The 57,671-nt window shown below is 34.9% G+C and carries 46 protein-coding genes and 2 pseudogenes (1 of these 48 running past the window's edge); 16 read left to right on the top strand and 32 right to left on the bottom strand.

Features of this window, described 5'->3' with window-relative positions; translation table 11 throughout:
- Positions 1-315: the 3' portion of a YrbL family protein gene (locus GQ589_RS05485; protein ID WP_160400008.1), read on the top strand. The gene continues 306 nt to the left of window position 1, outside the view; the window shows 315 of its 621 coding nt (coding positions 307-621); its start codon lies beyond the left edge, outside the window; it ends in the stop codon at positions 313-315.
- On the opposite strand, the gene pmrB is transcribed toward GQ589_RS05485, so the two are convergent.
- The 8 genes from pmrB to GQ589_RS05445 form a co-directional block, all read right to left on the bottom strand.
- Positions 284-1,387, bottom strand: a complete 1,104-nt coding sequence (gene pmrB / locus GQ589_RS05480; protein WP_160424998.1) for a two-component system sensor histidine kinase PmrB — start codon at positions 1,385-1,387, stop codon at positions 284-286. The genes GQ589_RS05485 and pmrB overlap by 32 nt on opposite strands.
- 44 nt (positions 1,388-1,431) lie before the next feature.
- The gene (gene pmrA / locus GQ589_RS05475) at positions 1,432-2,094 is read right to left on the bottom strand and encodes a two-component system response regulator PmrA (protein ID WP_160411625.1); all 663 of its coding nucleotides are present in this window, start codon (positions 2,092-2,094) and stop codon (positions 1,432-1,434) included.
- A gap of 144 nt (positions 2,095-2,238) precedes the next feature.
- Positions 2,239-2,922 carry an amino acid ABC transporter permease gene (locus GQ589_RS05470; protein WP_160424995.1) on the bottom strand — a complete coding sequence of 228 codons (684 nt, stop codon included), beginning with the start codon at positions 2,920-2,922 and terminating at the stop codon, positions 2,239-2,241.
- A gap of 6 nt (positions 2,923-2,928) precedes the next feature.
- Positions 2,929-3,654, bottom strand: coding sequence for an amino acid ABC transporter permease (locus GQ589_RS05465; protein ID WP_160400012.1), 726 nt, complete (start codon positions 3,652-3,654; stop codon positions 2,929-2,931).
- Positions 3,655-3,659: 5 nt separating this feature from the next.
- Positions 3,660-4,493: an ABC transporter substrate-binding protein gene (locus GQ589_RS05460; protein ID WP_370519420.1), complete on the bottom strand. Its 834-nt coding sequence runs from the start codon at positions 4,491-4,493 to the stop codon at positions 3,660-3,662.
- A 104-nt stretch (positions 4,494-4,597) separates the two neighbouring features.
- Complete coding sequence (gene ndk / locus GQ589_RS05455; RefSeq protein WP_160424991.1) at positions 4,598-5,020, bottom strand: nucleoside-diphosphate kinase; 423 nt, start codon at positions 5,018-5,020, stop codon at positions 4,598-4,600.
- Positions 5,021-5,034: 14 nt separating this feature from the next.
- Positions 5,035-7,332 carry a penicillin-binding protein 1C gene (gene pbpC, locus GQ589_RS05450; protein ID WP_160424989.1) on the bottom strand — a complete coding sequence of 766 codons (2,298 nt, stop codon included), beginning with the start codon at positions 7,330-7,332 and terminating at the stop codon, positions 5,035-5,037.
- Positions 7,333-7,432: 100 nt separating this feature from the next.
- Positions 7,433-12,586, bottom strand: coding sequence for an alpha-2-macroglobulin (locus tag GQ589_RS05445; RefSeq protein WP_160424987.1), 5,154 nt, complete (start codon positions 12,584-12,586; stop codon positions 7,433-7,435).
- Between the two features lie 479 nt (positions 12,587-13,065).
- On the opposite strand from GQ589_RS05445, the gene argS reads away from it, so the two are divergent.
- From argS to GQ589_RS05430, 3 genes are all read left to right on the top strand, one after another.
- Positions 13,066-14,799 carry an arginine--tRNA ligase gene (argS, locus tag GQ589_RS05440; protein ID WP_160401230.1) on the top strand — a complete coding sequence of 578 codons (1,734 nt, stop codon included), beginning with the start codon at positions 13,066-13,068 and terminating at the stop codon, positions 14,797-14,799.
- A 103-nt stretch (positions 14,800-14,902) separates the two neighbouring features.
- Complete coding sequence (gene pbpC / locus GQ589_RS05435) at positions 14,903-17,242, top strand: penicillin-binding protein 1C (RefSeq protein ID WP_160424985.1); 2,340 nt, start codon at positions 14,903-14,905, stop codon at positions 17,240-17,242.
- 429 nt (positions 17,243-17,671) lie between these two features.
- Entirely contained in the window at positions 17,672-18,688 is a 1,017-nt protein-coding gene (locus tag GQ589_RS05430; protein ID WP_202115033.1) for an amidohydrolase family protein, read from the top strand.
- 962 nt (positions 18,689-19,650) lie between these two features.
- On the opposite strand, the gene GQ589_RS05425 is transcribed toward GQ589_RS05430, so the two are convergent.
- The 4 genes from GQ589_RS05425 to GQ589_RS05410 all read right to left on the bottom strand — a co-directional run bounded on the left by GQ589_RS05425 (position 19,651) and on the right by GQ589_RS05410 (position 23,945).
- Positions 19,651-21,039, bottom strand: a complete 1,389-nt coding sequence (locus GQ589_RS05425; RefSeq protein WP_160424984.1) for a hypothetical protein — start codon at positions 21,037-21,039, stop codon at positions 19,651-19,653.
- A gap of 252 nt (positions 21,040-21,291) precedes the next feature.
- Entirely contained in the window at positions 21,292-22,308 is a 1,017-nt protein-coding gene (gene rluB / locus GQ589_RS05420) for a 23S rRNA pseudouridine(2605) synthase RluB (protein ID WP_160424982.1), read from the bottom strand.
- Positions 22,309-22,388: 80 nt separating this feature from the next.
- Positions 22,389-23,009, bottom strand: a complete 621-nt coding sequence (locus tag GQ589_RS05415) for an L-threonylcarbamoyladenylate synthase (RefSeq protein ID WP_160424980.1) — start codon at positions 23,007-23,009, stop codon at positions 22,389-22,391.
- Between the two features lie 105 nt (positions 23,010-23,114).
- Positions 23,115-23,945 (bottom strand): PHP domain-containing protein, encoded by an 831-nt coding sequence (locus GQ589_RS05410; RefSeq protein ID WP_202115032.1) that lies wholly within the window; start codon positions 23,943-23,945, stop codon positions 23,115-23,117.
- 70 nt (positions 23,946-24,015) lie between these two features.
- Here GQ589_RS05410 and rraB point away from each other — a divergent pair, with 70 nt between their 5' ends.
- Positions 24,016-24,411, top strand: coding sequence for a ribonuclease E inhibitor RraB (gene rraB / locus GQ589_RS05405; RefSeq protein WP_160411618.1), 396 nt, complete (start codon positions 24,016-24,018; stop codon positions 24,409-24,411).
- A gap of 71 nt (positions 24,412-24,482) precedes the next feature.
- Here rraB and GQ589_RS05400 read toward each other — a convergent pair whose 3' ends face one another.
- The 8 genes from GQ589_RS05400 to aceE form a co-directional block, all read right to left on the bottom strand.
- The gene (locus GQ589_RS05400; RefSeq protein WP_160424978.1) at positions 24,483-27,161 is read right to left on the bottom strand and encodes a beta-N-acetylhexosaminidase; all 2,679 of its coding nucleotides are present in this window, start codon (positions 27,159-27,161) and stop codon (positions 24,483-24,485) included.
- 9 nt (positions 27,162-27,170) lie between these two features.
- On the bottom strand, positions 27,171-28,586 hold the full coding sequence (locus GQ589_RS05395) for an OprD family outer membrane porin (protein WP_160424976.1): 1,416 nt from the start codon (positions 28,584-28,586) through the stop codon (positions 27,171-27,173).
- Between the two features lie 626 nt (positions 28,587-29,212).
- Positions 29,213-30,067 carry a 3-deoxy-8-phosphooctulonate synthase gene (kdsA, locus tag GQ589_RS05390; protein ID WP_160425022.1) on the bottom strand — a complete coding sequence of 285 codons (855 nt, stop codon included), beginning with the start codon at positions 30,065-30,067 and terminating at the stop codon, positions 29,213-29,215.
- A gap of 16 nt (positions 30,068-30,083) precedes the next feature.
- Complete coding sequence (prmC, locus tag GQ589_RS05385; protein WP_160401222.1) at positions 30,084-30,920, bottom strand: peptide chain release factor N(5)-glutamine methyltransferase; 837 nt, start codon at positions 30,918-30,920, stop codon at positions 30,084-30,086.
- A complete protein-coding gene (gene prfA / locus GQ589_RS05380; RefSeq protein WP_160411615.1) occupies positions 30,917-32,002 on the bottom strand; it encodes a peptide chain release factor 1 in 1,086 nt (361 codons plus the stop codon). The genes prmC and prfA overlap by 4 nt, the downstream gene beginning before the upstream one ends.
- 220 nt (positions 32,003-32,222) lie before the next feature.
- Positions 32,223-33,647: a dihydrolipoyl dehydrogenase gene (gene lpdA / locus GQ589_RS05375; protein WP_160411614.1), complete on the bottom strand. Its 1,425-nt coding sequence runs from the start codon at positions 33,645-33,647 to the stop codon at positions 32,223-32,225.
- Positions 33,648-33,658: 11 nt separating this feature from the next.
- Positions 33,659-35,263, bottom strand: a complete 1,605-nt coding sequence (gene aceF, locus GQ589_RS05370) for a pyruvate dehydrogenase complex dihydrolipoyllysine-residue acetyltransferase (protein WP_160411613.1) — start codon at positions 35,261-35,263, stop codon at positions 33,659-33,661.
- Positions 35,264-35,275: 12 nt separating this feature from the next.
- Positions 35,276-37,942: a pyruvate dehydrogenase (acetyl-transferring), homodimeric type gene (aceE, locus tag GQ589_RS05365; protein ID WP_160424974.1), complete on the bottom strand. Its 2,667-nt coding sequence runs from the start codon at positions 37,940-37,942 to the stop codon at positions 35,276-35,278.
- Between the two features lie 375 nt (positions 37,943-38,317).
- Between aceE and lipB the strand changes: the two genes are divergently transcribed.
- Both lipB and lipA read left to right on the top strand, forming a co-directional pair.
- A complete protein-coding gene (lipB, locus tag GQ589_RS05360; RefSeq protein WP_160401210.1) occupies positions 38,318-38,938 on the top strand; it encodes a lipoyl(octanoyl) transferase LipB in 621 nt (206 codons plus the stop codon).
- Between the two features lie 10 nt (positions 38,939-38,948).
- Positions 38,949-39,908, top strand: coding sequence for a lipoyl synthase (lipA, locus tag GQ589_RS05355; RefSeq protein ID WP_160401209.1), 960 nt, complete (start codon positions 38,949-38,951; stop codon positions 39,906-39,908).
- Positions 39,909-39,944: 36 nt separating this feature from the next.
- On the opposite strand, the gene GQ589_RS05350 is transcribed toward lipA, so the two are convergent.
- Complete coding sequence (locus GQ589_RS05350; protein ID WP_160424972.1) at positions 39,945-41,717, bottom strand: DUF3413 domain-containing protein; 1,773 nt, start codon at positions 41,715-41,717, stop codon at positions 39,945-39,947.
- Positions 41,718-41,908: 191 nt separating this feature from the next.
- On the opposite strand from GQ589_RS05350, the gene GQ589_RS05345 reads away from it, so the two are divergent.
- The 3 genes from GQ589_RS05345 (at position 41,909) to GQ589_RS05335 (ending at position 44,983) form a co-directional block, all read left to right on the top strand.
- Complete coding sequence (locus tag GQ589_RS05345) at positions 41,909-43,681, top strand: Lon protease family protein (protein ID WP_202115031.1); 1,773 nt, start codon at positions 41,909-41,911, stop codon at positions 43,679-43,681.
- 107 nt (positions 43,682-43,788) lie between these two features.
- The gene (fabA, locus tag GQ589_RS05340) at positions 43,789-44,310 is read left to right on the top strand and encodes a bifunctional 3-hydroxydecanoyl-ACP dehydratase/trans-2-decenoyl-ACP isomerase (protein WP_160401207.1); all 522 of its coding nucleotides are present in this window, start codon (positions 43,789-43,791) and stop codon (positions 44,308-44,310) included.
- A 190-nt stretch (positions 44,311-44,500) separates the two neighbouring features.
- Positions 44,501-44,983, top strand: a complete 483-nt coding sequence (locus GQ589_RS05335) for a thermonuclease family protein (protein ID WP_160424970.1) — start codon at positions 44,501-44,503, stop codon at positions 44,981-44,983.
- A gap of 17 nt (positions 44,984-45,000) precedes the next feature.
- On the opposite strand, the gene GQ589_RS05330 is transcribed toward GQ589_RS05335, so the two are convergent.
- From GQ589_RS05330 to GQ589_RS05315, 4 genes are all read right to left on the bottom strand, one after another.
- Positions 45,001-45,291, bottom strand: a complete 291-nt coding sequence (locus tag GQ589_RS05330) for a DUF5339 domain-containing protein (protein ID WP_160424967.1) — start codon at positions 45,289-45,291, stop codon at positions 45,001-45,003.
- 175 nt (positions 45,292-45,466) lie between these two features.
- Positions 45,467-45,676 (bottom strand): cold shock domain-containing protein, encoded by a 210-nt coding sequence (locus tag GQ589_RS05325; protein ID WP_034909833.1) that lies wholly within the window; start codon positions 45,674-45,676, stop codon positions 45,467-45,469.
- 299 nt (positions 45,677-45,975) lie between these two features.
- A complete protein-coding gene (gene proC, locus GQ589_RS05320; RefSeq protein ID WP_160424966.1) occupies positions 45,976-46,785 on the bottom strand; it encodes a pyrroline-5-carboxylate reductase in 810 nt (269 codons plus the stop codon).
- A 117-nt stretch (positions 46,786-46,902) separates the two neighbouring features.
- Positions 46,903-47,844, bottom strand: a complete 942-nt coding sequence (locus tag GQ589_RS05315; RefSeq protein ID WP_160424964.1) for a type IV pilus twitching motility protein PilT — start codon at positions 47,842-47,844, stop codon at positions 46,903-46,905.
- A 37-nt stretch (positions 47,845-47,881) separates the two neighbouring features.
- Here GQ589_RS05315 and GQ589_RS05310 point away from each other — a divergent pair, with 37 nt between their 5' ends.
- Both GQ589_RS05310 and GQ589_RS05305 read left to right on the top strand, forming a co-directional pair.
- The gene (locus GQ589_RS05310) at positions 47,882-48,583 is read left to right on the top strand and encodes a YggS family pyridoxal phosphate-dependent enzyme (protein ID WP_160401202.1); all 702 of its coding nucleotides are present in this window, start codon (positions 47,882-47,884) and stop codon (positions 48,581-48,583) included.
- Positions 48,584-48,619: 36 nt separating this feature from the next.
- A complete protein-coding gene (locus GQ589_RS05305) occupies positions 48,620-49,177 on the top strand; it encodes a YggT family protein (protein WP_160401201.1) in 558 nt (185 codons plus the stop codon).
- 273 nt (positions 49,178-49,450) lie between these two features.
- Here GQ589_RS05305 and GQ589_RS05300 read toward each other — a convergent pair whose 3' ends face one another.
- The 4 genes from GQ589_RS05300 to corA all read right to left on the bottom strand — a co-directional run bounded on the left by GQ589_RS05300 (position 49,451) and on the right by corA (position 52,237).
- The gene (locus GQ589_RS05300; RefSeq protein WP_160401200.1) at positions 49,451-49,873 is read right to left on the bottom strand and encodes a YcgN family cysteine cluster protein; all 423 of its coding nucleotides are present in this window, start codon (positions 49,871-49,873) and stop codon (positions 49,451-49,453) included.
- Entirely contained in the window at positions 49,870-50,118 is a 249-nt protein-coding gene (locus GQ589_RS05295) for a YcgL domain-containing protein (protein ID WP_160401199.1), read from the bottom strand. The genes GQ589_RS05300 and GQ589_RS05295 overlap by 4 nt, the downstream gene beginning before the upstream one ends.
- Before the next feature lie 25 nt (positions 50,119-50,143).
- On the bottom strand, positions 50,144-51,103 hold the full coding sequence (locus GQ589_RS05290; protein ID WP_160411606.1) for a glucokinase: 960 nt from the start codon (positions 51,101-51,103) through the stop codon (positions 50,144-50,146).
- 192 nt (positions 51,104-51,295) lie between these two features.
- Positions 51,296-52,237 carry a magnesium/cobalt transporter CorA gene (gene corA, locus GQ589_RS05285; RefSeq protein WP_091122078.1) on the bottom strand — a complete coding sequence of 314 codons (942 nt, stop codon included), beginning with the start codon at positions 52,235-52,237 and terminating at the stop codon, positions 51,296-51,298.
- A gap of 216 nt (positions 52,238-52,453) precedes the next feature.
- On the opposite strand from corA, the gene GQ589_RS05280 reads away from it, so the two are divergent.
- From GQ589_RS05280 to GQ589_RS12530, 4 genes and pseudogenes are all read left to right on the top strand, one after another.
- Complete coding sequence (locus GQ589_RS05280; protein ID WP_160424962.1) at positions 52,454-52,972, top strand: single-stranded DNA-binding protein; 519 nt, start codon at positions 52,454-52,456, stop codon at positions 52,970-52,972.
- Between the two features lie 776 nt (positions 52,973-53,748).
- Positions 53,749-54,003, top strand: a pseudogene (locus GQ589_RS12280) (transposase); the annotation flags it as partial.
- Between the two features lie 224 nt (positions 54,004-54,227).
- On the top strand, positions 54,228-54,455 hold the full coding sequence (locus GQ589_RS05270) for a hypothetical protein (RefSeq protein ID WP_160412826.1): 228 nt from the start codon (positions 54,228-54,230) through the stop codon (positions 54,453-54,455).
- A 188-nt stretch (positions 54,456-54,643) separates the two neighbouring features.
- Positions 54,644-54,847 (top strand): annotated as a pseudogene (locus GQ589_RS12530) (integrase core domain-containing protein); the annotation flags it as partial.
- Positions 54,848-54,974: 127 nt separating this feature from the next.
- Here GQ589_RS12530 and GQ589_RS05260 read toward each other — a convergent pair.
- From GQ589_RS05260 to GQ589_RS12200, 3 genes are all read right to left on the bottom strand, one after another.
- A complete protein-coding gene (locus tag GQ589_RS05260; protein WP_160424960.1) occupies positions 54,975-56,060 on the bottom strand; it encodes a DUF695 domain-containing protein in 1,086 nt (361 codons plus the stop codon).
- A gap of 375 nt (positions 56,061-56,435) precedes the next feature.
- A complete protein-coding gene (locus tag GQ589_RS05255; RefSeq protein WP_202115034.1) occupies positions 56,436-57,194 on the bottom strand; it encodes an IS3 family transposase in 759 nt (252 codons plus the stop codon).
- Positions 57,195-57,257: 63 nt separating this feature from the next.
- Positions 57,258-57,425, bottom strand: coding sequence for a transposase (locus tag GQ589_RS12200; protein WP_202115030.1), 168 nt, complete (start codon positions 57,423-57,425; stop codon positions 57,258-57,260).
- Positions 57,426-57,671 lie beyond the last annotated feature (246 nt).

Below are 57,671 nucleotides of genomic sequence, written 5' to 3'. Positions count from 1 at the left end.
AAATTAACTATGCAATATTATGATGGTTTAGTGCTTGCTTTAAAAACGCTAAAATCAGCTTTATTAAAAGACCGCATTATTACAATGACAATAAAAAGCAAAAATATTTTATTTCAACACTTAAGTACTGAAAAAAGCCGATTAGTTATTATCGATAATATTGGTAACTCAACCTTAATTCCGATTGCCAATTACATTCCATTTTTTGCTAAAGCTAAAATTGAACGAACTTGGCAACGTTTTTTAATATCAATAATTAAAGAAAATAGCGACAACCAATTGATCACACGTTTAGTTGACGATCTGAATCAATAATTCGAAATTGTGCAATAACACCGTTCGCTTTATCAGGCCTATTTTTTAAGGTAAATAGGCCATGGTGCAATTTGGCAATACGATTAACAATACTTAAGCCAAGCCCAATACCATTATGCTTACGATCCATCCGAAAGAAGGCTTGGGTCAATTGTTCGCTTTTAGATTCATCGATCCCTTTACCATCATCTTCGACCGTAATAACAATGTCTTTTTTGTCTTGATAACAACTTACCATAATTTTGGTGTTATCTGGACTGTAACGATAACTATTTTCGACTAAATTACGCACTAATAGCCTTATCAAAGTCACATCACCATTAAAAACAAGATTTTTATTAACCATATACCATTCAAGGCGTTGCTGTTTTTTTGAGGTTAATTCTGTTAGCTCGTCGGATAACGGAATCATAATATCATTATAAAAATTAATATGTTGATATTGGCCTATTGTAAATTTTTGACTAGCTCGTGCAAGCATTAATAGTTGTTCGACAGTATTAACTAAACGATCTATACGACTAATTAATTCACAACAATCAATATTATGTTTATTTTCTAATAATTCTAAATGCAAACGGATACCCGCTAAAGGTGTTCGCATTTCGTGAGCCACATCAGCGGTAAAAAGACGTTCTTGAAATAATGTATTATTCAATCTAACAAAAAGGTTATTTAATACTGACGTAATCGATTTAATCTCACGCATATCACTAATTGGTGCAATGGGGTTTAGGTTTTGTTCGGTACGCTGATTAAGATCTTTTTCTAAAATTTCGAGAGGTTTTGTTATTCGTTTGATGGCTTGGTATGCTAAAAAGAGTGTTACTAACATCATTGAAAACGCAGAACAAAATAAAACAAAAATGGCTTCTAGCTCTTCTTGTTCAACAACTTCATCAATTTTATTTTGACTTAGAGTTAAATTAACCAATGCATCAATTTGTTCTTTACTTTCATGCCATAGCCAAAAAACAGTAATAATCTGACAAACCAACATAATAAAACCTAAAGTAAAAAAGAGGTTCCAACGAATGCTATGGCGTATATTATTAAGTGATTTTGAAATCATAATCTAATTGTCTAATTTAAACGAATTTTAAATTAATCGGCTTATCAACATCCATCATTAAGTTGATAACCATATCCTCGTACTGTACGAATAAAATTTTTACCTAATTTATTACGTAATCCATGAATATAAACTTCTAAAACATTCGAACTTGGATCACTTTGCCAATCATAAAGATCATTTTGTAATAAATCTCGGTGTACCTTTTCGCCAGCTTTTAGCATTAATCGAGACAATACAATAAACTCTTTGGGAGTCAATACTACTTTTTGATTATTAAGCATTACGTTTTGATGTTTAATGTCAATAGTAATCGGGCCATAGCTAATAAGATTATCAGCAGTACCTTGATCACGACGAATTAATGCTCTTACTCTAGCTAATAATTCGGCTAAAACAAAAGGTTTAATTAAATAATCATCGGCACCATTATCTAAACCATCTACTCTATCTTCAATCGTATCGCGAGCAGTTAAAACCAGTACAGGAGTTGATATGTTATTTTTTCGCCAGCGGATTAACAGTTCCAGTCCATCACAATCCGGTAAACCTAAATCTAAAATAATTAAACTAAATTTCCCAAATTGAATATATTCTTCAGCCTGCTTGCCATTTGAAGCAACTTCACAGACATAACCGCTTGATGTGATACCATCATACAACCCTTTTTGTAGCAAGCTATCATCTTCGACAATTAATATTTTCATTGTTCAGTCACCCTAATGTGGATGTTAAAACTTTCGTTACCTATTATATACTTTATATATCTAAAGTGTAGAAAAGCAGTGAATTGCTTATACTTCAATGATTAAAATGATCTATTAAAAACTAATAAGACATTTTTGTATATGTTATTTAAAATGAAATAACTTTAATTTTGGTAAAATCGAAACCGCAAAATCAAGTGATGCACAGATAATAAAATAAACAACAATCACAAACAAAAATATCTCCGTTGGATAAACCATACTACGATTATTAATTTGTGTTGCAATAAAAGTAAATTCTGCCACTCCAACAATATAGGCTAACGACGTATCTTTAATGATTGAAACCCATTGATTAACAAAAGAAGGCAACATCATTTTAAGAGTTTGAGGTAAAATGATAAATAAAATAACTTGTTTTTTAGTCAACCCCAATGAAAACCCTGCTTGCCACTGTCCTTTAGCCACAGCAATCATGCCAGCATGAACTGAATGACCAATATAAGCAGCACCAATAAGTGATAAAGCAAAAACTACAGTTGCAATAGCGGGGACATCAATATTGAGTAATACAGGCAAAAGAAAATAAGTCCAAAAAATAAGCATAACAACGGGAATTGCTCTTAAAAAACCAAGCACAGCTACTAACAAATGATGCATTCCCCCTTTAAAAACCGTTAGCCCCACTCCGGCTAAAATACCTAAAAAGGTTGAAAATAGAATGGCAATAAGACTCATTAACAATGTTAAAAACATGCCACCTGGAAAGTTACCCCACATCATATAACTTAAATTATTATAAATAACTTCTAACCCTTTAAGCTCCATAAGTGGTTACACCTTACCTATTTGTAATCGTTTTGCTTGATAAATATTACCTAAAGTACCAACAATAATAATGGCTAAAATATACAATAAAGTAGCAATGGCAAAGTCTTGAAAAGTTTTTAATGATTCGGTTTCAACTTGACGCGATACATAAGAAAGCTCTAGCACACCAATAGCCATTGTTAATGACGAATTTTTGATGATATTCATGTACTGACCAATTAAAGGCGGAAAGGCAATACGAAAGCTTTGCGGTAAAATAACAAATCGCATACTTTGCCACCAAGTTAAACCTAAAGCTAATGATGCATGTTCTTGCCCTCGCCTAACGCCAGCAATGCCAGCTTTAAACTCTTCAGCAATAAACGCACTTGAATAACACGTCAATCCAACTAAACCAATAATAAACTCAAACGATGGCATTTTCAGTGAAAAAAAGAACAACCAAATTTGCGGTTCATCGAATAACCATAATTTAAATTCAACAGGTAATAAATTACCCACGCCAAAATACCAAAAAAAGAGCTGTGGCAATAATGGAGAATAACGGAAAATTGCGTTATACCCCATTACGATGATTTGAATAATTTTAATTTTACTTTGTTGAGCAATAACCAATAAAAAACCCAATAATGTTGAAAAAATAATAGTAAGTAATGAGATAGCTAACGTAACTAAAAAACCATCCCATAACCACCACAGGTAACGGGGCTCAAGTAATTGCTCGTACATAATGCTTACTGACCTTTACCTATTTTAAAATCACCACGAGGCATTGCCGATGTAGTATCAGGTCCAAACCAACGGTTATAAATGGTTAATGCATCACCCTTTTCTTCAAGCGTTAATAAAATCTGATTCACCTTTTCTTTTAAGCGAACCTCCCCTTTTGGGATACCCACGGCTTGATATTCTTGGGTAATACTAAATGGCGAAATTTCAAATGCGGCACGTTGTTCTTCTGGCACATTAGCCAATAAACCAATTAATTTAGCATCATCTTGAGTAATTGCTTGCACAACACCATTACGTAATGCCGCAAAGGCAAATGGTGTATCATCATAAGAAATCACTTTTGCTGTTGGGTATTTTTCACGTAGCGTAATTTCCATAACCGTACCTTTGTCAGCACCTATACGGAGTTTTTTTAAATCATCCGCTGATTTTAAAACGCCTTTTTTTGCGATAAATTTTTGACCAGTTGCAAAATAAGGCAAACTAAAATCAACGGTTTTTGCTCTTTCATCTGTAACAGTAAAATTGGCGACAATTAAATCGGCTTTTTGAGATGTTAATAATGGGATTCGATTGGCTGGATTGGTTGGAACTAAGTCAACTTTAACGTTGAGGGCTTTGCCGATTTCATTTGCATAATCGACATCAAGACCAACAACTTTATTGGTTTTTTCGTCAACATAACCAAATGGTGGGTTACTATCAAACACGGCTATTTTGATTTCGCCTCGTTTTTCTATGTCATCAAGGCGATCTGCATAAGCAGAATTTACACCTAACAAACTACTTATTAATGTGACCACTGTTAGTGATTTAGTCAACAATTTCATCCTGATTCTCCCTAATAAAGGTTATGTTATTTTCAGTTAAAGTCTAACAACAAAGAATCAAATGAATAAATAACAAATACTCACATACTTATAACTTAAAGTTATATAGATTATTCCGTTATCTCACTATCTACAAAAAAGTAAGCGATCTCCCTTTCTGCTGATTGTAGAGAGTCTGAACCATGTACGGAATTTTCGGTTGCGTTATCTGCAAAATCAGCCCGCAAAGTGCCAACAGTGGCTTTAGACAAATCAGAAGACCCCATTAGCTCCCGATAACGCTTAACAGCATTGTCACCTTCAAGAACCAAAACAACAATAGGACCAGATATCATAAAATTAACCAATTTTTCAAAAAACGGTTTTTCTTGATGCTCGGCATAAAAGCCTTCTGCTTGTTTTGGCGTTAATGTAAGCATTTTTAGCGCAACAATATTAAGTTTTGCTTGTTTGATACGCATGATTATTTCACCAATCAACTGCTTCTTAACCGCATTGGGTTTGATGATAGATAATGTTCGTTCAATAGCCATATACTTGATCCTAACTAATCAAGGGTAAATGTCATTCGTAAAATTTGCCCACTTTGATCTAATAACAATAAATGGTGTATACCCTTTTGGCTTACTGTTAGGGCAACTTTTTGATCTTCATCGCTGTGCTCAAAAAGCTTACCATCTAAAAACCACCATTTTTCACCTATTCCCCCTTGTGGGGTTAAATCAATAGTAACATCTTGTTGCCCGGATAATCGTTTTACCCATTGTTTATTTCGCAAACCAATAATATCGAGTGGCGAAAAAGCATCTTTACCAAAAACAGGGCAATACTTATCAACCTCAGGAAGTAAAGATTGCCTGCGCTCTTTTGGTAACAACCAATTTTCTAACGCGATTGGCCACAGTGCAATCTGTTTTTTATGCGCATTATTACAATCAGCCGATACACGTTTTCCTGCATCATTAACCCAAATAGTGATCCACCCTGACCGATAGACGTTGTTATTAAGCGCTGTAAGTGTATCAAGCGTAGGGGGAACCATTTTATTAAATATCCAAGCATTTTTCTGGCGGTGACAGTTTTCATCATTTGCTGGCAGAATTTGTCCTGATGGCCAACAGATTTTTTGTAAAGTAACACTAGCTGGTTTAGTTATAACAGGTAATGGGCGGTTCATTCGTCGCTCTTTATTTAATAATAACGAACTAACTTGTTGCAAAATTGGCACGGCGGTAATACTGCCATATTGACCAACAACAGGTGTGCCATCTGGACGTCCCACCCAAACACCAATTAAATAACGAGGGTTCATGCCAACCGCCCAAGCATCACGATAACCATAGCTAGTTCCTGTTTTATAAACAAGTTGATGACTATTAACAAGCATCTGTCTTGTGATCCATGCACTACCATCACTAATAAATGGTTTACTTAACAGAGGTTCGTTTTGTACAAAACGTAAAGGACTAGCTTGCCCATGGCGAGCAAAAGCACTATAGGCACTAACCAAGTTATCCATTCTCAACGACGCACCGCCTAATATATACGATATATTAGGTGTATTACCGTTAGACTCAAGCGGTAAACCAATGCCGGCAAGTTTGCCGGCAAATCGTTTAGGGCCATAAAGTTCAATTAACTGAACTGCGGGTAAATTTAATGAGTTTTTTAATGCCTCTGAAGCACTGATTGGTCCATAAAAATCTTCATCAAAATTTGTAGGTCGATAATCAGAACTAATTCGTGGCGTATCTTGCAATAACGACTCAGAATGAATCATACCTTCATCAATCGCGAGTGCATACATAAAAGGCTTTAACGTTGACCCAGGCGATCGCAGTGCGCTTATCATATCAACCTGACCAAATCGCTCCTTATTATTAAAATCAACCGAACCAACATACCCTTTTACCGACATATCGGTATGATCCACAACCAAAATAGCCAATGACGTTTTGGGTGGTAACTGATTTTTACGATTACTAGCAATATCTTCAAGACTATATTGCAAAGACAGATCGATATTTGAATGAATAATATCTTCATTTGGGTATTGCTGACTTAAACGTCGAGCTAACAATGGAGCAAGTTGTGGCTTTTTACGAGGATAAACCCAAACATCTTCTTTTTGAACTTGCTCTATAATATCGGGTGACCAAACTTGATATTGAGCTAACCTTGCTAAAACCTTATCTCGAGCCTGTTTAGCTCGTTGAGGATATCTATCTGGACGCAAACGGCTTGGTGCTTGTGGCAATACAGCCAATAACACAGCCTCGCTACGCGTTAATGCTTTTGGTTCTTTACCAAAATACGACCAACTCGCCGCACCTAAGCCCTCGATAGTGCCACCGAATGGGGCACGATTAATATATAAAGTTAAAATTTCATCTTTCGTAAAATGCAACTCAAGTTGCAACGTTCGAAATATCTGCTTTAACTTACCTATTACCGTACGATCATGCGGATAGAGCAACCTTGCAACTTGCATCGAAATAGTGCTCCCTCCCGAAATAATCCGCCTATTGGTAATATTTTGCCAAGCGGCTCTCAATAAAGAAGCTGGATTAATACCAAAGTGCTCATAAAAATGACGGTCTTCATAATTTAACAACACATCAAGATAATCATTAGGAACTTCATCTAATTTGATAGGATACCGCCAAACACCATTTTCATCAGCAAAACGCCAAAGAGGTGTACCATCTTCGGCAAGAATGGTTTGAGTGGTTTTAGTGTTTGTGATAGAAAGCGGAAAAAAATGATCGGCAACAAAAAAGCCACCTAATAATAAAAGGATGCAAAAAAACAAGAAAGCCAGAATATTACGCAGGCGCTTTTTCATTTTATTAAAATTCAAATAGTTGAGTACAAAACAGCTACCACTAACAAACATTAGCGGTAGCTATTTACTTATATTTTTAACCAACAAACCCAATTAAGATCTATTGTTGCTGATTTGATGTATTGGCCGTATCTGGAGTATTTGATTTGCCATTACGCTCAACCGACATAACATCAATGGATTGACCAATAGCAAATCGATCAGGACGATACATTGATTCAACATAAGGATATGGAATCATATAATTCCCTGCCGTTACCGCTCTAGCTAAATAAGCAACACGAGTACGATAAGTACCATTGCTTACATAGTGATTAATATCAACAGCAGCAACATATCGATCATCACGAAACTCTTGATATTTAACATCATTGCTGTCTTCATCTTTCAACAAATTCGCTAATTCAGGAATTGCCTGCAAACTCACGCTACTATTAGTTAGATTTTGATTTTCTAACTCAAGACCAGCTGGTAAAAAGTCAACAATTAATGCATCGTGAACAGTTTCTTTATGCGCATTAACTTCTAATAAAACCACCATTAAATCTCCTACTTTCATATGATTTGGTTGGATTTTATTACCTTTCAAATCGTAGTAAGTACGTTTAATGGTTAATTCATTATTATCACTTGTTGGCGTAGGAGACCTTTTACCATAACCTGAAACCGTAAATTTAACATAAATCGGCTGTGCGTTTTCTGGATTTGAAATAGTCAAGCCATGAGCCAAATCGTCAAAAATCAAAGAGCGCGATAATGCTGAATTGACATTATTTGCTTGTTGATTAATCACAACATCAAATTTTTGTGAAGATTTATGTTGATCTAACGACCAACCCGCCATAAATAAAGCATTGAGCTCCTGCGTTGAAAAATAACGCGTATCATTGAGTAAATCAGATAAGTGAATTAAATAATCCGCTTGTTTATCAGCATTTAATCCATTTTCAATTAATAATGATAGAACCAATGCATTATCACGAATAGCACTGCCATATTCGCCCAACCAAGAATATCGTTTGTCATAACTTGTGGTAAATACCTGTGGCATTAAGCTGTCATAGATATTATCAAAACCAGCCAATTTAGCTGATAACGCTAACTGAGCAACTGGCAATGGTGAAAACACCTTAATATTACCCTCGGTGATCTGTTGATACATGCGATTAATTTCATTACGCACAGATACCGTGATTTTATTTTGTTTTGCTAGCACAACTAACGCATAAGCTTTAGTTGCAAATTTCGTATAATCACTTACTTGTGAAGTATCATAATAATTTTGCAAACTATTAAACGCATTAGCATCGTAAACATATTGATTAATACGCGAAATTGCCGCATCAAGTGCGCCATTATTCACATTATAACCACGCTCTTTGGCTTGCAATAAAAAGTCAGTTGCATACACAGTTAACCAATACTCTTCAGCACTATCGTTACTCCACAAACCAAAACTACCATTATTACGTTGCATTGATAAAATGCGTGAAATACCTAATTGCACTTTTTCACGTCGTTTGGCATCCGATTCAGTTTTAATTCCCAATGCAGAAAGCTGCTCTTGGTTTGCATATAACGATGGCATTAAACCACTAACAGTTTGTTCTAAACACCCATATGGATAAGCAAATAACTCTTTAATATACTGAGCAATATTAAGTGGAGGCTGATTCGATACAATTAATTTACCATCAACGGTATTATCAATCATGTCAACAAGACTACCCTCTGGTAATGACCAACTTTCACCGCCATTGATTGCTACAGCATAATACCGTGTGGTTGCGGCATAAGCCGGCCTAACGCCAATATTCCAAGATCGTTTGATTTGATACTCAGAACCATCTTCTAACAAAATACCTTTAACATTAATGGTGACTGAACCTTGCCCATAGCCATAATCGGCCATAATCGGTACTTGAATAATTTGTCTTTGCTTACTATCTATCGTTAAGGTTGTCGCCTTAGCTGAATCTTGATGAACTAAACCATCAGTAGACACATCGATCTGCATCGTTTGTGTTTTTTCGGTTAAATTATTCAAATCCAATGCCAAGTCAGCCTGATCTCCACCCGATAAAAAACGCGGTGTTGATAGTTCAACAACAACTGGTGATGCAACTAGCATAGTTTGTTCAGCCTTACCAAAACGTGTATCATCCCACGCTTGTGCCATTATGCGCAATTCACCATTAAAATCAGGCAAAGCAAGATCAACAACGCCCTCGCCATCATCATTTAACTTAATGGTTTGCAATTGCTGAGCCACAATATTGACATCATTTGATGGTTTTTTACCGCCGGCAGCCTCAAGCATTGCATCACCACCAAAGCTCATATTAACATTACGACCTTTACCTTCAATCAACTTACCATAAACATCATAAATATCGATGTTATAACGTTTGCGCCCTAAAAACGCACTATAAGGATCGGGGGTAACAAAATTGGTAATATTCAACACGCCAGAATCCACAGCCGAAACCAACACCGTTACCTTACGATCTTGCTGGATTGATTTTTTATCCAATTTAATTTTTATTGGAATGGTTTTTTCAGGCTCTGTCTTTTTCGGTGCTTCGATATTGACATTTAATTGACGATCAGAAGTATCAATTGGTAAATAAAGTAAACCAATAGCTCGTTTAATTGTCTGCACAGCAGCATCGGTTGATGGACGAATAATCATCGCATTAATATAAACATCATGACGTTCCCAATCTTCAATAGGAATATCAACATCAAGACCATTATCATCAACGGTAATATCTTTCTTCCACAATATACCGTCATTAGTTTCAAGCGAAATATAACCAGAACCTGCAACAGGAGCTTGAACATGAATTTTTGCGGTATCACCGACTGCATAAGCCGTCTTATCAAGACTTAATTTAACTTGATCAGGACGAACAGAATTGGTACCGTTGGTATTATCTTCCCAATTATAACCACTTCTAAAACGCATGCTACTTATCACACTACTTTTAGTATCAACCACCTCAATACGATAAAAACCATAATCATTGGTTTGATAAGAAACTTTAGCAGTACCATTTTCAGCAATAGAAAGCGGTTGCTCTTGCACAACAAATTCACTCGAATTGTACTCTTGAGACCATCCTGAATCGTTAGACCAGCTCCAATAGTAATTACGACGCTCACGAACAATCCTTGCCTTTAAATCCTTTGTTGCTAATTTATTACCCTCAACATCAACATAAGCGACTTCAAACTCAGCATTATCGCCTTTATCAACCGTTGGGCTTTTTTCATATCGATCTGTTGACCAATCATAATAAGGTGATTGAGAAAACAACGCCCGCACAGCTGGCATTTGAACACTTGGCCAAATCGCTTGGCTTGCATAACGTGTCACAGGGCGACCACCAGAATCAAGCAAACTTGCTTGTAAAACCACATTAACTGGAGAACTCAACTTACCCCAATTGCTAGTATCAACTGCGACTTGCACACTTCCGTTTTTATCTAAAGTCGTCTCAACATTATCAAGTTGTCTAGCAATATTTTTGTCAGTTACATCACCAATTTTATAATCAGCAAGTTCAGGAATTGAATCCATTTTTCTAAGATAAATATTACCTTCTAAACTATTTCCAGATGCTGGAGCACCATAAAGATACCAACCTTTAACGTCAAAGTTGATGCGTTTATCAAACTGAATCGGATTATTTGATACGGTTGTAATTTCCATCCCCATACGTTCAGGCAAAAACTCTTCCACATTAAAATAAGCATAACGGTAACTAACATCGCCTAAATTAAAACGAAATGCCCATTTACCCGTTGCCGCACTTGCCGGAATTACATATTTCCATTGATACAAACCACTCGAATCCGCATTTTCTTTAACCGTAAAATTGTCAACCACTAAATTATCGGGCGACATAACATCAACCACAATCGGTTGAGCAGGCAATGGCTTACCATTGGCATCACGCAAAAGTGCATTAAAATAGACGGTCTCTTTTGGACGATATAAATCACGAGAACCAAAAGCAAATAATTGTTTTTGATAAAAAGGCGATCCCGTTAAATTATATTCGCTTAAATTCAACGCACCATGTTCCAAATCAACCAAAGACATTTGCTTGCCATCGCTCGCTGTCAGCAAGACATATTTCATATCATCTGGCAACATTACATCGGCATAACCATTTTCATCGGTTTTTGTTGAAATCGTTCTACACCCCTTATTGCTATCGCGAACGCCTTTGTCACATAATACCGATACATCAATGCCTGAAAGCGGTTTACCATCATCTAAAGCATGCGTCATGATCGTCAAATAACCGTCATTATAATCACGTACCGAAACACCAATATTACTGACAAAAAATAGAGACGCAGGATTTGAATAATCATAGCTACCCGCTTTACTCATCACCGCAAAATAAGCACCCTCTTGTTGCAATGGTGAAATGGACGATAAATTAAGTAATACTGTTTCTTGCGAATTACGTTTTGGATTTAAATCAAATCGAGACGTATAAACTAAATCAGCAACCTGTTGAAAATTCTTAGACTCCCAACTTGACAATTGCTTAGCAAAACCATAATCAGCGATAAAATCGGATAGTTTTTCAGGCTTAATTCTAAAAAAGTTAACATCAACCTTATCAACGTTAAGCGTAACCACAGGCAAACCGCTCATTGATTTGCTTGGCAACAAATAGCCACTACTAGCAAACCCAACCATTGGCTTACGATCTTGAGTTTTAATATGAGTTTGATAGACCGAAGCTAAATTACTGCCATTAATGCCTGCTAACATTTTATCGATAGTAAGTTCCAAATCACGGTTTGGTTCAAGGTAACGATGCCGTAATTCCAACCCATTGTCAGACAACTCCCAAGCCCCATCAACGTTACCCGATTGGCGATCAACCAAACGGAGTAAATTAGAAAACTTAAGATTGGGATTTAAAGGCACCGAAAAAGTAATAACTAGCGTACTTGAACCATCAAGAATAACTTCTGAACTATCAATAACCGTTAACGCTTTATTATGGTATTTTTCGACTAATTCAGGGGTAGGCTTAAAAACAGGTTTGGATTGGTTATCGATTTCCGTATTCTCATTGGTATCCGCTGTAGGGGTATCATCAACAGATTGTAATGCTGATGACGTTGTTAATTGTTCAGTATTTGCATTTTGCTTAACATCTTTATTATCACAGCCTGCTAACGCTAACAGCATACTCAACACCGCTACAGGTTTTACTAATCCCATTTTATCCTTACCTCTCATCTATAATAATTGTTATTATAATAATTGTTATTGTTGATTATTCGCATTCGTTATTGACCATATATTATACACTGACATAAGGTTTTTAGCAAAGATAGTTTGATGGGATTTGATGTTTTAAAAAAAACACAAAATAAAAACTTAAATTAAATCAATTATTTTTATAACCATTTTTTAAGTGACGATTGCGCTATTTTTTAACAAATACCCCCCCCACAAAAAATACCCGGAATGATATTTTTTTTGTTTCAGCATCAACGACTTCTCTCAATCTATCCCGTCTACCAAAGCTAAAAAGACATTATTTTTTATCCAAAACCAGTCAGGAAAGATATTGATTTTATTAAAGTTTTTTATTTTGTTTTTAAAGAGGAATAATTCCCCTTCGTATCCACGAAGTGACAATTTATCACTTTTTCGGTATGATATTAGCCATTTTATGATAATCGATTAGGTTTAGTGTGAATATTCAACAATTATTAACGCAACGCGTTTCGCAAGCTATGATTATGGCGGGTGCAGATAAGAACTGTGACGCTTTAATTAAGCAATCAAACAAAGCTCAATTTGGTGATTACCAAGCCAATGGCATTATGGCTGTTGCTAAGAAACTTGGGATGCCACCTCGCGATCTTGCTCAGGCTGTTTTGCAACATTTAGATATTGATGATGTTGCCGAAAAAGTTGAGATTGCAGGACCTGGGTTTATTAATATCTTTTTAAAAAATAGTTGGATTGCTGAGCAAAATGAAATTGCGTTAAACAGTGATAAACTCAATATCACCCTCCCTGCCAAACCACAAACCATTGTAGTCGATTATTCGGCGCCTAATGTTGCTAAAGAGATGCACGTTGGTCACTTGCGCTCAACCATTATTGGTGATGCGAGTGTGCGTGTTTTATCATTTTTGGGGCATAATGTGATTCGAGCCAACCATGTCGGCGATTGGGGAACTCAATTTGGTATGTTAATTGCGTATCTTGAAAAAGTGCAAAATGAACACGCCAATGATATGGCGCTTTCAGATTTAGAATCATTCTATCGTGCTGCTAAAAAACACTATGACGAAGACGACGTATTTGCTGAAAAAGCGCGTAATTATGTTGTTAAACTACAAGGCGGTGATGAGTATTGCCGTGATATGTGGCGCAAGCTAGTTGATATTACCATGACGCAAAATATTGCCACTTATCGACGTTTAAATGTCACGTTAACCGTTGAAGATACCATGGGCGAAAGTATCTATAACAGTATGTTGCCAACAATCGTAGCTGATTTAAAACAGAAAAAACTAGCCGTTGAAAGCGACGGCGCTATTGTTGTGTTTTTAGATGAATATAAAAACAAAGAAGGCGAGCCAATGGGTGTTATCATCCAAAAACGTGACGGTGGTTACCTTTATGCTACAACCGATATTGCTTGTGCTAAATACCGTTACGAAACGTTGCACGCTGATCGTATCCTTTATTATACCGATTCCCGTCAACATCAGCATTTAGAGCAAGTTTGGGCTATTGTACATAAAGCTAAGTATGTGCCAGAATCTTTAAAACTTGAGCACCATATGTTCGGTATGATGCTCGGCAAAGATGGGAAGCCGTTTAAAACCCGTTCAGGCGATACAGTTAAACTTAATGATTTGCTCGATGAAGCCTGCGAACGTGCGACAACGTTAATTCGTAGTAAGAATCCTGAATTATCAGAAAGCGAACTTGCTAAAATTGTCGATGCGGTGGCAATTGGTGCGGTTAAATATGCTGATCTTTCAAAAAACCGTACTACTGATTATGTTTTCGATTGGGATAATATGTTGTCATTCGAGGGCAATACTGCACCTTATTTGCAATATGCTTATACGCGTGTGTTATCTATCTTCAAAAAAGCTAATATTGCAAAAGACAGTTTAACGGGTGATATTTGTTTAGACACCGATAAAGAACGCGCTTTAGCAACACGTTTAATTCAATTCGATGAGACCATTTCAACCGTTGCAAACGAAGGCACACCACATGTACTTTGTGCTTACCTTTATGAAATTGCAACGCTGTTTTCAAGTTTTTATGAAAACTGCCCTATTTTAACGGCAGATAACGAAAGCTTGAAACAAAGCCGTTTGAAATTAGCGTCATTAACAGCAAAAACCCTCAAAATTGGTCTTGATATGTTAGGTATTAAGACAGTTGAGAAAATGTAAAACAAAATTGCCACTTATGTTGATGGATTTATAATCGAACAGACATAACAACATAAGTGGCTGCGTTGCTAATATGCAATATTTTGTGAATGTATAGCTATCGATGATTAGGTTTATTATCCGCCACCAAAATCAGTTAATGGCATTACTGCTGTTAACCATTGCGCTTGTTGCCATTCGGCTCTATCCCCACGCTTCACTTTCTGAACCATTAACCTTTTCGACACGTTATTATGATAACAATAATCAGCTAATTCGCATGACATTAGCTGACGATGATCGTTATCGGTTGTGGACACCTTTGGAAGATATTTCCCCCGATATTGTTAACGGCTTATTACTGCACGAAGATCAGTGGTTTTATTGTCATTTTGGCGTCAATCCATTTAGTTTAATGCGGGCTTTTAGTGCAACCTATTTAACTGGTGGTAATCGGCAAGGCGCCTCAACGATTACTATGCAACTAGCTCGCATGCATTGGCGTTTAAATACCCGAACGATTGGCGGAAAATTGCATCAAATTGCTAGGGCTATACAGTTAGAGTTGATGTATTCCAAGCACGATATTTTAGAGGCTTATTTAAATTATGCCCCTTTTGGACGCAATATTGAAAGCGTGGGCGCGGCATCATTTATCTATTTTAATAAACCGCCGTCACAAGTTAACCTGCCCGAAGCGTTAACGTTAGTCGTTTTACCACAATCCCCTACCTTTCGAGTTGATCGTAAAACGGGTTTTGCTGGCAAAGCGTTGGTAAAAGCAAGAAATCAGTTATTTGAACGCTGGCAAGCACAATATCCTGTTGATAGCCATATTGCAGCGCTCTTTTCGCAAAAGTTAGTTTTGCGTCAACCTGAACGAGTGCCTTTTGTTGCCCCCCATTTTGTGAATCAAATCATTCATGAGCAACATGACAAAACACAAGAAGTCAAAACCACGTTAGATAGTAATCTGCAAAAAATTATCCATCGTCAAGTCAATGCGTTTATCGAGCGCAATCGTTTAAAAGGCATTAATAATGCTTCGGTGATTTTAGTTGATACGCAAACCATGAAAGTGAAAGCGCTGATCGGCTCAGCGAATTATTTTGATAATTCGATTCAAGGTCAAGTTAACGGCACAATGGCTAAACGATCGCCTGGATCTACGCTTAAACCATTTATCTACGCGCTTGGAATAGATCAAGGCGTGTTGCATCCAAGGACGATTTTAAAGGATGTCGCCACCGATTTTGGGGCCTACACACCTGAAAATTTTGATCGCAACTTTCGTGGTCCCATTTCGGCAACCGATGCATTAATTCATAGCCGTAATATTCCTGCTGTATGGGTTGCCTCAAAATTGAATAATCCCACTTTTTACCAGTTTTTAGTCGATGCGCATATTCAAAAACTTGCCGATGAAGCACATTATGGTTTGTCTTTAGTGTTGGGTGGTGGTGAAGTAAGTCCGCAAGAGTTAGTCGGTTTATATGCCATGTTAGCCAATGAAGGACGCTGGCAACCGCTACAATTTACTGAATCAACAACCTTACCAGAACCACAAAAGTTATTAAGTCCACAAGCGGCATTTATGACTATTGATATGTTAAAGCAAAACACTCGTCCACAAGATGTACTAAGTAAAATGCAAAAAAATGTCGTACCGGTTGCTTGGAAGACAGGCACCTCGTGGGGGTTTCGTGATGCTTGGACAGCAGGGAATTTTGGTCATTATGCTATGGTAGTTTGGCTTGGTAACTTTGATGGCAGTGGTAATAACGCCTTCGTCGGTGTCGATGCTGCCACACCGCTATTTTTTAATATTGTTGATAGCATTAATGCCTATTACCCCAATTTGCGTGAACCCAATCGTCCATTACCACCCAATTTAAAACGCATTGATGTTTGTCTAACTAGTGGTAATTTACTAACGCAATGGTGTAAAGCAAAAGGGAAAACGTGGTTTATTCCTGGTGTATCGCCAATTAATCCCGATACGATTTTTAGACCTGTTATGATCGATAATCAAACAGGTAAAGCCGTTTGTCCGCCTTATGATTTTACAACTTCTCATTTAGCTGTTTTTGAATATTGGCCATCAGATTTAGCGGCTGTTTTTGCAAAAGCAGGGATTCCTAAAAAATCTCCCCCTTCAACAAAACATTGTAGTTCATCACAAAATTATTTTGGTGATCCACACAAAATAACCTCACCACTCAAGAATGTGGTTTATCAATTTAGAACTGCAAAACAAAAAAATGAGCAAATCAGTTTTACCGCTAACAGCGATGGCGATGTAAAAACGCTTTATTGGTTTGTAAATAATAATTTTATAGGTCAAACCTCACCAAGAAGCGCCATTAGTTGGATCCCAACCGAAAGTGGAACTTTTAAAATTTTAGCGCTTGATGATATGGGACGGAGCGATTCGCGTAATATTAAAGTCGAGCTGTTTAATTAATAAATTATGTTAACTGACCCTAAATGAATAGTTACTAATTGCTCAATGTTAACTTATTGAGCAATCTCATTTTTGTGACAATAAATTATTATTAATAAATAATTAGTTAGTATTAAATATCTTATTTTTATAGACATTAAACTGATTAAAAATGTTTTTCAAAAGCGAAAAATCTAAAAAATAATACTTTAACTATTTCATTTATTTATATATTTTATAAATTATAGTACTTGCTATTACCAATATTTTGGTTAGAATTCCTGCAGTTTTGAATCGATATGGCGTTAGTACAATGAGTAATAGTAAATCAATCGTTTTAATCAATAAAATTATTGATATTATATTTTGTCCTCCTTTTTTGGGGGATTTTTTTTGTCTGCACCATACGATTTATCCATCTTATTTAAAACAGAATTGTAGAGGCAGATTATGACCGATAATAAAAAAATGTTATTAACCAGTCGAGATCAAAGTTTAAAAGCTTATTTAATCAATAAAATTAAGCAAAATGGTGGTTGGGTTAATTCGCATATGCATGCTGATCGTGCTTTTACTATTTCGGTTGATAGTTTTGATGTTTATCAAAAACAATCATTAATTGAAAAATGGGATACGTTAGATAAAGTCAAAGCGTCGATGAGCGAAGATGATTATTATCGACATTTTAGTATGGCGGTTGAGCGAATGATTGAACAAGGTGTTAGCGCTATGGGATCGTTTGTTGATATTGACCCCATTGCAGAAGAACGCGCCATTAAAGGGGCATTGCGGGCTAGAGAAACCTATAAAAACGACATTATCATAAAATTAGTTAATCAAACCCTTAAAGGTGTTATTGATAAAGAGGCGCGTTATTGGTTTGATAAAGGCGCTGATTTGGTTGATATTATTGGCGGTTTGCCACGCCGTGATGAGCGTGATCATGGCGAAGGTATGGGACTTAAACATCTTGACGTGTTAATGCAAACCGGTAAATCATTAGGCAAAATGGTGCATGTGCATGTTGACCAATTTAACTCACAAGATGAAATCGAAACAGAACAGCTTACTGATAAAACCCTTGAACACGGTATGCATGGGCGTGTGGTTGCGATTCATAGCATATCAATTACTGCACACAGTTTAGAATACCGCCAAAAACTTTACAAAAAAATGCAAGAAGCCAAAATGATGGTTATCGCCTGTCCGTTTGCTTGGATCGATAGCCCTCGCCGTGAAGAGCATGGCCCTACTCGTAACTCACTAACGCCAGTGGATGAACTCGCTACTGCGGGGATTCCTGTTGCTATTGGCACGGATAATGTCAGCGATTACATGCTACCATTTTCAACGGGTAATATGTGGGAAGAACTTAAATTATTAGTGACAGGCTGCCGTTATACCGATTTAGATAATGTGGTTAATGTAGCAACTAAAAATGGGCGAATGGTACTGGGTATTGATTGATTTTGGTTAGAGTAAGCTTCACCAAATAGGTTACTCATCGGTATTTATTTGAAAAAATGATGCCGATGAGTGACTGATTATTTCATTGTTTTATTTAATAATTCAATAAAAACCTCAATAAAATCAATACCTTTCCTGACCGCTTTTTAAGCATAATTTCTGAAAAATATTTAAAAGACTATTTAAATACTTTTTACTAATTAAATAATCGTTAGTTATAGATGTTTATCACAAATAGCCTATAACTATCCCCTCAATAATACTACTCAAAAGTAGAAAATTCTTTATGATAAAAGGAAAAGAGGATTAAAACACAAAAACAGACAGCGTAATTTTCTGTACCTTAAATTTTTTATTATAAATAAGTTAATTTTTGTTTGTTGGACATTGATAATAGTATCTTAGTGAGAACCTCACCATATAATACAAATCATCATCTCCAAATTTTTTTACTGCTTCACCATTAAAAGAGTTTGCATATTGCTGAACAAGTTGTTTTATCTCAGGAGCGGAGATTAAGTTGTTTGAACAATATATTAATGGTCTACCTTCCATTTTATTTGCTATGTTTTCAAGATTAAGTGTATTAACAATACCGCTTAAATATGCCACAGCAAATAGGGTTTGATTCTCTTTTTTTGAATCTAAAAGTTTATTGAAATAATTGTAAGATATAGAATGATTAAATACATATTCATTTATCCATTCATAATTTTTTTCATATCAAATCTTTCAGTTAAAATCGTTTTGGTTTTGGCTTAGCCTAACAGTTAATTGATTTAAATTCTAATTATTAATTTTTATAATCTCCCTGTCATCAGCATTACACGCCAGCAAATTTAGTGAAAAGCAAAAAATAAGAATTCAGTTTACTCATTGAACACGCATTTACTAACTAAAATGAACGTCAATGAGTAAGTCGTTTTTATTCAATTAAGTTTGAGTTATGTCACTTATAGTAATTATAAATATGAAAGATCTCGAACCATATCTTCAAGATATACCTTTAATTCTGTTAATTGCTGTTCTTCTGCCGCTTGAAGTAAGCTATCTTTGCTTTGTAATGTTCCTTCACTATGATTACGCAAATTTGCTGGTACATTGCCAGAATAGATATAATCGTGCTTTGCAGATGTTTTAACAATATTAAATGATTTACTGTAACTATAGGCGCCATGAGCCTCAATTTCAGTCGTCAAGGTAAGTTTGTTGCTGTGAGTCACCGTTTTTAAATTGAATGGTTGATCTTTATAGGTCTTGATTTGATTTTTATTGCCGTTTTCGTCAGTAATTTCAACATATTTATCAAATACTTTTTCGGTTTTGGTTTCGTTGTTAATTGATTGCCCCAGATCTGAAAATTCAACATTTGTCCTGATACGGATTGTGACATCCGCCTGACTTGGTTCGTAAATAATAAATTCTATAAAATCTTTACTTAATATATCTAATACATAAGATCTTAATTCAGAAGAATTATAATAAACTTTAATTTTTCCTTTTTTCTTGTATTTTTCTGCTTGTGAAGTTGCATCACGAAAATAACCATATTGTCGATAAGCTGAAGCTGCTGATGCATAGTATTGAGCTACTTCTCGGAATTGATAACGATGAGTTGCTGTTTTTGCTAATTGTTGAGCTTGGTCATAGGCCATTTCTGCTTGTTGTTCAGAATATTTTCTATCATTATCAATAGAAAGTTTGTCGCTATCTTTGTACTTACCAAGAGGTTTGTATACAGCCGAAGCATTATTAAATGCGTCCGCAGCCGCTTTATAGTTACCTTGCTTTTCTAGTATTTTACCTTGATCATAATACTCTTTAGCAGCAAGTTGCATATATTTGGTATTGGCATTTTTGTATAACGCTTCAATATTTTTGTAATTATATAGCTCTAAACCTCTATGATATAATTCTGCTTTTTGTTGATAGCTTTGGCTATCTCTGCCAGTTATGGAGTTACCATAATCATAATATTCTTTAGCAATGGTTTGTTCTAGGTTTGTGATATCGTATTTATCATTGAAAAAACTGACTGTTTGGCTATAAAAACGATCTCTTAGCATCATTTTCATTTTAAGTAAGCATTGATAAATATCAATACGATTTTTGTAATCATTGCTTGGTGTACTAGCTAAATTGGTTTCGTAATGAGCCATAATATTACTGACCATCGTTCGTAATTTTTCAGCTTTCTCTTTATCAAATTTTGCTTCACCTTTTTCCTCAATGCTACTTGTTAATAAATTTATACTTTCTAAATATTTTCCTTCTTTATACGCATCATCAGCGGTACGAACATGACAAGCTGTTAAAAGAAAAATAAATAAAATTGTTATGGCTATCCTCATAATATTTCCTTTCAGTTGGTTTTAACTAAATGACCAATTCATTGCAAATAAAACTATTTGATTAGTTGTAACTAATTAAATTAGTCAACAATGATTGCAGATTAGCTTATAAAAAATTTTAGATAATTTATTAACTTTTTTTGCTAAACAACAATTAAATCAAAATTAATAGATTATTATGGAAATAATAGAAGATTAGATAATGATGCGAAAAACTCTCAATAAAGTCCATTTTATTGAGAGTATAAAACGCTATTTTCTGGTCGTTTTTTTAGCAGTTGCTTGACGTGTTGAACGTTGAGCTTTTGATAAGTTGGTCAATTTAGCTCGTTTAGGGCGCTGCATCCGTTTGTCAGATGATGTTTTGACAAAGCTTTTTTCTTGTTGTGGCATACCTACGATTTGGCGTAGGTAATTGACTGATTCAATATCTAACTCAAGCCATGTACCTCGTGATAATCCTTTAGGTAACGAAATATCGCCATAGCGGATTCGTAATAATCGACTAACCTGTACGTCTACCGCTTCCCACATGCGGCGCACTTCTCGGTTGCGACCTTCGGTTATGACCACATTAAACCACTGATTAATTCCGTCTCCCCCTTGCGCTTTTATTGATTTAAACGATGCAGGACCATCTTCTAGTTGTACCCCTTTACGTAGCTGAAAAATTTGTTGATCAGTGACTTTCCCAAATATTCGCACTGCGTATTCACGTTCAATTTCGTGGCGTGGATGCATTAGGCGGTTGGCTAATTCCCCATCGGTTGTAAATAATAATAAGCCCGAAGTATTAATATCAAGCCGTCCAATATTAATCCAACGTGCATTTTTTAATCTAGGTAAACATTCAAAAACAGTTGCCCTTCCTTGTGGATCATTGCGAGAACAAATTTCACCCTCTGGTTTGTAATAAGCTAGTACTCGACAAATTTCTTTTTCTTTACTTCTAAGTTGAATCAGATGACCATTGATACGAATTTTCGGATTGGCATTAACATCAACTCGATCGCCTAATGTGGCAATTTTACCATCTACACTGATTTTACCAGCCATAATCATGGCTTCAATTTCACGACGTGATCCATTACCTAAATTAGCTAATACTTTTTGTAGTTTTTCGGTATTATCACGCGTTGATGTTTTTCGTGTTGCTGTTGATGCAATTGGCGTTTTCGGTTTTTCGTTAGGCTTGCTTTCTTTCGCTTTAAACTTAACATTATTCGTCTTTTTGACAAGTTGTGGTAATACCGATCTGCTATTTTTCATATTATCCTCACTGTTACCTTCTCAGGTATCATTTTATCTATTCACACTATTGTCGAAATATCGACAATAAAAACAATTAATTATTCAAATGGTTTGATGTCTCCACTGCCCTGACGAATAATTTCTGGATAGTGATTAGTTAAGTCAATCACGCTAGTCGGTTGTTCACCTATATAACCACCATGTATGATGGCATCAAGTTGATGACCTATTTTATCTTCTATTTCTTCAGGATCAGATTGTGCTTGGTCATCACTAGGTAAAATCAATGTCGTTGTCATTAATGGCTGACCTAATAATTCGAGTAGTGCTAAATCAATTTTATTATCAGGTATACGCAAACCAATTGTTTTACGTTTTTCATTCATTAATCGTCGAGGAACTTCTTTACTTGCTTGTAGAATAAAGACATATTTTCCTGGAGTATTATTTTTTAGTAACCGAAAAGTTGTGTTATCTACAAAAGCATAACTAGATAGTTCAGAAAGATCACGGCACATTAGGGTAAAATGGTGATGTTTATCAAGTTGACGAATTTGACAAATACGCTCAACACCGGACTTATTATCTAATAAACAACCAAGTGAATAACCAGAATCGGTGGGAAATGCGATAACACCTCCGTCTTTTAATATGGCTACCACTTGCTCTAATAATCGGGTTTGAGGATTATCGGGATGAATATAAAAAGTTTGGCTCATAATGTTTTCAATTTTATCTTTAAAATATGTTAAGTTTCAATTTGATAAGACTATTAATGTTGGTTACCTTTAAACATAAAGCAATTTTTATGTTCAAGCGCTTGCTTACACCCAATCATGCCAAACCGGTGTAACACTACCTGGCAAAGGGGTGGTTTTACCCAAATCTAAATAGGTATCAACACCATGAAAATCCGATCCTTGTGATGCTAATAATTCAAAGTCATTGGCTAATTTTGCTAAAAAACGTAAATCATCTTGTGTTTGTCGACTTTGTGATACTTCAATAGCCGAGCCACCATAACTTTTAAACTCAGTAATTAATGATTTAAGTTTAGTTGCCGTTAAATCGTAACGCGTTGGATGAGCTAATACAGCAATGCCACCAGCCTGATGAATAACATCAACGGCCTCAGCAATGGTGCAATGTTTAGGTGCAACATAAGCATAACCGCTTTTGCCTAAATATTTTTTAAACGCTTGTTTGATATCTTTTACTATGCCTTTATCAACCAAAAAACGAGCAAAATGCGCCCGTGATACGATATCACCTTTAGCATATTGCTGCGCTTGTTCATAGGCATTTTCAATACTGACTTTAGCCAATTTATGACCAATTGCAATAGCGCGTTCTAGTCGTTTTTGTTCTTGCAATGCCAAAAGCGTTAATAGTTTAGGTTGCTTTATATCAATATTTAAGCCAACAATATGAATTTCATTACATTTCCAATAGGTTGATATTTCAACACCACAAATTAGCTTAAGTGGTAGATTTTCATCATTTATGGTTTGTTGTGCTTCTTCTAAACCTTTAATAGAATCGTGATCGGTAATAGCTAAAAGTTCAATTTGATTATTCACCGCTCTTTTCACTAGTTCATAGGGCGTTAAAAGTCCATCGGATGCAGTAGTATGAGAATGTAAATCAACAATCACTTTTTTCTCGAAAATTATTTTTAAACGTGTAATATACCATACAATTTGCTCGACCACTAAAAGGTATATTATGAAAGATCGAATTCGTCTTGCTCAGCAAGATACTAACAATATTATCGAAGAACTATTAGAAGATGGTAGCGATCCTCATGCGCTTTATATCATTGAACACCACGTTTCATCACAAGATTTTGATAAATTAGAAAAAGTAGCAGTAGAAGCCTATAAATTAGGTTATGAAGCAACCGATCCTGATGAAGATATAGACGATACAGGCAATGTTGTTATCGCTTTTGATATTGTTACCGAAAGTCCACTCAATGCTGAACTAATAAATGCACAAATTGCAGAAATCATCGTACTTACTACTCAATTTGGTGTCAATTATGATGGTTGGGGCACTTATTTTGAAGATGGGAATGATGACGATTTTGATGAAACTGAACTAATGAAAACGCTTCATTAAATATCATCAATTCCCTTTCTTACGCGTTATTCTTATCCAGTAACTGGATAAGAATATCAAGGTTTCAAGACTTAATTTAGTTGTTCTATCCGACTTGTTCTTTTTTGATCTGACGAAACACTGCGAATAGAAATAGTATCACCTTTATTAATGGCTACTGACCCGCTATAACGTTTCCAATTTTTCCCGTTATTGGTTGAATATTCGATATTTAACCCTGGGAATACAATATTGGCAATTAATTTACCGTTTTCGATTTTTGCACCAGGAACAGGTAATCGATAATTTATATTTGCAAGATCAAGTTTAGCCAGTTCTCTTTGTCCAAGTAAATTGGCAAAACGATTCCAATCATCAGCTAACACTTTGCTATTCACATAATGTGTTTCCCCTTTTTGATATTGGCGATCTTTTTGATAATCAACTTCCCAATCAGCTTGGTGCCACGCCCTTTCAGCAACCGCTAGCAAACGAGGAAAAGCCATATATTGCATTTTGTTATCACTACGAATATCTTCAGTCCAAATTTGTGCAGAGAGTCCATAAGCACCAGGCCAGTTCATAGTACCTTTAGCCATAAATGGGTTACCATCACGATCAACCGATGTTTCAGCATTTTGGGGGAGATTGTTAGGCGCAAAGCTAAATATTTTACGCTCATCATTAAAACGTGTAGCCCAATAATAACCGCTTTCTTTTGGATTGACTTCGTATGGCATATCTAAATAGACATAATCTGGATTAGAGATAATCACTTGATAACCTTTATTTGTCCATTCATTAACGGAATCAAATCCCCCCCAATATAAGGTGTCCCAAAAGTTAACTGTGACTTTATCGACTGCAAAAGATTTGGCATTTTCGGCATGTTTCATGCCATCTTGCCACGCTTGCATATGATTAATGCCGTGATCTTTAATAATCGTACTGACTTGTTGTGCAAAATAACTTGGTAGATGTTCAATATCTTTTACCTCGCCTTTTGCTACAAAGTTTTGACAAGCTTGTGATTTGGCCCATGGATGATCTTCAATACTTTGATCAATCGTGCCTTTAATATTGGTTTTTTCTTTTGCTTGTAGGTCTTGATAGCCAGCGCCTAGACGGATATTTTTAGCTTCATCACCACCAAAATGCCAAGTATTAAGTGGTTGTTCTGCTTCAATATGCATTTTTGCAATTTCATCGATAACTTTATTAACAAAGCGTTTAGATGAATCAAGACAAGGATTCAAATAGCTTAAACGATTATAAAATTGTACTGTTGTAGTATTGGAGGTATCAGTGGGATCGACTAAACGATACTCATTAGCTTGTTGCTCTTTTCCTTCATTCATTAGACGTTTGTAACGAGCTTCCATTGATACAATTGCGGCTCTAGCATGTGCAGGCATATCAATTTCAGGTATGACTTCAATAAAACGTGCTTTTGCATATTTGACAATCTCAATATAATCATTACGACTTAAAAAACCCGATCCTGTTGTATCACTTTCAGGTCCTGAACCTAATTGCGGTAATAAACAGTTTTGCTCTGTCAAATCATGACAACGTTTACTACCAATATTGGTTAATTCTGGTAATCCTGGAATTTCAATTCGCCAACCTTCATCGTCACTTAGGTGAAAATGAAATTTATTCATTTTATATTTTGCCATTTGATCTAACAAACTTAATATAGCTTGTTTAGATTTAAAATTTCGCCCAATATCAAGCATAATCCCCCGATATGCAAAACGTGGCGAATCGGCAGCATTTAACGTTGGTATTGAATTGGCATGATTTACAGGAATAACAGATAAAATGGATTGAACTGCATAAAAAATTCCAGCTTCATCATAAGCAGTAATTAATGTCTTATCCTTTTTGATATCTAATTGATAAGCACCAAATTTTCCTTGTTCAAATTGTTTAGGATCAATGGTTGCTTTTATTTGATAACCTTTTCCCGTCACAGCAATATTTAATGCTTTAAATTGTGCCTTTAGAATAGCTAAACTATCTTGATTTAAACCATCAAGAATTAAGTTGACACCCTGCTGACCAATCGTGACATCTTCTTTATTTATTGTGAATTTGGTTGGTGTTGGTAAAATTTGTCCTCGTAACGATGAATAAGATAATTTATTAATATCAGCGTTATACTCAAACCGGTTGGTCGGGGTCATTAAGATATTGTGATCATCGGCGGTTCTTTTCCATTGTTGTTTAATGGGGGCGACAAAAGCCGATAAATTGTCTGAACCCGTGTTAGTATTAACAATAATTTTGGGTTTAGCATCGCTTGAAGTGACATACCAACGTGGCATAACATCACTTTCACTTACCATCCAATATTCACCAATAATAGGAATATTCACCGTTGCATTAGCAGGGAAACCAGTGAACTTTTCTGTTGGTTCTAACTTATGCAAGTCTCCAGTAATGTGGGTAATTTTAAACTGTTCATTATTGACATCTAAAATCATTCGAATATTGTCAAAATAGATAGCCCAATCTTTATTGTTAATGGCTGAACCTATATTTTTAAGTGAAATCATGACTTTATTACAAGCAGCCCAATCAGCACCTAGAGCAGAACAATTAACGCCGTTGGAACTGGCTTGATTGTCGACCACTTCATAGTTAACACTAAGTTGCGTACTAATTGAATCAACAATTTGCTGAGAAGCATATACACATTGGGTTGCACAAATACTTAATAAAGACGTAATAGATGTGGCAAGTAAAGCAATTTTAAACTTTTTCATAATATTAACCTATTTTTGTTTAGCACTAAAAACGGTGAATGGAATGGTGACAATGAATTTAATATCACGTTCATCTTGGAAGATATTGCCATATCCACCGCCCCAACTTGGTATATTTGAATGATTGTTATATTTGGTATAGTGCAACTGGAAAGCCGTATCTTTTGCCCAACTATCTTGCACGGTATATCCCAAATCAAAATTGTACGCAGATTCAATCAAACGTTGTTTTTGATTGAATTGTCGATTAGTACTTGGTTTTGCATCCCAACCATAGGCATAAGATGCACCTGTTTTCCAACCTGCTAAATAACGAGATAAATGACTTAAATCATAAGTTACTTCAGCAAATACTGCTTTTTCACCATTGGCATTAAAGTCAGAACGTGAATTCCACCACACATCTAAGCGACCATTTGATGAGGCATAATCAGGAGTCATACGTTGTAAAAAAAATCCTTGCTCGCCTTCGGCTTTAACAGAAACGCCTTCAAGTCGAAGACCAACAGGACCAACTTGATAACCTAATGTAGCCGCTTGTAACCATGCTAAACCATCGTAAACATCTTTGCCTTTATGAGACTGATCTTTAGCGCCATAAAATTGATAAGTCATGATTAGCGGATTATCAAAAACATCCGTTTGATAAGACGCTTTGCCAAAAAATTGATTCATATAATTTTGTGCTTGGCCAAATGCACTTTCTAATACTAAATTATTTTTAAAGTCATACTTCAAACCTGCTGAGTGTAAAAAATCAATTTTTTTACCTTTTCCCCATTGTTTGAATTCATAAAGTCGTTTATACCAAGGTGCTTTATATTTATCACTCCACATATATGACATTGATAATGACCCAGAGCTATCAAAATCAAGCGTTGACCCTATTTCAAATCCACGATAAGTACCTGGTAATAAACTCCAATGAGGTGCAAGTAACGTTTGTCCTGATGGCTGAATATAACCCGCTTTTATCCAAAATAGTTCATCAATTTTAAAATTAGCTTGTGCTTTATAAAAGCTAAGTCCACTGACATCTTTTTTCCAATCTTCATCCCAACGAGTATGTGCGCCACTAAATCCAATTTCATTCGGGTGACCATTACCACCATTACTGACCTCCCAAGCACCATAACCACCTAGTTCAATAGCTAATTTATCGGCAATATAGCCTGATTTAAAATCTAAATTAGTGTTGAATGAAGTGTGTCTTAGGTTCTTTTCATACTTATGTGTATCAATATCTTTGCGTTCACGATCTCGATTCCAAAAAAATACATTACCTGTTAATGAAGAATCATCGATAAAATGATTTTCATAGGTAGCATAAACAGGAATGGCACTAGTCAAAATAGATAAGGATAAAATCAATTTAGTTAAATGATTAAATGGACAAGGTTTTATTTGTGCATTATAGGTATTCATATTTGTTTTCCTAAAATGATGAAATTATGCTGTTTAACTCAAAAAAACATAACAACATGATTTTATTAATAAATTAAACTTAAAATTAACTTTTATTTTAAATGTTTAAAGCCTAAGCTATATTTGGGTGGCACATTTAAGTTCAGATACAACATAAATATGCATTTTTATAATGCATAAACATATTTTATCTAGCAAATTAAACAATCTAAATCGTGATCAAAATCACTAAAAAAATCGATTTTTATGCAAATTTTTAGATAAAAATCACAACTTTTTTCATCTTAAAAAATAACATAGCAAGCTTTTTGGAAAATAAATGAGAAATATTTATATTAATATTCTAGTTAAAATAAATAAGATTAAAATAATAAGTGATAGGAAAATATAAAATTTTGACATGTCATGGCTAAAATACTGTTAAAAACTAATAAGGTGTTTTACCTTCGTTGCTCAAATCACTGTAAACAACATGAATAATTTCTATAGATTAATAACGCAAAATAATTACATAATCAAATAAAAAAGAGAAACCACATAGTTTTCTCTTTTTTTATTAATCTGGTAAAAATACCGTTTAATTGATAATAAATAACATTTTTTTAGCTAATTGCTTAATAAAAGCTTTAATGTTCTGTATCAATTTCATCAAAGCTTTTTACTAGCTCATCAATAGCTTTCATCTGTTTTAAGAAAGGTTCGAGTTTTGCTAGTGGTAAAGCTGATGGTCCGTCACATTTTGCATGATTTGGATCTGGATGTGATTCTAAAAATAGTCCAGCAATTCCAACAGCCATACCTGAACGAGCTAGTTCAGTTACTTGACCACGGCGGCCACCTGAGGCGGCTCCCATAGGATCACGACATTGCAGTGCATGAGTAACATCAAAAATAACGGGTGATCCTTTGCTTGCTTTTTTCATAATGTTAAAACCAAGCATATCCACAACTAAATTGTCATAACCAAAACAACTACCACGATCACAAAGAATGATTTGATCATTACCCGCTTCTTCAAATTTTTCGACAATATTGCCCATTTGTCCTGGGCTGACAAATTGAGGTTTTTTAACATTAATGACCGCTCCAGTTTTAGCCATAGCGACAACTAAATCAGTTTGTCTTGCTAAAAAAGCGGGTAATTGAATTACATCTACGACATCAGCAACAGGCTGACATTGAGCTTCAGTATGGACATCGGTAATAATTTTAATACCAAACTGTTGCTTAAGCTCTTGGAAGATTTTAAGACCTTCTTCTAAACCAGGACCACGATAAGAATACACTGATGAGCGATTAGCTTTATCAAAAGAAGCCTTAAAAATATAGGGGATATTTAGTTTATTAGTAACTGTCACGTAATGTTCACAGATTTTCATTGCTAAGTCACGAGATTCGAGCACATTCATACCACCAAATAGTACAAATGGGAGATCGTTAGCGACCGTAATATTACCAACATTGACTTTTTTTTGCTGCATCATAAAATTTTCCTAGTTAGGGTTTAAACCAGCGACCAAGAGTAACTCTATCATTACCACTATAGTCGGTAAAGGTTTCTACTAATTGAAATCCGTGTTGTTTAAAAATGGTTTGTACTGCTTCGCCTTGTTTCCAGCCATGTTCTATTAGTAACCAACCATATTGATTTAAGTGTTTAGTTGCGCCTTGTACAATAAGTTTTATATCAGCTAAACCATCATCTTCTGAAACTAATGCACTTCTTGGTTCATAACGAACATCACCTTGTGATAAGTGAATATCAGTTGGTTCGATATAAGGCGGATTACTGACAATCATTGAAAATTTACGGTTTTTTATTGGTTTATACCAATCACCTTGTAAAAAATAGACATTATTTACCCCTATTTGAGCTGCATTTTGTTGCGCTAATATTAGAGCATCTTTACTTTTTTCAATGGCGGTAAATAAGCAGTCTTGGCGTTCAGTTGCCATAGCAATCACTATCGCCCCAGTGCCAGTACCAAGATCCAATACTTCACAAGGTACTTTAGGTAAATATTCTAAACTTAGTTCGACTAATTTTTCAGTATCAGGCCTAGGTATTAACGTTGCACTGGAGACATTAAATTTCAAAGACCAAAACTCTTTTTCGCCAGTAATATAAGCAATAGGCTCACCATTTTTCCTGCGTTCTAAACATTCAGATAAAGCGATCAATTCTTCATCAGTTAGCAATGTTTCACTGAACGCCATTAAAAATGTCCGCGTTTTTTGCGTAACAAAACTCAGTAAAATTTCAGCATCTCGCTTTGGGCTTTCACTATCTGTTAAGGTTTGAGATGCACTTTTAAGCCATTGTAAATAGGTCATTCATCTTGTTCCGATAAAGCGGCTAATTGATCGGCTTGATATTCTTGTACAATTGGTTCGATCAACATGTCTAACTTCCCTTCCATAACTTCATCCAAACGGTAAAGCGTTAGGTTAATTCGATGATCAGTAACACGACCTTGTGGGTAATTATATGTTCTGATTCTATCTGAACGATCACCCGAACCTAATAAATTACGTCTTGTAGATGCTTCTTCTTGTTGGCGTTTACGTAGTTCCGCATCTTGAATACGAGCGGCTAAAACTGACATCGCTTTAGCTCTGTTTTTATGTTGCGATCGCTCATCTTGACATTCAACAACGATGCCCGTAGGAATGTGGGTAATACGAATAGCAGAATCTGTTGTATTAACATGCTGACCACCGGCTCCAGATGAGCGATAGGTATCAATTTTTAAATCAGCTGGGTTGATTTCAGGCATTTCTGCTTCAGGGACTTCTGGTAAAACAGCAACAGTACAAGCAGAAGTATGAATTCGACCTTGTGATTCGGTTTCTGGCACACGCTGAACTCGGTGTCCACCCGATTCGAATTTCAAATGACCATACACTCCATCACCACTTACTAACATAATGACTTCTTTATAACCGCCATGTTCGCCATCATTTGCACTCATAATTTCAACACGCCAATTGCGTGATTCGGCAAATCTGGTATACATTCGGGCTAAGTCACCAGCAAAAATAGCCGCTTCATCACCACCCGTTCCTGCTCTAACTTCAACAAAGCAGTTATAATCGTCATTGGGATCTTTTGGTAATAATAGTACTTGTAATTGTGTTTCTTGTTCTTCAACCCGACTAAGTGCTTCGTTGAGTTCTTCTTGTGCCATTTCGCTCATTTCAGGGTCAGACAGCATCATTTTGGCTGTTTCAATATCCTCTTGGGTTTGCTTCCAATCGGTAAAACACTTAACTACACCAGTTAATTGTGAATATTCTTTAGACAAAGTGCGAAAGCGATTTTGATCGGCAATAACCGAAGCATCAGACAATAGAGCTTGAACTTCTTCATAACGCTCTTGTAGCGTTTCTAACTTACTGATAATTGAAGATTTCATAAAAATATATTTTTATAGAGATTAGTTGAATTTGCGTGGCATTATATACTTAATTTCCTTGAAAATATAGTTTAGGCTTGTTATCAAAAAGTTATCTCTAATCATTGCATAAGAAATCAATAATAAAACGATTGAATAAGATGAAAATTTTATAACTAATAAAAATGCCGTTAGTTTAAACTAACGGCATTTTATTAAGTAAATAAATTATTTATTGTTACTATTTCTTCTTCGCTTTAGCATTTGGTAAATCAGTGACAGAGCCTTCATAAATTTCAGAGGCTAAGCCAATTGATTCATGCAATGTTGGGTGAGCATGAATTGTTAATGCAATATCTTCGGCATCACAACCCATTTCGACAGCTAAGGTGATTTCACCAAGTAATTCACCGCCATTTGCGCCAACAACTGCACCACCTAATAGGCGATTATCTGCTTTATTGAAGATCAGTTTTGTCATCCCTTCAGAGCAATCAGAAGCGATAGCTCGTCCTGAAGCTGCCCATGGGAAGATTGATACTTCATAATCAATACCTTTTTCTTTCGCTTCTTTTTCAGTTAAACCAACCCAAGCAACTTCGGGCTCAGTATAAGCGATAGAAGGAATGGTTTTTGGATCAAAGAAGTGTTTTTTACCTGCAATCACTTCGGCAGCCACATGACCTTCGTGTACGCCTTTGTGCGCAAGCATTGGTTGACCAACAATATCTCCAATTGCATAGATATGTGGAACATTGGTACGCATCTGTTTATCGACTTCAATAAATCCGCGTTCGGTAACATTAACGCCTGCTTTTTCTGCACTAATTAATTTACCATTTGGTGTACGACCAATAGCCACTAATACCGCATCATAAGTATGGGTTTCGGTGGTACCGTCTTTCTTTTCCATGGTGACATAAATAGCATCATGTTTTGCTTCAACGGTAGTAACTTTAGTTTCCAATCGTAAAGTGAATTTCTTTTGGATCTGTTTAGTAAAGACTTTAATCACGTCTTTATCGGCAGCCGGAATCACTTGGTCAAACATTTCAACTACATCAACTTCTGAACCAAGCGCATGGTATACAGTCCCCATTTCAAGACCTATAATTCCACCACCCATTAATAATAATTTTTTAGGAATAGTGGTTAAAGCTAAGGCATCTGTAGAATCCCAAATACGAGGATCATCATGCGGAATAAAAGGCAACTTAATTGGACGAGAACCTGCTGCAATAATTGCATTATCAAAGGTGATTTTAGTAATTCCTTTTGAAGATGTCACATCCATGGTATGACTACCTGTAAATTGAGCTTCACCTTGAATCACATTGACTTTGCGCATTTTTGCCATACCGGCAAGTCCATTAGTTAGCTGGCTTATAACTTTTTCCTTCCAACCTCGGACTTTATCAAGTTCCAATCTAGGTGTACCAAAGTGGATACCATGTTCGGTTAATGATTTGGCTTCATCCATTACTTTAGCAACATGAAGCAATGCTTTTGATGGAATACAGCCTACATTTAAACAAACACCACCAAGTGTTGAATAACGTTCAACAAGAGTAACTTCTAATCCAAGATCGGCTGCACGGAACGCAGCGGAATACCCCGCTGGTCCTGCACCCAAAACAACAACTTGAGTTTTAACTTCTTGACTCATAATATTTCCTCCTACATCACTAAACGACGTAAGTCGGATAAGACGTTAACAATATGGCTTAAGAAACGCGCGCCATCAGCGCCATCAATCACACGGTGATCAAATGATAATGATAAAGGTAACATTAAGCGTGGTGTAAACTCTTTACCATTCCAAACTGGTTTCATGCTAGAGCGAGATACACCTAAAATACCGACTTCTGGCGCATTAACAATTGGTGTAAATGAGGTTGTACCAATACCACCAAGACTAGAAATAGTGAAGCAGCCACCTTGCATATCGCTACCAGTTAATTTACCTTCACGTGCTTTTTTAGAAATTGCAGCAAGTTCACGAGAAAGCTCAACAATACCCTTTTTATCAACATCTTTAAATACTGGCACGACAAGACCATTTGGTGTATCAACAGCAACACCAATATTAATGTATTTTTTGATAATTAAGGTTTGGGCATCTTCAGATAATGAGCTATTAAAGCGTGGATAGGCTGTTAATGCACTTGCTACCGCTTTCATGATAAACACAAGTGGCGTGATCTTAAGATCAAGTTTCTTCTTGTCTGCTTCTGCATTTTGTTGCTTACGGAATGCTTCTAAATCAGTAATATCCGTTTCATCAAATTCTGTCACATGCGGAATCATTACCCAGTTACGGTGTAAATTGGCACCTGAGACTTTTTGGATCTTCGTTAATGGTAAGCTTTCAACTTCACCAAATTTACTGAAATCAACTTTAGGCCATGGTAATAAACCAGGTAATGCACCACCAGTAGCACCACTTTCAATTTGTTTTACCGCATTTTTTACATAAGTTTGAATGTCTTCACGTAAGATACGATGTTTAGGCCCCGTTGCAGTAACTTTAGCTAGATTAACACCAAATTCACGTGCTAAACGTCGAACCGATGGTGTTGCATGTGCATAGGCATCATTTTCGACAAAATCGTTACCTGCTGGCGTTGCTGCCACAGCGGCTGTCACTGGTGCACTACTACTTGTAACAGGTGCTGCTGGTGCTGGTTTTTCAGCCACAGCAGGAGCTGCGTTAGCAACTGTAGCAGGAGCATTACTTGCAACAGTTTCAAATTCCATAATTTTGGAACCTGTTTTTACTTTATCGCCCACTTTTACCGTAATGCTTTTAACTGTACCGGCAATAGTTGCAGGAATTTCCATTGACGCTTTATCACCCTCAACAGTAATTAACGAATCATCAACAGATATAGTATCACCTACTTTTACCAAGATTTCGGTCACTTCAACTTCGTCACCACCGATATCAGGTACATTAACATCAACCGTTTGGCTAGCTGTCGCCACCGCAGGTGCTACTTCAGATTTTGGTGCTTCTTGTGCTGGAGCAGGAGCAGCCGATGCAACTCCGCCCTCTTCATCAAAGACCATGATGTCAACACCTGTTTTGACTTTATCACCAATTTTTACTGAAATGGATTTGACAATACCAGCTTGTGGGGCTGGAATTTCCATTGACGCTTTGTCACCTTCGACAGTCATGATTGACTGATCTGCTTCAACTTTATCACCAACATTAACCAGAATTTCGGTCACTTCTACTTCATCACCACCGATATCAGGTAATTTAATTTGAATACTCATTATGACAACCTCTTATGCAATTCTTGGGTTAAGTTTATCAGCATTGATTTCGAACTTTTTGATCGCTTCTTCAACAACACTTGTGTCAATATCACCGCGTTTAGCAAGTTCACCCAATGCAGCAACAACAACATAAGATGCATCGACTTCAAAATGATGACGTAAATTTTCACGGCTATCACTGCGACCAAAACCGTCTGTACCAAGTACTCGGTAACTTTCAGCTGGGACAAATCCGCGAATTTGTTCAGCAAAGAGCTTCATATAATCAGTTGAAACCACAGCAGGGTTGTTATTCATAATCTGAGCTACATAAGGAACTTTAGGTGTTTCACTTGGATGTAACATATTGTAACGTTCACAATCTTGTCCATCACGAGCAAGCTCTGTAAATGATGTTACGCTATAAACTTCAGAGCTAATACCATAGTTTTTCGCTAAGATATCAGCTGCTTCACGTACATGACGTAAAATTGAACCAGAACCTAATAACTGTACCGTCGGTTTACCTTTTTGACCTTCAACAGTATCAAGTTTATAAATACCACGACGAATACCTTCTTCTGCACCTTGTGGCATTGCAGGTTGTGCATAATTTTCATTAAGTGTTGTAATGTAGTAATAAACATTTTCTTGCTCACCATACATACGACGTAAACCATCTTGCATAATCACAGCAACTTCATACGCATAAGCTGGATCGTATGATATACAATTAGGGATGGTTAATGCTTGAATGTGGCTGTGACCATCTTGATGTTGTAAGCCTTCACCATTTAGTGTTGTACGACCAGAAGTACCACCAATCATAAATCCTCGAGCTTGCTGATCACCCGCTGCCCACATTAAATCGCCAATACGTTGGAAACCAAACATAGAGTAATAAATATAGAATGGGATCATTGGGAAGTCGTTAGTGCTATATGAAGTTGCTGCAGCTAACCATGAAGCAGTCGCACCACATTCATTGATTCCTTCCTGTAGAATTTGACCTTTTTCGTCTTCACGATAGTAAGCCACTTGCTCTTTATCTTGTGGTGTATATTGTTGACCATGTGGGTTATAAATCCCAATTTGGCGGAATAAGCCTTCCATACCAAAAGTACGAGCTTCATCAGCTAAAATTGGCACTAATCTTGGCGCTAATTCTTTGTCCTTAAGCATAATGTTAAGTGCACGAACAAACGCAATTGTAGTTGATATTTCTTTCGATTGAGCTTCAAGTAATGGCGCAAATTCGCTTAATTCAGGAATAGAAACTTTTCCTGAAAAATGAGTTAATCTTGAAGGAATATAACCATGTAAGGCATTACGGCGCTCATGAATATATTTGTATTCAGGAGTGTGCTCTTCAAATTTGATGTAAGGCAATTTTTCAAGCGCTTCATCGGTTACTGGAATATTGAAGAAATCACGCACATGACGCACACCATCCATATTCATTTTTTTCACTTGGTGTGCAATATTTTTCGCTTCAGCAGCTTCACCCATACCATAACCTTTAATGGTGTGAGCTAAAATAACTGTTGGACGATCTTTTGTTTCTTTTGCACGTTGAAATGCAGCAAACATTTTAGCAGGATCTTGACCACCACGGTTTAATCTAAAGATTTCTTCGTCAGACATGTCTTTAACTAATTCTGCAGTTTCAGGATATTTACCAAAGAAATGCTCACGAACATAAGCACCATCTTTAGATTTTAAGGTTTGATAGTCACCATCAAGCGTTTCATTCATCAATCGGATTAATTTACCAGACTTATCCTTTTGAAGGAGTTTATCCCAACGGTCACCCCAAAGAACTTTGATGACATTCCAACCAGCTCCTCCAAAAACACCTTCTAATTCATTAATTATTTTACCATTACCGGTTACTGGGCCATCTAATCGTTGTAAGTTACAGTTGATAACAAACACTAAATTATCGAGTTTTTCACGTGTTGCAACAGTAATTGCCCCTTTTGATTCTGGCTCATCCATCTCGCCATCGCCTAAGAAAGCGTAAACAGTTTGTTCAGAGGTATCTTTAAGACCACGATGATTTAAGTATTTTAAGAATCGTGCTTGGTAAATAGCACTAACAGGACCTAACCCCATAGAAACAGTTGGAAATTGCCAAAATTCAGGCATTAATTTAGGGTGAGGATAAGATGATAACCCTTTGCCATGCACTTCTTGACGGAAATTATCGAGTTGTTCTTCAGTTAAACGACCTTCAATAAAAGCTCTCGAATAGATACCCGGTGAAATATGCCCTTGGAAGTAAACTAAGTCACCACCATCTTTTTCATTGCGAGCACGGAAAAAGTGGTTAAAACAAACTTCATAAAATGTAGCAGCAGACTGGAACGATGCCATGTGCCCACCAAGTTCTAGATCTTTTTTTGAAGCCCTTAGTACCATCATAATTGCATTCCAACGAACAATTGAACGAATGCGTCTTTCTATTTCCCAATCGCCAGGATAAGCAGGTTGTTCTTCTACTGGGATAGTATTTATATAATTACTTGTTGAAGAACCAAAAAGTAGTGGCACACCACCATCTCTCGCTTTATTGACTATTTGTTCAATAATATACTGCGCACGTTCGATTCCCTCTTCGCGAATAATTGACTCAACACTTTTAAGCCAATCTTGAGTTTCAATGGGATCGATATCATTCATTTGCATGTCTGACATATAAAAACCTCTTTTTTGTTTAGAAAAATGCAGTATTTGCTATCCTTAATTAAATTGAAAAACATAACTAAACAAGCTAAAACTCTGCATTATGGAGCTTTATTCGTATCAGTCTGCCATTTATAAAAAAAAAGTAAAGCAAACTGCCTCTTTGAAAAGAATGTTAATTCCTATCAAATTAATCAACTATTTCAATACTAATAATTAAATTAACATTATTTATTTGATAAATAACAACATTTAACTTAATAGTAAATATAAATATTATTTTTAATAGCTATACTGAGAATAACTACAAGTTGTCAAGTTATTATAAAATCTGTTATATAACTGTAAAAATTACGGTAATACTACTTGAAGATAACAAAAAAAACTATGATCATTAATAATATCATAATCAAAGACTTAAAAATTAAACCATATGCGTACACCTATCAAGCTATGCATAACTTTACGAAACAACGTAATGAGAATTCCTTTGATGAAATCTGGTTAGTCGAACATGAACCTGTATTTACACAAGGTAAAGTTGGTAAAGCTGAACATATATTAAATCAGACGAATATTCCCGTTATTCAAACCGATCGCGGTGGACAAATTACTTATCATGCTCCAGGTCAACAAATCATGTATATTTTATTTGATTTAAAAAGACTTAAAATAGGTATCCGAGATGTAGTTAGTTATTTAGAAAATAGTGTCATTCAAACATTGCTCCATTATGGTATTATAGCTCATGCAAAACCTGATGCACCGGGTGTTTATATCAACCAAAAAAAAATTTGCTCACTTGGTTTGCATATCAGTCGAGGTTGCACTTTACATGGACTTGCATTTAATGTTGATATGGACCTTTCCCCTTTTAATAACATTAACCCTTGTGGCTATTCCGGATTACAAATGACTCAACTGAAAGAATATGTCTCTAAAATTAACCATAAAGAGATAAAACAACTATTAACTAATAACTTTATTAAACAGTTACCTCAAAGGTAAGATACTAATTATGCAAAATAATGAAACAATAATCAGAAGCACAAAATATCGCGATGCAGATAAAACACGCTTAATTCCAACAATAACATTAGAAGATGCAGCGCCACTAAAAAAACCAGAATGGATGCGAATTAAATTATCTGCTCACTCTGATAATATTGCGCACATTAAAAATACTATGCGCAAACATGGATTACATTCAGTTTGTGAAGAAGCTTCTTGTCCTAATTTAGCTGAATGTTTTAATCACGGTACAGCTACTTTTATGATTTTGGGCGACATTTGTACCCGCCGCTGCCCTTTTTGCGATGTCGCACATGGTAGGCCATTACCACCAGACAGTAAAGAACCAATTAAACTAGCACAAACCATTCAAGAAATGAAATTACGGTATGTTGTTATTACCTCGGTTGATAGAGATGATTTAAAAGATGGTGGAGCTAGCCATTTTGCTAATTGTACTCGAGAAATAAGAGCATTAAACCCAAATATAAAGGTTGAAACATTAACACCTGACTTCCGTGGTTGTATTCATGAAGCAATTGAAGTTTTAAGTGATAATCCACCTGATGTATTTAATCATAATTTAGAAAATATACCTCGCTTATATAAGAGAATCCGTCCTGGCGCTAGCTATGAAGGATCACTTAAATTATTGGCAGCGTTTAAAGAACAACATCCAGAAATTCCTACAAAATCTGGTTTAATGGTAGGACTTGGTGAAACCAATCAAGAATTAGTTCAAGTGTTAAAAGATCTGCGCAGTCATGGTGTTACTATGTTGACACTTGGTCAATATTTACAACCAAGTAAATATCACTTACCAGTGGAGCGTTATGTTTCACCACAAGAGTTTGAAGAATTGAAGCAAACGGCGTTAAATATGGGATTCACTCATGCCGCTTGTGGACCATTTGTGCGTTCATCTTATCATGCTGATTTACAGGCAATGGGCAAAGAGGTGAAGTAATCTTCACCTCTTTTATTATTCCATTCAAAAATTAAATCAATTATCTACTACCATAAAACGGCGATTTTCGGTAACGATTTGTAAAAAAATCGGTAAGCTAATTTTTTCGCCTTTTCGTAATTTACCATTAAGATCATAAATTTTAGAACGCCCAAAAGCATCTAAAACTACTGTTTTATCATCATACAGTGCAGCAATAGTATTTTCACTACCTGCAACTAACCATTGTCTAGAATTAAGATTAAATAGATTTCTACCTTGGCTATACTGTTTTGGCGGTGTAGTAACATAAAATACATCTTGCATTAATGTACGCATAATATCAGTTTGCGAAGTTACTTCTGTTATCTGGGCTTTCCCTTTATTTGGCCATGACATAATTAAAGGTACTTTTAATGATGCTCGATTAAAATCATTACCTACATCGCGTAATGCTAATTTTTTTGCTTCATCAATTTTAATATCATTCGTTCCAGTAATAATAATAACCGTATTATTATAAGCATTAGATAATTTTAAATAAGCAATTAATGATTCAATATACTGATCTAGCTTTTTAGCATCAGATTGTAGTTCAGATATCGAAACTTTTTTGTTTATATTACCTAATGAATATTGGATTATAGAAAACAAAGGTGCATGATTATCAAGCTTATTCTGTTCTTCATGCCATGCCATCCAGTTTTCGGTTATTTTTTTATTAGATTGTTTTTTAGGTTCTGGTATTGAAAAATTAGATAATAATGCAGAACGATATAATGGTTCTGCAAAACCATCTGCTGAAAATAATCCCAAATTATATTGCTGGTTAGTAACAACATCGAACAATACAGACGGTTTATGCCCGACGAGAATACTGTTGTAGTAATTCGGATCCAATCCATAAAACAGTGAAAAATCATTCAAATAAGATTGATTACTTGCACCATAGTGATTAATAAAAACAATGTTATCTTGAGAAAACTCATTAAGCCACGACATATGTTTAGTTAATAAATTAGTATTCCATCCATCAATAACAATCATTAATACGTTATTTTTTATTGGTGGTTGATCATAAACAATGCGCCCCAAAGGATACTCAATTGTCATTGCAAACGGATTTCCTTCTTGAGTAATACGATCGTGATAATCATTTTCTTTCATGAAACCATAACGCTCAAGAAAGTGACGAGCGGTTAAAGGATAAGAAAGCGGAAGGCTTGAACGCTGCATAGTAATTGGTCGATAAAAATTAGCATCCGCCCAGATATGAATCAAATGAGAAGTAATGAAGCAAACAATAAAAATTATAACGACTGGTTTAGCGTAGCGTTTACGTTTACTTAAACTACGTAGTTTTTTCCAGCTCCAGGCTGAAAATAAGATCTCAATCAATAAAATAAATGGTATAGCAATAAATACTGTACTCAAATAAGAAACTTTTTGTGATGAAAACAATTGCCAAATTGATAAATTAAGATGCATCCTAAAATGAGAAAAAACTTGAATATCAATAATCAGTAACGAAAGCCCTACTGTTGCAAAAAATGTCGCAATAATCCTTTGCCATCGAGAAGAATGAATAAAAAAGCTTAACGGAAAAATTAAAATTAAATAACCAACAAAAGTTAAATAACTAAAATGACCAATAGCACTAATAATTGCATAAAATCGCCCCATAAAGGTACGAGGCCAATCGGCAATAAGTAAATATTGACTACCAAGTAAAATGACAACAAAAATATTAAACAACGTAAACCAGTGACCCCAGCTAACAATTTGTGAGGCACGATCGTCTTTGAAGTAAGTATTTTTGATTTTGAGCATATTTAATTGTTGATAATGGTAGTAATGAAGTAAAACAAACAGCAAATTGTGACTTAGTTTACCCGATTTTAAAAAATCTTTCTGTAATTTTTTTATTCGTTAGCATAAAGATTTTGGTAATCTGTTGGCGATACAATCGATACTTGTTATAATTTAAAGATGAAAATAAGCTAACAAAAAAGACAATAATTTTGGCAATTACACAACTCAACGTACAACAGATCCAACCTGATTTATCATATATTTCTGAACTGAAAAACCAAACTAATACTTCAAAAACATTAGAGGAAAAAAAGTCAGAACATTTACTCATGTGGCAACCACGTGTTGCATCTGCCTTGTCACTGTTATGCCCCAACAAAAGAAAATACTATAGCCCACGCTTTATGTTGCTTAAAGCACCTGAAAGTGAGCTTTTTTTTGATCTATTACAGCAAGCTATTAAATGTAATTTGCCTTCATCACAATTAGGTTACAGTTATTTTTTTAGTGAAAACAAAATTACACTTACCAAAGCAAAAAGTAAACAAGATAATTTTGCTGCTCAAGACAATTGTTTATTTGCATCTTCTGTGGATGCTGAAAAGCTTTTTGGCTGTGTTAGACAACCAGAAAGTAACCCTATAAAATTACAAGCAGGACTTGTTCATCAGGCTAATGGTGGCATTTTAATTTTGGGTCTTCGCTCTCTACTGAGCCAACCTTTACTATGGACAAGACTAAAACAAATGGTAATAAAACAAGAGTTTGAATGGGTTTCAACAGATGAATCTCATCCTTTACCTTTGTCGATTCCACCAATGCCTCTTGACTTGCGCATAGTATTGGTTGGGGACAGACTAAGTTTAGCTGAATTACAAGATTTTGAGCCTGAATTTTATTCAACGTCTATTTATGCTGAATTTGAAAATGAATTACAAGTCACATCAGCATCGCAAATTAAGCAATGGTTTAATTATTTAAACTTTATCGCAAACAAACAACAATTACCGAATATTGACACATTAGCGTTTGAAAAAATTCACAAAGAAGCAACACGTTATACCGGTGATCAATATTACTTACCGCTTTCAGTTGATTGGTTGAATTCGCTATTAGTCAATGCGGCTCACTTTACAAAAAAAAGCACTATTGACCAATCAGCGGTCGAAGAAGCGATAAAACAAAAATCGTGGCATGAAGATTATTTGAAAGAAAGACTACTCGATGAGATCTTCAGTCATCAAATAATGATTAATACTAAAGATCAAGTTGTTGGCCAAATAAATGGATTATCAGTCATTGAATATCCAGGGTATCCAAAAGCTATTGGAGAACCAACACGGTTAAGTTGTCTTATTCATTTTGGTGATGGAGAACTAATTGATATTGAACGAAAAACAGAACTAGCGGGTAACATTCATTCAAAAGGGATGATGATAATGCAGGCATTTATTATGTCTGAATTTGCGATTAATCACCAATTACCTTTTTCAACTTCTTTGGTGTTTGAACAATCCTACAATGAAATTGATGGCGATAGTGCTTCACTTGCAGGACTTTGCGCTATCATTAGTGCATTATCCCAACAGCCAATCGATCAACAATTAGCTGTTACTGGTTCAGTAGATCAGTTCGGGCATGTTCAATCAATTGGTGGTGTGAACGAAAAAATTGAAGGATTTTTTGCTGTTTGTAAGTATCAAGGGTTAACGGGGCAACAAGGTGTAATCATTCCTGCCACCAACCAACGTCACTTAAGCTTAAGTGATGAAGTCATTGAAGCAATCAAACAAGAAAAGTTTTCGGTATGGACAGTTGAACATATTGCTGATGCGCTTTATTTACTGACAGGCATTCCTTACAAAGATAAAAACAGTATTAATCTTTACCAGTTAATACATGCACGTATGCAATCAGTATTATTACAAGATAAAAAACAAGATAGTTGGCTAAGTAAATGGCAAAAATATTGCAAAAAGTAACAATACCCAATAAACTCTAAACCCAAATTTTATTAAAAATAAAAATAACTAGGCAACTTTCAATTTTTAAAATATGTTTTAATTTATATTAAATAAAAGGTTTTTTTATGACATTTGAACGTAAATCATCATACGATAAAGCAGATTTAATTAAATCAGGAAATAATGAACTATTTGGTCATGATGGGCCACCATTACCGTCTGACTCAATGTTAATGATGGATCGTGTTATCGAGATGAATGAAAATGGCGGTAATTTTGGCAAAGGATTTGTCGAAGCAGAGCTTGATATTAATCCTGATTTATGGTTTTTTAAATGTCATTTCAAAAATGATCCAGTTATGCCAGGCTGCCTTGGGCTTGATGCTATGTGGCAATTAGTTGGCTTTTATTTAGGCTGGATTGGTGGTAAAGGTAAAGGTCGTGCTTTAGGTGTTGGTGAAGTAAAATTTACAGGGCAAGTATTACCAACCAATAAAAAAGTGACTTATAAAATCCATTTTAAACGTGTAATTAATCGTAAATTAATTATGGGAATTGGTGATGGTGAGGTTTTTGTTGATGGCAAACTCATTTACCAAGCGTCCGATTTAAAAGTAGGTCTATTCCAAGATACCAACGCATTTTAATTTAACGTTCTCTTTTGTCAGCTTTACTCTATATGAGTAAAGCTGCATATCATGGATTTTTTTATCATATTCAAAACATGAACAATTGTGAAATAACTCATTAATTGTCAATTAAAAAGAACATCTCAGCTTACTGAATTTCAATAATCAATGTATAATGCTACAAATTTCATTTTTTCCTTAATTAATAATGAATCACTTAAAACATCTATTTGTTTGTATTATTTTATTTTGTTTATCAAACACATTAGCTTACGCTGATTTCAGCGGTAAAGTTGTCAAAGTCATTGACGGCGATACCGTCGATATTCTAACCTTCACAAAACAAAAAATCCGCGTTCGTTTACTTGATATCGATGCACCTGAACGCAGTCAAGCTTATGGCAATGCATCGCGAAAACACTTAGCCTTACTCATTGCAGGGAAAAACGTGTTCGTTAAAGAAAATAAAAAAGATATCTATAAAAGAGCCTTAGGTACTATTTTCTTAAATAAAGTCAATATCAATGCCAAGATGGTCGAAGATGGTTATGCTTGGGCCTATCGTTATCACAACACAGCTAACAACAAAGCAATGGTAAAACTAGAAGAAATTGCTAAACAAAACAAAAAAGGGCTATGGAAGGATAAACATCCAATAGCCCCATGGAATTATCGTCATAATAAACAATAAATTATACTCTAAAAATCTTATTTTTTAGGAAAACTTGCTTCAACTTGTTTAAGTAACTCGATACCTTGTTTACAAGCTACTTCTTGAGTCTCTGCAGGCATTGAAGAAACTTGTTGTTTCCCCATTTCTAAGTTTTGTTTAATCATACCTATCATATCAGATTGTTGCTTTGTTAGAGAACCTTCAGGAATAGCTTTAACTAAACTATCAACTTTATCAAAATAGGTTTTACATGATTCAGATAAATCCTCCGCCATAGAAATGGTAGAGAAACCTAATAACACAACAGATAATAATAATTTTTTCATTTTACTGTTCTTTCCTTACATCATAAATTTATTAGAAATATCATAAAAAATGATAATTAATGCTAAAAATAGCCAAAGTATAATAAAAAATTTAAAGTGGCAAGTCTATATACAAAAATACCCTACCAGTAACTACTTACTGATAGGGTATTAATCAAAAAATAAAGTCTAAATTTTAGATAATGGTAACATCAGCAGCCGCGGGACCACGTGGACTATCTTGAATAGAAAATTCTACTTGTTGACCTTCACCTAAGGTTTTAAAACCATCGCCTGAAATTGCAGAAAAGTGTACAAATACATCTTTGCTACCATCAGCAGGAGAAATAAAACCAAACCCTTTACTTTCGTTGAACCATTTAACTTGACCAGTTTTCTTAGACATAATAATCTTCCTATAAATAAATTAATCTCAGCCACTAAGGGCTATATTCAAAAACATAAAACCTAGATTACTTATTAACACTAAGAAGAAGATACTAAAGAAAACTAATTCCAAAGACGAGTAAACTACAAACTACATATATCTAAATGTTATAAAATAAATCCGCATGTCATATGCTTATGACTATTTACGCATAAAAAGATCACTAATGCAAGCAATCTTTTGAAAGATTTATTTAAGAAACGAACATAAAAAAATTATAGTTTGTTTATTCAATGGGATAACGTTATAAACTTATATTAGCTTTCTGCCATTTGTTTCGATTTTTTTATCGTAGCTTCAACTGCATCAATCACAGCTACTCTAAATCCATTTTCTTCTAGCGCATGAACGCCTTCAATAGTTGTACCTGCAGGAGAACAGACCATATCTTTTAACTCGCCTGGGTGCTTACCTGTTTCTAATAATAGTTTTGCCGATCCCAAAACAGCTTGTGCAGCAAACTTATAAGCTTGTTTTCTGGATAATCCCCCTTTTACTGCACCATCAGCAAGTGCTTCAATAAACATAAAAACAAAAGCTGGAGAAGATCCACTAGCACCAATAACAGCATCAATTAAATACTCAGGCACAACTTCTGTTTCACCAATACAATTTAATAACTGTTGAACGACAGACAATTCCTCATCGGTAACTTCAGTATTCGGTGTAATTGAACACATAGCTGCATTAACAAGCGCTGGGGTATTTGGCATAACACGAACAATTTTTTGCTCATAACCAACACATTTTGCAATTGTTTTAATAGTAACACCGGCTGCAATTGAAATAACGATAGTATTCTTTTTTAATTCTTTTTGAATATCACTAAGTACATCCACAATCGCATTAGGTTTAACGGCAATAAAAACAATATCCGACTCACGAGCAACATCTCTTGCTGAATCAAGATTATGAATAGAATAATTTTGATTAAGAACTTGACCTTTATCAGGATGAGGGTCATAAACATACATTTGTGTTCCAGATACGATATTACTTGCTAAAATACCTTGTAATATCGCATTACCCATATTGCCTAAACCGATAAAACCAATTCGTTGTTCCATTTATTACCCTCTTTTAAGAAAGACTATTTAAAAGATTATAAATGATTTTAAATAGAAATCTCAAAATTTTGTATTAAAAAAACTCAACATCAAGTTCTATAAAAATAATAAATTATGTTAATTTTCTGGCATCACTTGCATTCCATATTGCTGTCCTGTCTGCATAAGGGATAAAATCTGCTTAATTTTACCTTCATTGATTAAATTACTTACAGCTGGAGTATTGATAAGCACTTCAAATAAAGCTTTACGTTCATTTTCAGTGGTGACTAGTTTTTGACTTATTATTGCCTTTAAACTACGAGATAATTGGGTGCGAACAAAATTTCGTGAACTCTCTTCAAATACATCAATAATACGATTAATGGTCTGAATGGCAGAACTTGTATGTAAAGTAGCAAAAACTAAGTGCCCTGTTTCAGCTACTGTTAATGCGGTTTGAATAGCTTTTTTATTACGTAATTCTCCAAGCAAGATTATGTCAGGATCTTGCCTTAAAAGGCTATCAAGTGCATGATCAAAAGTTGTAAGTTCCCTTTGTTGAATTAGTGAATATTGATTGTGATAAATAAATTCAATAGGATCTTCTAAAGTAATAATGTGTTTAGATTGAGTCAAATTAATGTACTCAATTAATGATGCAAGTGTCGTCGATTTACCACTTCCTGTGGCGCCTGTCACTAAAATAATACCGCTTTCATGCATTATTAGCTTTTTGAAAACCTCAGGAGCACCTATTTCAGCCAGATCTGGAATATCATTTTTAATGATTCGAAACACAGCCGAAATACCACGTTGTTGATAAAAAATATTGACTCTAAAACGCCCTATTTCAGGAGATTGATAGGCTAAATCAATTTGTTTTTCTTGTTGTAATTGTATTTTTTGTGATTGATTGAGTAACGTTAATAATTCAGTTTCTAACGCTAAAGGTGATAACTTTTCATTTGATAAACACTGTAATTGTCCATTAATGCGAATGCGTGCAACTTCACCACTTGAAAGGTGCAAATCGGACGCTTTTTGCGTTACACTAAGCGACAACATTGAATTTAACATTACATTTGACCTATTGGTTTATTAATTGGGAATTAACATGAATACAGTACGTGACAATTTACTTACTATCAGAAGCACAATTCAAAAAATAACCGAAAAATGCGAAAGAGATCCCAATACAATCGAACTTATTGCGGTCAGTAAAACAAAACCCGTGACCTTAATCAAACAAGCAATAGATGCCGGTCAACTTTCTTTTGGTGAAAACTATGTTCAAGAAGGTGTTGAAAAGATTCTGCACTTTAAACAAACCCATCCCAACACGCCATTAACGTGGCATTTTATTGGTCCATTACAATCGAACAAAAGTAAATTAGTCGCCGAACACTTCGATTGGATGCATACCATTGATCGTTTTAAAATTGCTAAACGCTTAAATGACCAGCGCCCTACATCAATGGCTAAATTAAATGTATTAATTCAGGTCAATATTAGCCAAGAAGCAAGTAAATCAGGGATTTTACCTAACGAAGTAGCAGATTTGGCTAAGCAAATCCTTACACTACCCAATTTGAATTTGCGTGGTTTAATGGCCATTCCTGAAATTGAAAATGATTTTGACAAACAATTACATGTCTTTATTAAAATGCAGGAACTACTACATTCTTTACAAGCCGATTATCCATTTATGGACACATTATCTATGGGCATGAGTAACGACATGCAAGCAGCGATTATTGCTGGTAGCACAATGGTTCGCATTGGCACGGCAATTTTTGGAGCAAGACAGTATTTGTGATATATTGCCTAGATAGTTTATTTTAAGGAGTCTTAAATGGCATCGCTTTATTTTTTAGGAAAAACCCTTTTAACGGTATGCTTATACGTTTTAATTCTACGTTTATGGATGCAACGTGTACGGGTCAATTTCTATAATCCATTTACCCAATTTATTGTTCGAATAACCCAACCCATTATTGCACCACTGCGCAAAGTTATTCCCTCTATAAAACATATAGATACAGCTACATGGGTTCTTTTATACTTTTTTGCTTTCATAAAAATTACGTTTATTGGCTATTATGGAATCATCAATAATTTAAACTGGCCTGTTGGATATCTTTTATATGCTATTGCGGCTATCGCTCACGCATTTGGGCATTTATTATTTTGGTTATTACTATTTAGAGCAATTTTAAGTTGGGTAAGCCGAGGGCAATCGAATGCTGATGAATTGCTTGCCCAGCTAACAGAACCACTTATAGCACCAATTCGACGCATCGTACCACCTATTGGCATGATCGATATTTCATTTATGATTTTTGTATTTATTTTGATGTTTTTAAATATGTTTGCTATTGATATTGTAGGATATTTATGGCTTGTACTTTAAATCCAAATAACAGGGAGCAATAGCAACCTTAGCTTGTTAACAAAAAGCGCGCTTTTTAGCGGGCTTTTTTGATCTAATCGCACAATAGAAAAATAACAACAAACCTTGCTAAGTTTGAAAATCGCCCACTAAAAAGTGATTTTATTACGAATAAAACTGTCAGGAAAGGTATTGATTTTATTGATTTTTTTAAAACAAGATCATATCATCAATATGCTAGTTAAATTAAATGATATCAAGGCGGATAAACAAGCTGATAATGCCATAGCTTTTTTAGATAATATGATCTTCCCAACAAATTACATCTTTTTCATAAACAATGCGATTTTTAACCGAAATTTTTAGCTTGTGCATAAGTTTCTTATTGCCCGTAATAAGCGGATGCCAATCAGGTAATTGCCCCGTTTCAGAAAAATAACGATAAGTACAAGTTAATGGTAACCATTCAATAGTGAGAAGGTTATCACGAGTTAACTTGATACAATCAGGTTCATAATCGAAGCGATTATAATAGTGTTTACATTGACAAGTATTAGAATCAAGCAAATTGCAAGCGACATTGGTATATAATATTTCGTCAGTATCTTCATCCATCAATTTATTTAAGCAACACTGACCGCAACCATCGCAAAGTTGTTCCCATTCATCGTCACTCATCTGTTCTAACGTTTTATGCTCCCAAAATGGCTCAATCATACTTTAAAATCATCTTCTTTTAACATTTGTAAAAAAAATCCATCTGTTTTGATTTTTTTTTCAATTTCATCCGAAGTCCCCACAACAAAACGTCTTTTGCCATCAAGAAGCACTTTCATCACAAATACCGGCGAACCAAAAATAGACATTATTTTTTCAGGAATAGCTGAAAAATCATTTTCATTTTCCATATATAAATAACAATTTTCTTTTTTGGTACTTCGATAAATATAACACCACATCATAAAATAAAACCTTCACTCATCAATATTATGTAAGACAATTTTGTAAATAAACACCAGCGCCAAATAAACCAGGATCATCATGTGTTATCACATAAACAGGGATTTTCTTGACTAAATATGACATACGACCTTTATGTTCAAAAGCCTGTCTAAATGGTGATGTTTTAAAAAATTCAATAAAACGTGGTACAATCCCACCAGCAATATAAACACCGCCTTGTGTATTAAGTGTTAATGCTAAATTACCACCAAAACGCCCCATAAAAGTACAAAAATAGGTTAATGTTTGTAAGCAAAGTGGACAGCTTTTTGATAATGCTTTTTTGACAATAATATCGGGTGTAATTTCTTCTATTGGTTCATTGTTAATATGTTGTAAGGCTTGATAAATATTAACAATCCCATTACCCGATAAAAACCGTTCTGTAGAGACACGTCCAAATTTTTTTCGTAGTTCGGCTAAAATACGATCTTCATCATCGCTTGTCATTGGCAATTCAGTATGTCCGCCCTCTCCTGGTAACGTAATCCAATGTTCATTGACTTTAATCAAATGTGACACACCAAGCCCTGTTCCAGCACCATAAATCGCAATGGGGTAATTTAAATTAGGTTCGTCACCACCAATTTTTACAAGATCTTGTTTTGGTAATTTAGCAATTGACATTGATACTGCTGTAAAATCATTAATCACTTCAAGCTTAGTCAAATTTAATTCTTTAACAAGCTCTGAACGTGAAAATGACAAATTGTTATTTGTCATTTTTATCACATCACTATCATCGATCGGGCAAGCAATAGCAATACATGCCATTTTAACGATTACCGATTGGGATGCTAAATAGTTTTTAACTAATGTTAATAACACATCATCTTTTGCAATAAGTACTTTAGTAATTGATGATAATTCATTAGTTGCTAAGTTATAAAGTGCAAATCTGGCATTGGTTCCACCGATATCGGTAACTAGAGCATATTGACTCATGTTATTTCCTTTATAATAAATTAATTTTTTTATTTAAATGACAAGCATTAACTATCAATTGAAGAAAGTATAACTGCTAATGTCCTTAAATACTGACATAAAACTCACTCAATTACCTAAAATGATAACCACAAAGATGATCTCCATTAATTCACAAAGTATTAACGGATAAAGATAATAAGATAGAGTAATCTATAGCCACTTCTTAAGCTTAAAATAAATATAAGGTGCAACACCCGCTAATAACATCAATAGTAATGAAAATGGGTAACCATATTCCCATTTTAATTCAGGCATAAATTCAAAGTTCATACCGTAAGCTGATGCCACCACTGTTGGTGGTAAAAACACAACCGAAACCACCGAGAAAATTTTAATAATTCGACTTTGTTCAATATTAATAAAACTAGTTGCAGCCTGCATTAAAAAGTTCACTTTTTGAAATAATGATTCATTATGTGGCACAAGCGATTCAATATCTCGAATCACCTCACGAGCTTGTTCTAGCTGATCCACAGGCATTTTAGCTCGACGAACTAAATAATTGACCGCACGCTGGCTATCCATTAAACAAAGACGCACTTTCCAAGCAGTATCTTCAAGTTCAGCTAACGAAGTAATGGCTTCATCATAATGTTCTTGAGCTGAGCGATCCATAATAATTAAGCTCAACTCTTCAAGTTCACTATAAATATTTTCAATTTGATCGGCTAACTGCTCAACTTTAACTTCAAATAAATCAAGTAATACTTCGTAAGGATTTCCATCACCCATAGTTTGATAACGTGAACGCATTCGATATAAACGGAATGCAGGTAAATCGCGTTCACGCAATGTAAACAAACGTCCATTATGCACAGTGAAAGCCACTGTCGAGTTACCAGCTCGATCTTCAGCATCTTCGTAAAAAAAGAATGAGTGGACATGTAAACCTTCATTATCTTCAAAAAAACGCGCTGATGCTTCGATATCATCTAGCTCAATACTGGTTGCTAAGTTTTGTCCTAAATGTGTTAAAACAAAATCACGATCGGCTTCTTCTGGTTCAATTAAATCAATCCAGGTCGCATTATTAATATCGCCTTCATTAATTTTTACTAATTGTTTGTTTTTTAATCCAAACGCATTAATCATAAGGCCTCCTATTGAGGGAATTTTTTAGAACATTACATTAACAAATGCTTGGTATTATACTCGTTATAGCAACAAATTCCTATGTCCACACCAATCTTTCTATATCTTTATAAAAAGAGAGCAAAATTCCATAATTGAATTAAATTCGCTGATATTACTGTAGTCTCATGTTACAATACGCAACTTAAATATTTATGCAATTTTTAGGAGTCAAGAATGGCCAATCGAGGAATAAATAAAGTCATTTTAGTTGGTAACTTAGGTCAAGATCCCGAAGTTCGTTACATGTCTAATGGTAACGCCGTTGCCAATATTAGTATTGCAACGTCAGAAACATGGAAGGATAAACAAACTGGTGAAAACCGTGATCGTACTGAATGGCATCGCGTTGTTATATTTGGTAAATTAGCTGAAATTGCGGGCGAATACCTAAAAAAAGGTTCACAAGTTTATCTTGAAGGACAATTACAAACTCGAAAATGGCAAGATCAATCAGGACAAGATCGTTACACAACAGAAGTTGTAATTAACCCTATTGGTGGTACTTTACAGATTTTAGGCGGACGCAATAATGGTGAAAACATAGGAGGCAGTTCACAAAATTGGGGACAAAGTGCCAATAACACATCATCTGCACCAGTGACTCAATCCCGTTCTACAACACAAAATGCACCAGCACAACCTGCAACAGCACCAGAACCGCCTATGGATTTTGATGACGATATTCCATTCTAGGATCTACTTTAAATTAAAAGTATAAAAAACCTCTTTAGAATCCCTTAGTAATTAAGGGATTCTTTGTTTTTATTTCATATAAAATAATTATAGGAAATTGTCTAGTTTATACTTCATGATTAAAATACCTTCTAAAAACTCATATAAAAATTAATAAAGCGTTTTAGCTTTGTTTTCTCGCTTTTGAATCGTTAGTATAATTAATAGGATAAATAAAAAACGGTAACACAATTTAAATAAAGCATTCTCATTGTTTATTAAAATAAATATTAAAAAACATTTGTAATGGACAAAATAGATAATCTAAAAATCAGTCAGGAAAAGCATTGATTTTATTGAAGTTTTTTTGATAAAAATGTTTTAAAAAACTTCAATAAAATCAATACCTTTCCTGAACACTTTTTTAAAAGCAAAGTCCATGTCCAACATAACCATTTTGATCAATTTATTTGTCAGTTTTTTGCATATTTTAGTTTTATTGTCAAAATAAAGAGACTATTGCAAGTCATAGATAAAACAATGTCGTTGAAAGCCATACTATTCTCGTAGCTCAAGTACAAAAATAAGTAAATTTGTTGCGTAGACTTCCTTAACCAAAAAATGTTTCAGCAAATTTTATCAAAAAATTCGCAAAAAACGGGATTAATAATAAATTACCATTTTAATCATTTCATTTTAAATATGCTATTTAAGATACAAGTTCTGTAACTCCCCCCTAAAATAGTACAGCAAAAAAGTAGAAAATTCTCTATGATAAAAGAAAAGGGGATTTAATTATGAAAAAAATGACTGAACATCAAATCGTCGCTATTTTAAAAGAAGCTGAAGCGGGTATTCCGGTTAAAGAACTGTGCCGTAAATAGGGCATGGGTAATTCAACTTTCTATAAATGGCGGGAAAAATACGGCGGAATGGAAACTTCGGATATCAAACGCTTAAAGGAGCTGGAGGCTGAAAACCGCAAGCTTAAGCAGATGTTTGCCGAACTGAGCTTAAAATCCCTGCTTCAGGAAGAAATCTTAAAAAAACTATAGTGCACGCAGGTACGTAAAACGTGGGCGGAAATGCTACAAGTGACGCATATGATTGCAATAAGCTGTGCGATGATAGTGTGGGATTAAGTCGCAGTGCTCATAATTTTGTTGTAAGGCGAAGTAAGAGTATAATTAGAAGCCATTAAAATAAAATAAAAAATGGCTCCGGTTTAAACATAAATTTTGCGGTAAAGGTAAATAAACTAATTAGGTGAAATATTATGAAAGATAGTAGTTGGGTATGGGTTTTTAAAAAAGATGGTATCCCAATGGTTTCTGCTGTATTTTCTTCTCTTGAAAATGCGGATAATTGGTTGAAGCTTAATAAATTAACAGGGATATTAACGAAAATGCCTATAGATATTGGTGGCTATGAGTGGTGCATTCAAAATAAAGAACAAATGCTTGAACACTATCATTACGAAAATGGCATCAGATTAGTTTTTTAAATGAAAACCCTGACTATCTAACTAATATACATATTACAAAAAATTGAAATAAATACAGGAAAAATATGTCTTTTAGGAGAGGAAAGTTATGGTTTAGAAGGTTTTATCACATATATGATATCCGATGAATATTTGAAAAGAAGAGTTGAGAACTGGATACGTTCCTTATATAGGTAATACATCTAAAAATACGGGTCGATAATGGGCCAGAATTTACAGGAAAAACCTTTATAAACTGGGTTAAATCACATGATATAGCCATTGATTATATCCAGCCCGGTAGCCCTTATCAAAATGGCTATATTGAACGATTTAATCGTACCTATCGTACTGAAGTACTCGATTTATCTCTTTTTAACCACTTAGCACAAGCCAGGAGAATAACTGAAGAATAGTTAACGATTTATAACACCGAAAGATCGCATGAGGCATTAAATAACATGTTTAGAATAGGATCTCAACATCCCCTGCTACAATAGTTATTGTGCAAAAAAGTATCCATTAATCATAGATACTTTTTTATGCTTGATAACATTCAACCCAGCGTAAGTACTGTAACCAAAGAGGATCGAACTCACATTCAATTTTAACTGATAATGTATTATATTGGTTTGTTATTTGTTTTACTAATTGGAGTACTGACTGTTTATTTCCTACATACCATAGCATATTTCTTACACCTCCACTAAGACTATTTTGGCAATGAATTCCTCGCTCATCAGCACGTAAAGCAAGATTAATAGCATCTTCTAATTCATAAACAAGTGAAAGTGTCTCTTTACTATCAACATCAACTATAACATTAAGTGCATAACAATAATTTTCATGTCCTAACAAAGAATTAGCCACTTCATTACGATGCACTAACATTTTAAGATCTGTTAATTCAAATACAATCCATTGTTCTTCTTGAATATTAAATATACCGGTATGTTTTAAATCTTCTTTCCATAACCGATCAAAAATAGTTACAAATTGGTTAGCAGGAATTGTGGTAGCACTCTGATCTATCTTTAAAAACTCAACAGCTTCTACTCTAACAGCAAAATCATATTCACCTAATAGATGATCAAGATAGATTAATGCCATCGTTTCTGCCTGTTTTATCATTTCTTCAGGGACTGTCTTAGCAAACATAATACCGATAGATATTTTACGACAACTTTCTTTGTATTGAATTAATAAATCAGTTGCACCTAATGAAAAAGAACTCCCTTTAGATTTTATAACAAATGTATCTACATTATTAATGCGCTGACGAAATGCTTCTACTTCGAAAAACTGAAGATCAGGTGCTTGTCGGGAAATTTCTATTACGTATTCGAAGCGTTCAATTTTTCCATCCGCAGTAAAAATAATTTTATGATTCTTAGTATCCCCTACAGCAATTTCAGCAATGACATCTAACTGATTTTCATTTAATAGATTATTGATATTTTTAATTATATCTATAATATCAAGTTCATTAAGAGATTGTTCAGAATTTTTTACCTGTTGCCAAAAATCTCGAATCATCGCACTTAAATGCTCTTGTGAGCTTTGTTGCTCTTTTGGTGTGTTTTTAATATCAGGCGATAGTTTTTTCCAAAAATTTTTGAAAAACATATACATTAACCTCTTAAATCAATAAGAATCATACAAAACTAGTATTAATAATACACTATATTTATTTAAATTTTATAATTATTAATCATCTAATAAGATAATTAATTAAAATATTAATGATATAATATTCAGCAATATGTATAGTAGCTCAAACTTAATCTGACACACACCTATTACTTATCGACCTTTATTTTAACAAAATGCGTGTCCGATGAGCAAAATAAATTCTTCAATTGCTTTTCCTTAACCAATTCTTTTGCATCCAAGCTATCTTTCCATAACGATATTTTCCAGAGAGTGTTCTTTCTCAATTGTAAAATTCAATGTAACTCCCCTGTAAATATCCCAAACTTAGTACATAATTCACGTAGAAAATTAAGCTGCTTGTTTTAGTGTTTTATACTCAATTGGTGTCATGTTATTTAATGCCTCATGCGGTCTTTCGGTGTTATAAATCGTTAACCATTCTTCGGTTATTCTCCTTACCTGTTCCAGATTATTAAAAAGATATAAATCCAATACCTCTGTACGGTACGAACGGTTAAATCGTTCAATATAGCCATTTTGATAAGGGCTACCGGGCTGGATATAATCAATGGCTATATCATGTGATTTAGCCCAGTTTATAAAGGGTTTTCCTGTAAATTCTGGCCCATTATCGACCCGTATTTTTAATGGATACCCATGATATTCGGCCAGTTTATCTAAGTAACGGGTGATCCTTCCTGCTGGTAAGCTTACTGCAATATCAATCCCTAACGCCTCACGATTAAAGTCATCAATGACATTGAATGTTCTAAAGCGACGTTGATTACGGCTACTGTCACTCATAAAATCCATTGACCAACATTCACCTTGTTTATTGGGGACGAATAACCTTTCCGGGCATCGTGGAGGAATACGTTTTTTACGCTTTACCCTGAGATTAAGCTTTAATTCACAATACACCCGATATACCCGTTTATGATTCCATTTATAGCCGAGCTTTCTAATACGATTAAAGCATTTAGGAAAGCCCCAGCGTAAATGCCGGTCTGTGATAGCATTCAACACCAAAACCATCACCGAGTCATTCAGTAATTTAGGTTGATAATAATAAGCACAACGGCTTAAGCCAACAATGGCACAATTCATAGTAATAGTAACAGAATGATTTTGTTTTAGTTGCTGTGCCCACGTTTTACGTACCTGCGTGCACTATAGCTTTTTTAAGATTTCTTCCTGAAGCAGGGATTTTAAGCTCAGTTCGGCAAACATCTGCTTAAGCTTGCGGTTTTCAGCTTCCAGCTTCTTTAAGCGTTTGATATCCGAAGTTTCCATTCCGCCGTATTTTTCCTTCCATTTATAGAAAGTTGAATTACCCATGCCCTATTTATGCCACAGTTCTTTAACGGGAATACCGCTTCAGCTTCTTTTAAAATAGCGACGATTTGATGTTCAGTCATTTTTTCATAATTAAATCCCCTTTACTTTTATCATGGAGAATTTTCTACTTTTTTGCTGTACTATTTTAGGGGATAGTTACAGATTAATTGTCGCAGGATTAAATTGTCGATTTAAATGGTTTGGTGCAAGTGTCGACGATTTACCACCGCTAGGATAGACATGTTG

Source organism: Gilliamella sp. Pas-s27, from assembly GCF_009795865.1.
Taxonomy (GTDB): domain Bacteria; phylum Pseudomonadota; class Gammaproteobacteria; order Enterobacterales; family Orbaceae; genus Gilliamella.
This window is presented reverse-complemented; position numbering and strand designations above follow the sequence as displayed.

Bases quoted from the DNA above. Each gene is read 5' to 3' on its own strand.
- pmrB (WP_160424998.1), bottom strand. From the start codon at position 1,387: ATGATTTCAAAATCACTTAATAATATACGCCATAGCATTCGTTGGAAC.
- pmrA (WP_160411625.1), bottom strand. From the start codon at position 2,094: ATGAAAATATTAATTGTCGAAGATGATAGCTTGCTACAAAAAGGGTTG.
- GQ589_RS05470 (WP_160424995.1), bottom strand. From the start codon at position 2,922: ATGGAGCTTAAAGGGTTAGAAGTTATTTATAATAATTTAAGTTATATG.
- GQ589_RS05465 (WP_160400012.1), bottom strand. From the start codon at position 3,654: ATGTACGAGCAATTACTTGAGCCCCGTTACCTGTGGTGGTTATGGGAT.
- ndk (WP_160424991.1), bottom strand. From the start codon at position 5,020: ATGGCTATTGAACGAACATTATCTATCATCAAACCCAATGCGGTTAAG.
- pbpC (WP_160424989.1), bottom strand. From the start codon at position 7,332: ATGAAAAAGCGCCTGCGTAATATTCTGGCTTTCTTGTTTTTTTGCATC.
- GQ589_RS05445 (WP_160424987.1), bottom strand. From the start codon at position 12,586: ATGGGATTAGTAAAACCTGTAGCGGTGTTGAGTATGCTGTTAGCGTTA.
- pbpC (WP_160424985.1), top strand. From the start codon at position 14,903: ATGATTAGGTTTATTATCCGCCACCAAAATCAGTTAATGGCATTACTG.
- GQ589_RS05430 (WP_202115033.1), top strand. From the start codon at position 17,672: ATGACCGATAATAAAAAAATGTTATTAACCAGTCGAGATCAAAGTTTA.
- GQ589_RS05425 (WP_160424984.1), bottom strand. From the start codon at position 21,039: ATGAGGATAGCCATAACAATTTTATTTATTTTTCTTTTAACAGCTTGT.
- rluB (WP_160424982.1), bottom strand. From the start codon at position 22,308: ATGAAAAATAGCAGATCGGTATTACCACAACTTGTCAAAAAGACGAAT.
- GQ589_RS05415 (WP_160424980.1), bottom strand. From the start codon at position 23,009: ATGAGCCAAACTTTTTATATTCATCCCGATAATCCTCAAACCCGATTA.
- rraB (WP_160411618.1), top strand. From the start codon at position 24,016: ATGAAAGATCGAATTCGTCTTGCTCAGCAAGATACTAACAATATTATC.
- GQ589_RS05400 (WP_160424978.1), bottom strand. From the start codon at position 27,161: ATGAAAAAGTTTAAAATTGCTTTACTTGCCACATCTATTACGTCTTTA.
- GQ589_RS05395 (WP_160424976.1), bottom strand. From the start codon at position 28,586: ATGAATACCTATAATGCACAAATAAAACCTTGTCCATTTAATCATTTA.
- kdsA (WP_160425022.1), bottom strand. From the start codon at position 30,067: ATGCAGCAAAAAAAAGTCAATGTTGGTAATATTACGGTCGCTAACGAT.
- prmC (WP_160401222.1), bottom strand. From the start codon at position 30,920: ATGACCTATTTACAATGGCTTAAAAGTGCATCTCAAACCTTAACAGAT.
- prfA (WP_160411615.1), bottom strand. From the start codon at position 32,002: ATGAAATCTTCAATTATCAGTAAGTTAGAAACGCTACAAGAGCGTTAT.
- lpdA (WP_160411614.1), bottom strand. From the start codon at position 33,647: ATGAGTCAAGAAGTTAAAACTCAAGTTGTTGTTTTGGGTGCAGGACCA.
- aceF (WP_160411613.1), bottom strand. From the start codon at position 35,263: ATGAGTATTCAAATTAAATTACCTGATATCGGTGGTGATGAAGTAGAA.
- aceE (WP_160424974.1), bottom strand. From the start codon at position 37,942: ATGTCAGACATGCAAATGAATGATATCGATCCCATTGAAACTCAAGAT.
- lipB (WP_160401210.1), top strand. From the start codon at position 38,318: ATGATCATTAATAATATCATAATCAAAGACTTAAAAATTAAACCATAT.
- lipA (WP_160401209.1), top strand. From the start codon at position 38,949: ATGCAAAATAATGAAACAATAATCAGAAGCACAAAATATCGCGATGCA.
- GQ589_RS05350 (WP_160424972.1), bottom strand. From the start codon at position 41,717: ATGCTCAAAATCAAAAATACTTACTTCAAAGACGATCGTGCCTCACAA.
- fabA (WP_160401207.1), top strand. From the start codon at position 43,789: ATGACATTTGAACGTAAATCATCATACGATAAAGCAGATTTAATTAAA.
- GQ589_RS05335 (WP_160424970.1), top strand. From the start codon at position 44,501: ATGAATCACTTAAAACATCTATTTGTTTGTATTATTTTATTTTGTTTA.
- GQ589_RS05330 (WP_160424967.1), bottom strand. From the start codon at position 45,291: ATGAAAAAATTATTATTATCTGTTGTGTTATTAGGTTTCTCTACCATT.
- GQ589_RS05325 (WP_034909833.1), bottom strand. From the start codon at position 45,676: ATGTCTAAGAAAACTGGTCAAGTTAAATGGTTCAACGAAAGTAAAGGG.
- proC (WP_160424966.1), bottom strand. From the start codon at position 46,785: ATGGAACAACGAATTGGTTTTATCGGTTTAGGCAATATGGGTAATGCG.
- GQ589_RS05315 (WP_160424964.1), bottom strand. From the start codon at position 47,844: ATGTTAAATTCAATGTTGTCGCTTAGTGTAACGCAAAAAGCGTCCGAT.
- GQ589_RS05310 (WP_160401202.1), top strand. From the start codon at position 47,882: ATGAATACAGTACGTGACAATTTACTTACTATCAGAAGCACAATTCAA.
- GQ589_RS05305 (WP_160401201.1), top strand. From the start codon at position 48,620: ATGGCATCGCTTTATTTTTTAGGAAAAACCCTTTTAACGGTATGCTTA.
- GQ589_RS05300 (WP_160401200.1), bottom strand. From the start codon at position 49,873: ATGATTGAGCCATTTTGGGAGCATAAAACGTTAGAACAGATGAGTGAC.
- GQ589_RS05295 (WP_160401199.1), bottom strand. From the start codon at position 50,118: ATGATGTGGTGTTATATTTATCGAAGTACCAAAAAAGAAAATTGTTAT.
- GQ589_RS05290 (WP_160411606.1), bottom strand. From the start codon at position 51,103: ATGAGTCAATATGCTCTAGTTACCGATATCGGTGGAACCAATGCCAGA.
- corA (WP_091122078.1), bottom strand. From the start codon at position 52,237: ATGATTAATGCGTTTGGATTAAAAAACAAACAATTAGTAAAAATTAAT.
- GQ589_RS05280 (WP_160424962.1), top strand. From the start codon at position 52,454: ATGGCCAATCGAGGAATAAATAAAGTCATTTTAGTTGGTAACTTAGGT.
- GQ589_RS05270 (WP_160412826.1), top strand. From the start codon at position 54,228: ATGAAAGATAGTAGTTGGGTATGGGTTTTTAAAAAAGATGGTATCCCA.
- GQ589_RS05260 (WP_160424960.1), bottom strand. From the start codon at position 56,060: ATGTTTTTCAAAAATTTTTGGAAAAAACTATCGCCTGATATTAAAAAC.
- GQ589_RS05255 (WP_202115034.1), bottom strand. From the start codon at position 57,194: ATGAATTGTGCCATTGTTGGCTTAAGCCGTTGTGCTTATTATTATCAA.
- GQ589_RS12200 (WP_202115030.1), bottom strand. From the start codon at position 57,425: ATGGGTAATTCAACTTTCTATAAATGGAAGGAAAAATACGGCGGAATG.